This window comes from Psychrobacillus mangrovi (genome assembly GCF_037104765.1).
In the GTDB taxonomy this organism is placed as follows: domain Bacteria; phylum Bacillota; class Bacilli; order Bacillales_A; family Planococcaceae; genus Psychrobacillus; species Psychrobacillus mangrovi.
Window position 1 is genome coordinate 1 of sequence record NZ_JBAWSY010000021.1, and the last position, 56,154, is coordinate 56,154.

Below are 56,154 nucleotides of genomic sequence, written 5' to 3' on the forward strand. Positions count from 1 at the left end.
AGCTCATTTTGTTTTGCTGGCATCATCATTAAATGATGTCAAAATTGTTTGCTATCTGACTAACCGAAGCTAGTCTATCAAGCTATATGTCTTAACGTTTTGCATGTTCAGTTTTCAATGTTCATGTTTATTATTTGTTTCGTTGTCGTTTTGGCGACTTTAATATCATACCAAATCTCAAGATCTATGTCAACAACTTTTTTATTTTATTTTCGATGTGAATCGGTAATAAAAATGACAACTTGATTACTATACCACCCTCTTCGAGTTATGGCAAGAGTTTTTAATAACTTTTTTAAAAAACATTTCTCTCCTATTCTTCATGCAAAAATTAAAAAGAGAGGCGCTACAAATAGTAGCACCTCTCCTTCATATAAATAGAGCATTTTAAACCGATTAATCTTTATGACGCATTGTTGGGAACAATAATACATCTCTAATAGAAGCAGAGTTAGTTAATAACATGATCAAGCGATCAATACCAATTCCTAGACCACCTGTTGGTGGCATACCATATTCTAATGCTTCTAAGAAGTCTTCGTCCATTTCATGTGCTTCGTCATTACCTGCTTCTTTTTCAGCTAATTGTGCTTCGAAGCGTTGACGTTGATCAATTGGGTCGTTTAGTTCTGTAAATGCATTTGCGTGCTCACGGCGAACGATGAACAATTCAAAACGATCTGTAAAACGACCATCCTCTGGATTTTTCTTCGCAAGCGGAGATACCTCTACAGGATGTCCATAGATAAATGTAGGTTGTACTAATGTTTCTTCTACTTTTTGTTCAAAGAATTCATTTAATACATGGCCCACTTCCATTGTAGGTTTTACATCAACACCATGTTCTTTTGCTAAAGCATGCGCTTCTTCTGTAGTCATTTCTTTCCAGAAGTCTACACCGGTAGTTTCTTTTACTGCATCTGCCATATGCCAACGTCTCCAGCCAGGAGCAAGGTTGATTTGATCCTCACCATATGTAACTGTAGTTGTCCCTAATACCTCTTGAGCAACATGAGAAACAAGATTCTCTGTTAAGTTCATGATATCTTGGTAATCAGCATATGCTTCATACAATTCAATCATTGTAAATTCTGGATTATGACGTGTTGAAACACCTTCATTTCTGAAAACACGACCAATTTCATATACTTTTTCTAACCCACCTACGATTAGACGTTTTAAATGTAATTCAATCGCAATACGCATGTATAATTCCATATCTAATGCATTATGATGCGTGATAAACGGACGAGCTGCTGCTCCACCAGCGATTGTATGTAACATTGGTGTTTCAACTTCCAAATAGCCTTGTCCATCTAAATAACGACGAATCGCTTGAATGATACGACTTCTTGCTATAAATGTATTTTTACTTTCTTCACTTGTCATTAAATCTAAATAACGTTGGCGATAGCGTTGCTCAACATCTTTTAAACCATGAAACTTTTCTGGCATAGGACGGAGAGATTTTGTTAAGAACGTGAATTCTACCGCTTTCACTGATAGTTCCCCTACTTGTGTACGGAATACATTCCCTCTTACTCCAACGATATCTCCTAAATCAGCTGTATTAAATAATTCATACGCCTCTTCTCCAATTGCATCTTTACGAACGTAAATTTGAATTTGACCACCCAAATCTTGAATGTGTGCAAATCCAGCTTTCCCTTTCCCTCTTTTAGTCATTATTCGTCCTGCAACTACTACTTCATGAGGTGTTTCTTCTAATTGTTCTTTCGTAAATTGATCATATTCAGCAATTACTTGATCACTTAAATGCGTACGCTCAAATTTACTTCCAAAAGGATCTAATCCTTTTTCTTGTATGGAAGTCATCTTTTGTCTTCTCACCAAAATTTGATCACTTAGTTCTTCTACATTAGACATGTTTGTCACTCCTCCACTACCTATTATCCGCAACTATCTTTTATTACGTTGAACTTATTGTACACAATTTCTGTACGCTGTTCACCTTTTTCCTTCACGAAAGAATATTTTTCATTTTTCAGATTATCTTTTATAACGGAAAGAGCCATCACAAGAAGTGATAGCCCCTCATTTTAATATTAAGCTAGAATAGAGTCAGCCTTATGTTCTGTTGATGCTTCTTCCGCAAAATAACGTAAGTAGTCCTTTAACTCTTGTGCGGATTCTGTTTGATTAATCACATTACGAGCTTTACCATTTCCACGAATATTCTTTAAGTACCAAGAAGCATGTTTACGCATTTCTCTTACTGCGATTCCTTCTCCTTTTAAAGCAGTTAAACGATCAAAATGTAATAAGCAAACATCGATTTTTTCTTGCACAGTTGGCTCTGGTTTAAGTTCCCCAGTCTCCAAGTATTCTACCGTGCGATAAATCATCCATGGGTCTCCTAGAGCTGCGCGTCCGATCATTACAGCATCTACACCAGTTTCATCTAGCATACGTTTTGCATCTTCTGGAGTATTTACATCACCGTTACCGATAACTGGTATATTTACAGCTTCCTTAGCTTGACGAATTAAATCCCAATTCGCATGCCCTTCATACATTTGTAAACGCGTACGACCATGAACGGCAACCGCTGCTCCGCCTGCGCGTTCTACAGCACGAACATTATCCACGATATAAATATGATCATCATCCCAACCAGTACGCATTTTTACGCTTACCGGTTTATTAACGTTGTCTACTACAGCGGATACCATCTCATAAATTTTTTCTGGATCAAGTAACCATCTTGCCCCTGCCTCACATTTAATAATTTTGTTTACAGGACATCCCATATTAATATCAATAATATCAGCCGAAGTATGTTGGTCTACATACTTTGCAGCTTCGACCAGTGTATCTTTTTCTCCACCAAAAATTTGAAGTGATAGTGGATTTTCTCTCTCATCTATATAAAGCATGCTCAAAGTCTTTTCGTTTTTATTAACGATTCCTTTGTCACTAATCATTTCTGCGTAAACTAGCCCTGCTCCAAATTCTTTAACAGTCAATCGGAATGCAGAGTTACAAATACCTGCCATTGGTGCTAACACGACACGGTTATCCATTTCAAAATTTCCAATTTTAAATGGTTTTGTTGATGCTTTTATCAAAATCATTCACCTGCCTTTGTTTCTCCTTTTAATTCTTCTAGCGGTATATCTAGCAAGGAAGCAATTTTTTCTAATTGCCGCTCACTCGGAACTCTTTTCCCTTGCTCAATTTGCCCGAGTATAGACACAGATATCTCCATTTCTTTCGCAAGTTCAACTTGATTCAATCTTTTTAAGCGTCGAAATGCACGAATGCGTCTACCCCATCGAACGTTTTCCATATATGAACGCCTTCTTTCTGAACTTGTGCAAGCTCCAATAAAGAAAGCTTTGTAAGAGGCTCAACTAAATCCGGATTTAACTCCACGAGAGGTACGAGCACGAAGCCTCTTTCCATCATCCTTGGATGCGGAATAATAAGGTCTTTCGTTTTCATGTTCTCTTCATTATACAACAAAATGTCAAGGTCTACAGTTCGAGGACCCCAACGAATTTCACGAGTACGTCCTAGCTCTGCCTCTATTTCATTGCATTTCTTTAATAATTCATGCGGTGTAATTAATGTCTCAAGCTCCACAACTATATTCAAAAATGCAGCTTGATCTACATAACCGACAGGATCTGTTTCGTAAACAGATGAAACTTGCACTACTTGGATACCTTCTGAATCATTTAGTAATTGAACAGATTTTCTAAGATAATCAAATCGATTTCCAATATTAGACCCTAAAGATAAATACGCTATATTCATAATGTACCTCTCGTAATATCAACTGATACAGAAGCATAGTGGCCAACAATCGGTGGATTAGGCTTTATAAGCTGAATACGACAGCCACTCACCTTCGATTCATAAACCGTTAATATACGAGAAGCAATAGTTTCAGCTACTGCCTCTATTAATAAATATGGCTTACCTTCTACTATTTCCTTACACAACTCAAATACCTCTGCATAATTTACCGTTTCATCTAAGTTATCGGTTTCACCAGCCTTTTTTAAATCACATGCTAATGAAATAGTTACACGAAAAATTTGACCAAGCTTAGTTTCTTCAGGTAACGCACCATGAAACCCATAAAATTCTAAATCATTGAGATGTATATAGTCCATAAATAATTAAGCCTCCTCAAATAGCGCCTTTCCTGTTAGCACATCCATCATTTTTGTCATACGAGCAATTTCTTTTACATCATGAACTCGTACCATATGGCAACCAAACTGCACACCATAACAAACGGTCGCCCCTGTTCCTTCCATTCGTTCGTTCACAGGAAGATTTAGTACATTTCCGATTAAACGTTTACGAGATGTTGCAAGTAAAACCGGATAACCCATATCTACTAATTCACCTAAATGCTGCATCATCCAAATATTTTGCGTTGTTGTTTTCCCAAAGCCAATACCTGGATCTAGCCATATATTTTCATCAGGCACTCCTGCTTCTTTTGCAATTTGAATACATTCTTCCAAGTCTTGTTTTGCTTCAGCCCAAAAGTCTGTATACTCTTCGTTATCTCTATTATGCATTAATATAATTGGAACACCTAGTTCTGCAGCAACCTTCGCCACTTTTGAATCTCTTTTTGCACCCCAAATATCATTAATAACATGTGCACCTGCGAGTACTGCAGCTCTAGCAACTTCCGACTTATATGTATCGATGGAAATGACAGCGTCTACTTCAGCACAAATGGCTTTTATGACTGGAACGACACGCGCTATTTCCTCTTCATCTGAAACCATGGTATATCCCGGCCTTGTGGATTCACCACCAATGTCAATTATCTTAGCGCCATCTGCAACCATTTGTTTTGCACGAGCAACCGCCGCTTCTACATTATTAAATTTTCCACCATCAGAAAAGGAATCAGGTGTAACATTTAATATCCCCATAACAATTGTTTCTTTACGAAAATCTAATGTAACGCCACCTGCTTCAAAAGGTTTAGCATTAAACTGTAAGTTCATATTTTTATCCTTCTTTCTTAATACACTCTACATACATGTCATGAAGCGTAGCATACACCGGTCCTTGATTACCTAAAAAATGCTTTTCGTTTAAATTTTTTATTGGCACAATCTCTTGCACAGCATTAGTAATAAATACTTCATCCGCTTCATTTAAGGTGTCTTCCTTATATAAACCTTCTTCTACTACTATTGGTGAATTTTTTATGATCCAATCACGTGTGACACCAGCTAATATTCCTGTTTCTAAAGAGGGGGTATATAACTTCCCATCTTTCACCCAAAATAAATTGGATGTAATTCCTTCTGCGATAAAACCTTCAGAATTTAGAAAAATACCCTCTATTGACGCAAGTGACGGAACCTCAAATCTTGCATGTATATTATTCGCATAATGATGAGATTTATGACGTATACCACTTTCCGGAGAATTTCTCACTGTTTGTAGCCAAACGGCAGACTTTTCTGTTCCTCTAGGGACATTGTGTAAAGGTTTTCTAAATAAAATGACAGTCGACCTCTCATAACTATTTGGCTGTAGACCAATGTCATGGACACCCGCAGAAACATTCAAACGAAAATAACCATCTGCCCCATTATTTTCTGCAGTTAAGGCTTCTACCGCTTGAATAATTATGTCATTTTCAAAAGGCATAGTAATACGAAAATCTTCCAATGCGCTAGAAAGCCGACTCCAATGCTCTTCCCATAAGAATACTTGTCCATTATAGGTACGAAACGTTTCAAAAAAGCCAAGCCCATACAAAAAACCATGGTCATACGGAGAAATTGTTAGTTCATCCGCTCGATAGTATTGTCCATCTTTCCAAGCATCCATATTAAATGCTCTCCTTTACAGAAGGGCTATATGATTCAATAAAATTTTGAATTAGTTTCTTGCCTTCCTCTGTCATAATCGATTCTGGATGAAATTGTACACCTTCTACTGCGAATTCTTTATGACGAAGCCCCATAATTTCTCCTTCATCTGTCCAAGAAGTCACCTCTAAACAATCAGGTAGTGACTCTTTCTCTACCAGTAAAGAATGATATCTTGTCGCTTGAAAGGGATTTGGCATATTGGTATTCACACCATTTCCATCATGAAAAACAGGAGTGGTTTTTCCGTGCATTAGTCTTTCTGCGCGTATTACTTTACCACCAAATGCTTGTCCAATCGACTGATGTCCAAGACAAACACCAAAAATAGGGACTTTTCCTGCAAAATGCGTTATGACATCCAAGCTAATACCAGCTTCATTCGGGGTACAAGGGCCTGGGGAAACAACTATTATATTTGGAGCTAGCTGTTCAATTTCCGAAAGGTTTAGTTCATCATTCCGAACAACCATTACTTCCTCACCAAGCTCACCAATATATTGAACCAGATTATAAGTAAAGGAATCATAGTTATCAATCATTAAAATCATAGCTTTCCTCTTTCTGCCATAGCCTTTGCTTGCCATAACGCTTTTGCTTTATTTAAAGACTCTACATATTCTGCTTCCGGAACAGAGTCTATCACAATTCCCGCTCCCGCTTGAATATGCGCCATCCCCTCTTGGATAAAAGCAGTGCGGATGACAATGTTTAATTCTAAATCACCTGAAAATCCTAACCAGCCAATTGACCCGGTATATAGTCCACGTCGAACCGGTTCAAGCTCTTCTATTATTTCCATCGTACGAATTTTCGGAGCACCAGTAATTGTACCACCCGGGAACATCCCTTGAATGATCTCCGTATTTGAAGTACCTGGACGAAGCGTCCCTCTTACGTTTGAAACAATATGCATAACGTGCGAATAACGTTCAATAACCATGAACTCATTTACTTCTACAGTTCCATAAGTGGATACGCGCCCTAAATCATTTCTTTCTAAATCCACCAGCATGACATGTTCTGCTCTCTCTTTTTCATTTTCTATAAGCTCATTTGCCAAATTGATATCTTCTTCATCACTTTTTCCACGCGGTCTCGTACCAGCGATAGGACGTGTCGACAATTCGGTTCCCTTTTTCTTCACTAATAGCTCTGGTGAACCCGAAACAACTGCAAAATCTGGTGACTGGATATATGCCATATAAGGAGAGGGGTTAAATGCGCGAAGTGCCTCATACATACCAATCGGCTCAGCATTTAGCTTTTTAGATTGTCGAACAGATAAATTTACTTGGAATACGTCTCCTTGAGCAATATATTCCTGTACTCGACGAACAGCAGCCTCAAATTCATTTTCGCTTACTGAGACAAGCAATTCCGTATCATCATTTGTTACTTCTGATGATGATTCATACGGAATTATACGCTCTGAAACGCCACTTGCACCCTTGAACGCTTCTTCCGTATCATCTAAATTTATATTACTCCCAGAGAGTTTCATACAAGTAACAAGTTCAGTTTCCACATCAAAGACAGCCCAGAAATCAAATAAATAAAAATAAATGTCCGGTATATGTAAGTCATCTTCAGCTAGTGTTGGTAATACTTCTATTTTACGTGCATAATCATAGCTAATAAAACCAGCCGCCCCACCTTGGAAATCTGGTAAATTTTCTTGAAAAGGGACATGGAAGGATGCGACAAGCTTTTCTAATTCCGAAAGGGGTTCTCCTAAACGTACCTCTTCATCGCCATCTCTCCATTTTATATGTAAACCGGCTTCTACCGATTTGGTTACCGCCAAAGGATTCCAAGCAGCGACACTCAAATGGCCACCTCTACCACTTTCTAAAAATAAATGATGCGATTCAGATTTTGTAATTTCTTTATAAGCATAGAAAAAATCTTCTTTTGACATATGAAAGGTCTTAGTTTGTAACGTATGTAAATCCAATATTCAAAATCCCCCTAAAAACGATTTGCCTTCATCTTAACTTGAAACCTATACCTTTCGCCACATAAAAAAGCAGAAGCATTATGCTCCCGCTCAATTTAACTCATTTTTTCTTAAATTCGAAGAAGTTCTTTTCAGACTGGATGAAAACGCTTGTCAGTCGAGGCGCGCCAGCACGAGGCGGAAGCGAATAGAACTAAAGTTCATGAGCTTACAACGAAGTGCAAGCAACGAAGAATGCGAGCGTTTTTCATCAGTCTGAATTAGTCTTCGAATTGATAAAGTGGAGTGCTCAAATAACGCTCTCCGTTATCCGGAACAATCGCAAGAACTTTTTTCCCTTTTCCTAGTTGTTTTGCAAGTTGAAGCGCTGCATAGATAGCTGCTCCTCCAGATACCCCACCTAAAATACCTTCCAATTTTGCAACTTCACGAGCAGTTGCATACGCATCTTCATTTGATACTTGGATAATGGAATCATACATTTCTGTATCTAAAACTGTTGGGACAAATCCCGCTCCAATTCCTTGTATTTTATGTGGACCTGGTTTACCACCAGAAAGAACATTGGAATCTTTTGGTTCTACTGCAGCAATATGAATATCCGAGAACTTTTCTTTCAAAACTCCACCTGCACCAGTGATTGTACCTCCAGTACCAACTCCTGCCACAAAACCATGTAGTTCATCAAATGCCTCTGTAATTTCAGGGCCTGTTGTTAAACGGTGAATTTCTGGATTTGATTCATTATTAAATTGTTGTGGCATGAACCAACCATTTTCATTCGCTAGTTCTTCTGCTTTCGCAATTGCGCCTTTCATTCCATCTGCTCCCGGAGTTAATACTAAGTCAGCCCCGTAAGCGCGAAGTAGATTTCTACGCTCTAAGCTCATTGTATCAGGCATTACTAATACCGCTTTATAACCTTTCGCCGCAGCAATCATAGACAGTCCGATACCAGTGTTTCCACTTGTAGGTTCAATTAATGTGCTTCCTTCTTTTAATTGCCCCTCTTTTTCTGCTGCTTCGATCATAGCAACTGCAATACGATCTTTTACACTGCTGCCCGGGTTAAAGAATTCTAATTTTACATATACTTCTGCATCCTCAGGGTTTGACACTCTGTTTAATTTTACTACTGGTGTTTTACCAATTAAATCAACTACTGATTGCGCCAACTTAGTCATCCTTACACTCCCAATCCCTACTGCATTAATAGGTTTTATTTTCTTAATAATACCAATCTAAAAGATTAATTGTCAATATAATTACATTCAAACAAACCCTTATTTTTAAAATTTTATAAACTTCAAAAAAAGATGAAAGTATGAATGAGCCCTGGAGACTCTTCGAAAAAATAACATTGATTTATCATACTGTACTTCAAGTGTCTTGCAAGACTAGTTATATTAACGAAAACCTCCAGGGTGTGTGTCTTGATTCTATACGTAAAAAAACAACGTATCTAATAGAATACGCTGTTTTTCCATAAATTATTTATAGTTGGACTACTATTTTTCACTATAAGACCATTCCGCATCAAATTCTTCCCAAAATGCTTCTGGCGTGACCGACTGAGGTAGTTGATCAAGTGCAAGCTCACGGAGTATATGATCCTCTACGTCTGAGTATGAAAATGATTCACCTTTAAAAATACTCACTACTTTTGCAACAGCAAATCGGCCATCTTTTAAGGTAATTACATCGCTCCATTTTCCTTTTTCAATATTAGGTAGCACAGATAAAACGGCTTCATCTACAGACTCTGTACCTTCTGATACATATCCTATATCTCCACCTAAGCTAGCTGAACTAATGTCTATAGAGCGTTCTCTTGCTAAACCGTCAAACGAAGAACCATTCTTTAATTCTTTTACAACTTCCTTGGCTTCATCCTCTGAGGAAACATAAATAATACTTGTGCGATAGGATGTTGGAATATTATATAATCTTTTATTATCATCATAAAAAGCTTTTATAGCATCTTTTTCTATCACTATGTCTTTGGCTAAAACCTTTTCTAAAATTAAGCGAGAACGAACTTTTGCACGCATCGATTCTTCATCTAACGATTGAAGAGAAGTATCTGTCCCTTCTTGAGTAGAACGAATTAGAGCTACTTCTAGATCAACTTCCTGATCCGTTACTTTAATTTTATATTTTTTAGCCGCAGCTTCCATCACTTCTGCATTTACGAGATCCAGCAATACTTCTTTCCCGTACATGGATTCCATTGAAGCCATCCATTGTTCTTTTGTAATAACTTTCCCATCAACAGAGGCGACTTGTTCCGTTCCATTTGCTTTTTCATTTGGTATTAGCCAAGCAATAAACCAGAGTAAATTGCCAAACAAAAGAAAACCAATTAACAAAAGCACTGGTCTTGTTTTTAAATGTCGTTTTTGTTGTGGATTAAAGTTATCACGAGTTGATTTCATCGATAAACGACTCCAATTCATCTACTGAGTATTGGTATTTCTCCATACAGAAATGACAATGTGCTTCTGCCCCTCCGTCTTCTTCAATCATTTCACGAATTTCACTTTCTCCTAAGCTAAGAATAGCGGCACCGAAACGCTCTTTAGAACAATTACACTCGAACGAAACAGGGGTTGTACCTAAAATTTGCACATTGTCTCTTCCTAAAATTTCAAAAAGTAATTCCTCAGGAGTTAATCCTTTTTCAATCATTTTAGAAACAGGCTCCATCTTACTTAAATGCTCTTCAATAATAGTGATCGTTTCGTCATCAGTACCAGGCATTAGCTGAATGATAAAACCACCTGCTGCTAAAATTGTGTTATCTGGGTTTACGAGAACTCCAAGACCAACAGAGGAAGGAACCTGCTCGGATACAGCAAAATAATAAGTAAAGTCTTCTGCGATTTCACCTGAAACGATTGGTACTTGACCGGTAAAGAAATCCCTTAATCCAAGGTCTTTAACAATAGTCAATGTACCCTCTGTACCTACTGCGCGGCGCACATCTAATTTCCCGACTTCATTTAAATCAAAGTGGGTCTGAGGATTCGTCACATATCCACGAACTTCTCCTTTTGCATTACTATCAATAATCATTGGTCCTATTGGGCCATTACCTTCCACTTTTACCGTAAGTTTGTCTTCCCCTTTTAACATCGTTCCCATCATAACAGCAGCGGTCATAGATCTACCCAGTGCCGCTGACGCAGTTGGCCATGTTTGATGACGTCGTTGTGCTTCCCCTACAGTGTCTGTTGTGCGCACCGCATATGCACGAACACTTCCTTCAAATGCTAATGCTTTTACTAAATAATCTCCCATTTATTTCAAACCTCTTTCATCTAAGTTTCTTTGATAAATTAAATACAAACCTTTTAATGTTAGGAAAGGATCGATTACATCCATAATCGTTGTTTCATCCCCGATTAAGCCAGCCATCCCACCAGTGGCAATAACTTTTGGATTTTGTTTCGATACTTTTTTCATTCGATTTACAATGCCTTCCACTTGTCCTACATAACCATACACAATACCAGCCTGCATCGCAGAAACTGTATTTTTCCCAATGATATGGTCGGGTCTGGTTAGTTCAATACGAGGAAGCTTACTGGCCCGAGTAAATAGGGCCTCTGTAGAGATACCAATTCCAGGAGCAATTGCACCTCCCATATACTCACCCTTTTCGTTCACATAGCAATACGTTGTTGCAGTTCCAAAATCTACAATGATTAACGGACTGCCATATTCATGAATGGCTGCTACTGCATTAACTATTCGATCTGCTCCAACTTCTCGTGGATTTTCATACTTTATATTTAACCCTGTTTTGACTCCAGGTCCTACTATCATTGGTTTAATACCAAAATATTTTTTGCACATCGCTTCTAAAGAAAACATGATTGGCGGTACTACCGATGAGATAATAATACCTTCTATCTGGTCAAAAGAAATATTGGCGTGTGTAAATAAAGCTTTGACTTGCATACCGTACTCATCTTCTGTTTTCAGACGATCTGTTTCCATTCGCCAGTGTTGAATAAGTTTATCATCTTCGTATACACCTAGTACGATGTTTGTATTGCCTGTATCTAACACGAGTATCATCTAACTTGTCCTCACTTCTCGGTAAGTTTTCCCAAACATCATACCATATATAAGCACAAAGAAAAAAGCTGATTGCCTCGCAAGTCTGCGATCAACAATCAGCTAATACATTCTATTAATCTCTACGTTCTTCTTGAATCGGACTTTTCGGCTCGTCTGTAGGACCATTCTCTTTTGGTAAGTCACCTGTTGAAGGGTCTGCTGGAGCTCCTACTGCTTCCGATACTTCTTCTTTTGTTTCCACTTCAGCTTCACTGTCCGCTAAATCATATACGCGTTCAGGAAGTGTTCCGTGCTCTTCTAAGTGTTTGATTTGAGCAGCATCGAGTGTTTCAACTTCTAGTAACGTAGTCGCAATAAGTGTTAACAAATCACGTCTTTCCGTTAAGATCTGTTTTGTACGACTGTATTGCTCTTTAATCATTGATTGCATCTCTTGATCGATTTCATACGCAATTGCATCCGAGTAATTTTGCTCTGAGTTAAAATCACGTCCAAGGAATACGTTTCCACCTTGTGCTTGACCGAATTGCATAGGTCCTAATTTGTCACTCATACCATACTCTGTAACCATACTTCTAACAATACCAGTTGCGCGTTGGAAGTCATTATGAGCACCAGTTGATACTTCACCAAAAGTGATATCTTCCGCTACACGGCCACCTAATAAACCTGCCACTTTATCTAACAACTCTGGTTTTGTCATGAAGTAACGATCTTCTTTTGGAAGCATTACCGCATATCCACCTGCTTGACCACGAGGAACAATTGTTACTTTATGAACGATTTCCGCATCATCAAGTGTTAATCCGATTACTACGTGTCCCGCTTCATGGAATGCAACAATTTTACGTTCTTTTTCGGAAATGACTTTACCAGATTTAGCAGGACCTGCAATTACACGATCCGTTGCTTCATCTATATCACTCATATCTACTTTTTTCTTATTACGTCTAGCTGCAACTAGGGCTGCTTCGTTTAATAAGTTTTCTAAATCTGCACCAGAGAAACCTGGAGTACGTTGTGCAATCGCTTTTAAATCAACTGATTCGTCTAAAGGCTTATTTCGAGCATGTACTTTAAGTACTGCCTCACGTCCTTTAACGTCTGGACGACCAACTGTGATTTGACGGTCAAAACGACCTGGACGAAGAAGTGCAGGGTCTAAAATATCCGGTCTGTTCGTTGCAGCAATGATAATAATACCTTCATTAGCACCGAAACCATCCATTTCAACAAGTAATTGGTTCAGGGTTTGTTCACGCTCATCGTGACCTCCACCAAGACCAGCACCACGTTGTCTACCTACTGCATCAATCTCATCGATGAAAATAATACATGGTGCATTCTTCTTAGCGTTCTCAAATAAATCACGCACACGAGATGCTCCAACACCAACAAACATTTCAACAAAATCCGAACCACTAATAGAGAAGAAAGGTACGCCAGCTTCCCCTGCCACCGCACGAGCAAGTAATGTTTTACCCGTACCTGGAGGACCTACTAATAAAATCCCTTTCGGTATACGTGCTCCAATCTCCACAAATTTACGTGGATCTTTTAAGAAATCTACTACTTCTACTAGTTCAGCCTTTTCTTCATCTGCCCCAGCAACATCTGTAAACCTTACTTTTTTCTTTTCATTGTCATACAATTTTGCTTTACTCTTACCGAAGTTCATCACACGGTTACCACCGCCTTGTGATTGACTCAATAAGAAGAAGAATAGAATAATGATAATCAGGAATGGTAGTAACCCTGTGAAAAATTGTACCCAGCCACTTGTTTTTGGAGTTTCTTTATAATCAACTTTGACTGAATTTGCTTTTGCCAGTGTTCTAATCTCTGATTGTAAGTCTTCACTATATGGGGCCTTCGCTAAGAATTTTTCCCCTTCTTCATAGCCTTTCATTTCGCCTTCTACAACATAAACCCCGGATTCAGGTTGCAGAACAACGCTTGTAACATCCCCTTTTTCAAGGGAAGACATAAATTCGTCAAAACGAATTTCTTTTGTTGGTTGATTGCTCGTGTTAAACGTAGCAAAAATTCCAACAATCACAAAAAATATTAATAGGTATAATATAGCGTAGCGTAGTGCTCGATTCATCCCTAGCCTCCTCACAAGGTAAACAGAAAAACTATATGTAATCTTATCATACGAATTTTTGGGCGTACAATGAAAAGCCTTTTATTTCACCATTAAAATTAAAATGAATAAACTTCTTTCTTTAACACCCCAACATATGGAAGATTACGATACTTTTCTGCGTAGTCTAATCCGTATCCTACTACAAATGCATCTGGTACTTCAAAGCCAACATAGTCTGCTTGTAAATCAACTTTTCGTCCAGATGGCTTATCAAGCAGTGTAACCAATTTTATTGATTTTGCTTTACGATATTTGAATAAATCGACTAAATAGCTTAGCGTCATTCCACTATCAATGATATCCTCAATTATTAAAATATCGCGACCTTCTACACTTGTATTTAAGTCTTTAACAATCTTTACCTCACCCGAAGATACAGTAGCATTACCATAGCTTGATACATCCATATAATCCATTTCTATGTAAGTATCAACGCGTTTCATCAAATCGGACATGAAAGGCATAGCACCTTTTAAAATACCAATAGCTAGCGGGAACTTATCTTTATATTCTTCTGATAGTGCAGCGCCCAGTTCACGGGTTTTTTCTTGGATTTGTTCTTCTGATAATAAAACTTCTAGAATGTCTTTTTCTAACATTTTAGTCCCCCCTAATAGTTAATGTTTTTTTAAGTATAGGACAAAATTTTGCCCATGATACTCCTTTGAAAATCGCTCTTCGTAACGAAGCCCAATTACTGCTAGTATATCATTGTTCTTGCTCACAAGTAGTGGCCAAACATGACGATATTCGGCTGAAATTTTTTCATCGATAAATAACCGAGAAACTTTCTTTGGAGAGGCCATGCCTTTCATATGAATACGATCTCCCTCAGCTTTTTGTCTAATAAAAAGAGGTAGCTCATCGTAATCCAGTTGGACATAAAGTTTTTCTTCTGAAACATCTGCCTCTAAATTTCTCGTTAAATAGATGGAGAAACCAGCACCGACCTCAAGCCAATAATCCTCTTGAATCTCCATTCTCCCCATTAATACAGGCTCTTGGACAGAGGAGGTAAACTTGACATTATTATAATGTCGAACAAGGAAAAAAGATTTTGGTAAATAGATTACTGAATTGCCTTCAAACTCATTACAAGCAGAAATTATCGACTCAATTAACCGATCATTTAGTAGTGTATCGGATTCATTATAGAGATAGTTTAATAGTAGTAGAACTACCCTTCTTTGTAAAGCGATGGGAACTTCCCTAAAGCGCATTGTATCAAGAATAAAGGAATCATTTGAATCTACCGTCACAAGCTGTTCAAATTTTTCTTTTGCCATTATTTGAAGAACTGTATCGTCCTGTTGTTGCTTCTCAACAAATAATTGAATTCTATCACTTACTAAAGCATTCTCTTCTTTTAATAAAGGTACTACTTTATGGCGAATTCTATTTCTTGTATATGTATGCTTGTCATTGCTTGGGTCATGTCTAAAATCTTGATGCAGCTCATGAACATAATTGAAAATTTCTTCTTTTGTTACCCCTAAAAACGGCCGAATAATTTCTCCTAATGAAAATGTTCGAGTTCTTGGTATCCCCGTTATGGAGGAGGAAAGTGTGCCCCTCACTAACGACATTACTACTGTTTCTACTTGGTCATCCGCATGATGACCTAACACTAATTTGCGGTAATGGTGCTGCTCCATGATTTTATCGAAATATGCATAGCGTTCTTCTCTACAAATTACCTGAATATTTCCACCTTCTTCAGCAACTCTCTGAGGAACTTCTATTTTTGTTCCGTAAAAGGGTAACTGTAAGCTAATGGCAAGTTGTTCAACAAATCGCATGTCCTGTTCAGATTCTTCTCCTCTTAACTGATGATCGGTATGCACAATGGCAATATCTGTTTCATAGTCTTTTTGAAGTTCATGTAAAACTCTTACTAAAGCAACTGAATCTGCTCCACCAGAACAAGCGATAAGAAGACGCTCTCCTTTTTCTATCAAGTTGTGCTTGTCGATATATTTTTTTACCTTTTGAACAAATGAAAGCATCTTCTCACCTCTTTTTCTTGTCTAGCTCCAGCGCCTTGTCCCTCGAGGTCAAATGTGAATCTTCTACATCCAACAGGTTGGATTTCGAATCTTCCCATTTGCTTGTCGGAGGCCCACACGAAGTGGGTCATGCAGTCGTTGCGAAATGTTCTTTTATTTTGCGTCGAGCTTTGCGCAGGAGCACCACGATGTCGCGAATTTAGACTGTATCCCACTAACAGGCGCTTGCGCTTTTCTTTTTAATTAGTGTACCATTTTTTCTTGGAATTTAGCTGCTTCACGTGGTGAAAAAATAGACCATTCTGGAACTTCATGTTTTACTTGCATGAAGATAACTGTTCGATCGTCTCCAGGTAATGAGTAAGTTTCTTCTAACTTCTTTACAAATCGTTCTGCGTTCATAGTTGGATCTCGGAGTATTTTTTGATAATATAGCTCTTGTTTTTCGATGGATGTATTTGATGAGAAAACACCGTCCGAAAGCATTAGCAGGATATCGCCATCCTTAATTTCAACTTTTCTAGCCTCAATAGTGAAAGTAGGCAAGAAACCAAATGGTACATGCTTACTTTCAATTTTACGCATCTCATTCCCCCTTATCAAATAAGTAGACATACTGCCGGCTTTCCAAGACCAAAGTTCTCCTTTTTGTAAGTCAATCAATGCTAAATCTACCGTTGCATAACTATCTGTATCATCTTGCAAGCTCATCATGTAATGAAGAGTATGCATCGTTGTTTCTGGATCCATTTTTTTATTTAGGCATTCTCGCATAAACTGCATTACTCTTCTACTTTCTCGGTGAGCCTCGATATCATTCCCCATTCCGTCCGATAAAATAACAGCAAGTAATCCCGGATGTAGCGGAAACACTGCATGTGCATCCCCCGAATAAATCGTATTTCTGCTGGATGATGTATAAACATCATGTGTCACTTGAAAGCGTACAGACGATTTACAGGTCATTTGAATATGCTCATACGGTTGATGAACTTCTTTCATAGAGGTTATTTCAAAAGGTTCCTTCCATAAGTCATAAAGTATAGGCAATATTAATCTCTCTCCAACCATTTTGGCTTTTGATTCTATCGGCAAGCATAAAACAACCTCCATCTGCCCTACTGCAATGTTTAAAACATCAATTTGAAAAAATGGGATATTGCATTGTTCAAACTTCTGTTTGATCTCTTCTTCGTGAGATGTATATAGAGTCATACTGTTATCTAAATTATTTATAAGTTCATTCATATGGTTTCCAATATCACGAAGCTTTAATGCGTACATTTTTTTACCGTGTTGCATTTGGTTGTTTAGTTGTTTTTGGGCCTCCCTTTCTGTTAATTCCTGAATGATTTTTACCGGTTTAACACATTTATAACCGATTCTCTTTTCAATTTGAATTCTATTTTTTTTAGGTTCATTCTCCCATTCAGCCATTAGCGATGGGATTCCATTTGATTTCGCCCCCCAACATTTTTCATATTGAAAACACGACTGACACGTTGCAAATGCTTGGTTTTGCTCCTTTTCAACAGCTCCTTTATTGTTAAATCGATCGGAAATGAAACTTGTAATGAAGTCAACGAAATGCTGAAATTCCTGTAACTGATTATTTACTTTTTCAGTCATCCATTTTTGCCTACGCAGAAGGATGTTAGAAGTATCTGGGTATAGTTCCTCTTTTAAAGATTTTATCCAACTGGAAGGTATAGCAAAAAACAATAATGAAGCGGTTACTAGTGAACCTATATAAACACTATCTAGTGGTAGAGTTCGGTCGTATAAAATAAAGAAAAATGTAGCACCTAGCATACTGAAAGCCTGCCAAAGCCGGCCGAATGGCTTATGCAGACCTGCTAGAAAGCCGGTAACAGCATATACCGCTATCATGCCACTAAAGCTTAGCTTAGAAATACTTAATATTGTTCCTGCTAGTACTGCGACAACGGTTGCAAGCTGAATACCACCTACCGCAGAAGCAATTGCTATTACTAAATGAGCAAGTATTAATGGAATCGATACGTATCCAAAAATGTACGAGGACATTCCTGTTAAAACTAATGCTCCTATTAATAACGCTGCCCCCATTCTTTCTCCCGTCCATCTTTTATGAAGTATATCTGGCAATGGGAGGAATAGTTGAAACAAAAATATAACCATAAATAAACTCAAAACGCCCTCGTAACCGATTGCTAGCCAAACGGGGACTGGAACCTCTCCCCAATAGGAAATAAATTGCCATATAATTTGAACAATAACGACATCTAATAATACAAATAAGGGTAATGGTATCTTCCTGATCAATCTTTTCGAATGAAGCGGAAATATAAACGCTTGCATTGCGTGTATAACTACTTGTCCAAGCCCTAGCGTCATACTACCGAGCAACGCCCCTGCAATGGTCCAAGGTAAGAAGCGTTGAAATCGCAAGCTTACTAATGCCCATAAAGGGAGAAAAAATGGAACAGAGGCTTCAAATAATACGACTTGTGCTAGGAAGAAAGCAAGTATAAAAAAAATTAAGGTAAATGATATGGTTACTTTACGAACTTGAATTGCTTCTAAAACCTTTCTCCATGAAAAATTTCTTTTTTGATTTTGCTCATACAAAGTTTTCAACAGTATATACCTCCTATTTTGCTATTGATGGAAGTATACCTAGGTTTAGAACAAGAAGTATGTCTGTTCCTGACACCCTTACTAAAAAAGTTTTCGACTCGTTTAGCTAATAAATAATAGGAGGAAGAAAATATTTTTTCAAGAAGTATTGACACAAAGCCCAAACGCTTGTAATATGGAATTTGTTCGTTAAAACGGCGGCGTAGCTCAGCTGGCTAGAGCGTACGGTTCATACCCGTGAGGTCGGGGGTTCGATCCCCTCTGCCGCCATATACTTTCCTTTTATAAGGCCCCTTGGTCAAGCGGTTAAGACACCGCCCTTTCACGGCGGTAACACGGGTTCGAATCCCGTAGGGGTCATCTAATAAGAAGCAGTTCCAAAAGTCGAATTTTTGGAACTGCTTTTTTATTTTGACTTTCTAAAGCTTAATTTGTTATTTGCAAACATATGTAGGATTATTACGATATAGGTGCCACACTTCCTTTATGATGGCTGTTTTCTGAAACTTAAAGTATGTTTCCAGGATGTGCGCCTTACAGGCCGCAGGAGCACGAAGAATGAGACCCGGTAAAGGATGTGGGAGCGACGACGAAGGAGCGAATCATCCTGCGGAGGCTCATGCGTAGCGTGCGGCAAGCGTACATTTGCATAACTACACGCTAATGTTTTGAAACACTATTTCAATACACTTCAAAAATATTTTATTCAATAACGGAGCCTTAAATTTTATAAATAAAGGAGAATGCTACATGAATGTTGAAAGACTAGAACCTATCGAAGCTGCAAAGCAATTTATCTCTTTATATCATCCTAATTGCCAAGGAGCTCTTTTAGCTGGAAGCGTAATCCGAGGGGAAACTACAAAAACTTCAGATTTGGACATTGTTGTATTTTATAACAATAATCAAACCTCTTATAGAGAATCTCTTCATTTAGGTGGATGGCCGATTGAAGTTTTCGTTCATAACCTCACATCCTATAAAATCTTTTTTGAAAGTGACTCCAAAAGAACTAGACCATCTCTGCCCCGAATGGTTGCAGAAGGGCACATCTTAAAGGACTCCGATATATTAGATTGTATTAAAACAGAAGCCAAAGAACTGTTAGCAAATGGTCCTGAATTATGGTCTCGGAGACAATTAATATAAAAAGATACTTTCTTACGGATACCTTAGATGATTTCATTGGAAGTTCTAATTGAGCGGAAGAAATTTTTATCGCAAGTACACTAGCTGAACTATTAAGTGAATTCGTGTTACGAACGAATGGAAAATGGATTGGTTCCTCTAAATGGATTGTCCGAGAATTAAAACATTACGATGAGAGTTTTGCCAATCGCTTTGTTGAATCATTTGATGTTTATTATAAAACTGGTGAAAAAATTAAGGTAATTCAACTTGTGGAAGATATTTTACTTCCTTACGGGGAGCGTTTATTTGAAGGGTTTTCTTTAGGGAAATAACAATAGCTTTCAGTTATATCGGGTTATAACTATTAAGTAATTACCTTATCCCAATCGTTTCAGGAGTGCTGTGGACAGACTCTAGCTACATTATTACCGTAGAATTATTTTGAAGTGTTGGTGGGGTCTCACGTGCCGCACCACACATCATTTTTTTGGGGTGTGGGTCTGGACTCCCTACCCTCCAAACACTTCTTTTTTTTCGGTAATATTGCGGCGTGCGTCTGTCCGTCTCCCTCCTTCAACTTTTGGAAAGAGGTTACTACTGTATTGAATAATTAGAGAATAGATTCTGTCCTATTCATATTAAAGCTCCCGAAGATGCAATTTCGGTCGCTATCCCTCTTTTCTATTACGAGAGTTCCCAATCCAATATGTCCTTTAAATTCTTCTTGATATGGCACCAGAAGATGACCTCAACTAGATGATTTTTTAGATAGTAGATTTTTTTCTAAAGACATACACTAGTTGATTGTAGTGGAAGGCGGCGACTCCGGTGGGATCAGTGAGACAGATGAACCATCACAACGTACCCGAAGGGGCGGTGATGGTTCATCGCTCACCCCGCGGAACGCGACCGCCTGGAACGAAAATCAACGGGTTCCATCTAAAAAAGCGAGTAAGTGAACAATAAATCGTTCACTTACTCGCTATGAAATCCTTTTGAGGACTTTTTCAGTGCCCTCAGCGTGAGCTGCGGAGGAGGCTCGGCGCTCGCCCGCAGAAAGCGTCTCCAGTAACTTAGGGAAAGTAGAAAGACTGTGGAGTGTTATCTACAGTCTGAAATCATTAATTATTTTTAAGCTATTTGGTTTTTATGATGAAGATCATGTTCAATGAAATCAACAAAGTAATTACGTATAGTTACTTCATGCTCGCCAATGTTGAAAATTTTGTCCCATTCTACTTCATCAATTTGCTGAAGTTGTTCCATAATTGCTTGCCGTTGTTGCTTTGCATAAGCAAGGGTTTCCGCAAATGTTTGTTCATTAGCACGGGCTGCGGCTTTTGCATTAAAGACTTCGAAGTTTGGAAAAGTTTCAAGTATTGCACCTTCTTTCATAAAAGGTATTCGTTCTTCTAGCGTAAATCGATCCCACTCGGCTAAATGCATCACAATTTCATTTGGCGACCACTTACCTTCTTTGTATGGTGTATTTCCTTTCATTTCGTTTAAATTAGTAAGTTCATCTAACCAATTTACATACTCAATATGCGCTTTTAAAATTTCCTCTTTGCTCACAACTTCTCCCCCTTATAACTTTTTATCTAAAAATATTATGCTTAAATAAATAATCATAGGAAATATCTATAAATAAATATTCGCTTTCATTCACGGGTATAGAAAATGTTCGTGTCATTTCTCCAGTGTCAATATCGCTATATACATCAGAAAATACGCCGCTTTTATCATTGCGCATTTTTATAATGGTTTTTAAAAAATATGGGCGCCAGCTCCAATTTTTATTAATAGCCTCTTTTTGAACATACCACTTCTTATCAATCCGCATAATATTGGGTGAAGTTTGGAAACCATCTTCATCACAAATATAAATACGGAAAGAATATACATCAAGTTCTTTGGCAAGTGCCAGAAGTAACTCGCTATTATTACTTTCAGGCTTTGAATGTTGAATGGTTGTTTCTAAAAGGTTCTGTAAGTTTTTCAATTCGTTATAGTTTTCTTCCAGTAGTCGTTTCTCTATTTTGATAAACTGCTGGCATTCCTTTTTAAATCTTTCCTTCAACTGGTTTTTTGGAATAATCGTTGTACTAGAATCTGCCAAGTACTTTCCTTGATAATATCTTCCACCACTTTTCCATGCAAACTGAAGCTGATGAACAGTATTAATACCTTCAAATAACATATTCGCTCCTATTTTACGAGCTAACGTGCCAAGAGACGTAAATAAATCATTCTGCGCACCCCAGGATTCATAACTTAATTGCTCAATATTCACTTTTAAGATATTTGGAGAGATCATCTTAATATAATCTAAATGGCTTTCGGAACCCACCTGATTTATAGCAACCTTCATGCCATATGTACGTAAATAGCGAAGGATATTATTAAGTTGGCTAAAATCTCCTTTAAAGTTATGCTCTGAAATTACAAGAACAATGCGTGGTAGATTTTCTTCTAAAATATACTCTTTTATAATATCGAAATAACTTTCCCCATAATCTAGTATAAGTAAGTTTGCATTACATGGAAGGTAAATATCAAAATCTTTCACTTCTCCCGCAAGTTGAGAAAGGGCTAAACGCAATAGTCTTTGTTCCACTTCAACTCGATACTCTTCTGGAATATCTTCATCATATGCAAATGAGTTTAAGTTTATTAACTGTTCTTCCATTTGCAGTTTACCAGTTATTTCATAACCAATTACAATGTGCTCATCTGCACTAAAAATTGGCTGAAAATAAGCCTTTAAGTGATTTAAGTTTGTTAGTACATCAATTGCATCCATATAAAAACCTCCTTTAACGATTGACAATCGCACTCGTCTTGCCTATAGAAAAGATACTTCTAGTTTAACAATCCATTTTAATGAAAAAAAGGTACTAACCTCAATATTATTTTTCTTACTACTTTTTTATACAAAAAAAGGTGTCAGCAATGCTGAACACCTTTTCATCTATTAAACATTTTTTCTACCGATAAAACAGACAGCTAATTATCCTCTTTTAGCGCCTCTACCACCACGCTTAGATTCAGTTGCGCGCTTTAACGTAGACAAACGATCTTCACTGTCCTTTAAGAATCTAGCCATTTTTTGTTCAAAATTTTCTTTGTTTGGACGATCGCGATCATTTGGGCGATTGTTGTTACGTGGACGCTGAGGACGTTCTGGTCTCTCTGGTCTTTCCGCTTGAGGCTTCGCTTTACGAATAGATAATCCGATTTTGCCATCCGCTTCAACATTCATCACCTTAACTTCTACAACATCTCCAACCTTCAAGTGCTCATTAATATCTTTCACATAATTATCCGCAACTTCACTAATGTGAACTAGACCTGTTGAGCCTCCTGGCAGCTCTACGAACGCTCCGAAGTTAGTGATTCCTGTTACTTTACCCTGTACCTTGCTGCCTACTTCAATTGACATAAAAAAAATGCTCCTCCTTAAAATTTAAACGACTCTTTACGTGATTATATGATTTTTTCATACAATCCCTTACCCTTATTATAGCTAACAAAAAAAGAGTGTCAATAAGACTACTCTTTTGAAGCGTTATTTTTATATTATTTTTCCTCGTTTTCAGGCAAAGTAAAAATGATTTCTCCTTCTTCTGAAAGAAAATAATCTTTTCTTAATAATTTTCCAATGTACTCATCATCATTTAGTTTGGAAATTTGAAGTTTCAATATTTCTTGCTCTTCCTGTACTTTAGCTAGTTCTTCTGAAACTTGTTCTTTTTGCAGTTTTTTTTCTTCTAACGTTTTATTACTATTTATCAATGATGTAATCAGAAATCCGACAATAAGAACAGACATCACTGCAAATGTAGCTAAACGTCTGTATAAACGAACTTTTTTTGCATGCTTACGATTTTCTTGACGTTCGATGGAACGAACGTAATCGGTATTAATTGATGCAAGTCGTTTCTCAGTAGATTGCTTCTCTCCCATTTCGCCCACTCCCGTCAAACTGTTTCAATTTTTCGTGTACTTTTTATTATAACGGAAGTTTGGTATTTTCTGAAGGGCCAAATGAATTGTTTTTTTATATACATAATGAAAAGGTTTAGTTAAAAATATGACTATAATAACAAGCAATTGTATTATTTTACGAATGATAGATATAAACAAACGAATGATAAACCAAATAGGCTTAACAATTAAACTTAAAAAAATCCTTCCAGCCAAACGAAATACTGGCTGAAAGATTTGTTCGTATAAAAGGATTCCTACGATTTGTGCAAGGGGATCATATATTCTCCATATGCCATCTCGAACTTCATAAAGTAAGTAAAAAGTTCCTAAACCGAGGAATATCCATATAATTATCTCTAAGCCAACTCGATATTTATAAACGAAGGAACGCTTTGAGAAACTTTCTGTTACAAAGCGCGTTCCTTCGATAATTGCACCAACTAGAATTCCACTCGCTATCATCAATAATAAACTAATAAACTGTAGAGAGAGTGTCATCCGAATAGTTTATGAAGTAATCCTCTTGCTCCGTCTAACTGCTGCTCTTCATCGTACTGCATAACTCGTACAATTCCATCTAATGTTAGGAGGCCTTTATCTACGTCCAGGTGTACAATTTTTAAATCTTCTCCTTTAATATGGAGGATCCCTTGTGAGGTCCTTACGTAAAATTCTTGTTGATCAAATCGTTCGATAGATTTAACCGATGTTATGTCCATTCTTTTACGATTTCTTAAAGAAATAACGTGATCCCCCGATGGAATAGTAATTGTTTGATTTTCTGCTTGAAATTGCATTATACTCTCTCCTCTCCTTGTCCTCTATTTGTATTGTATGCACAAAAAAAAAAAGCATGACAAATGCCACGCTTTTTATTTCATAAAATTTATATGTTTATATTTTTAATCTTCATCATCGATAAACGCAGGGTCTACTTTTTCTAATCTCTCTTCTTTCGTTATAGTGAACATAGTTGCAGCTTCTTCTTTTTTAGCAGAATCTCTTATTGCATCAACCGTAGCGGTTACTACCTTTTGTCCAAATCGAATAGATAGTTCATCTCCAGCCTTCACGTCGGAGCTTGCCTTTGCCACTTTTCCGTTTATCGTTATTCTTCCTTGATCTGCAACCTCTTTTGCAAGCGTTCTACGTTTAATTAATCGCGACACTTTTAAGAATTTATCTAATCTCATAACAACACTACCTCTCTAGTTTCTTTGCATCTTTCCAAAAAGCATCTAGCTCTTCCAGATTATATTGAGCAAAGTCTCCTTTTCCCTTCTTTACACTCGACTCGATATATTGGAATCTTCTTTTAAACTTTTCATTGGCCTGCATCATCGCTTGCTCGGGAGATAAACCGTAAAAACGAGCTAAATTTACGATCGTAAACAATACATCCCCCAACTCATCCGTCTGTGTATCTGTATTTCCGTCTTTTAACTCTTTCTTCCATTCAATTAGCTCTTCTTCGAATTTATCCCATGCACCAGATACATCTGGCCAGTCAAAGCCAACTTTTGCTACTCTCTTTTGATAATTATAAGAAGTAAGCAAAGATGAATCTGTGCGTAATTCTCCATCTAGCAATGACTCGACATGTTCTTTTTTCTCTTCCGCTTTAATTTGCTGCCAATTACGAAGCACATCTTCTGAATTGTTAGCAATAACATCTCCAAAAACATGGGGATGTCTGCGAATCATTTTATCCGACACCGACTCAAGTACGTCCTCTAAGCTAAAATATCCATTATCTTCTCCAATTTGGGCATGCAAAAATACTTGTAATAGGACATCACCAAGTTCCTCCACAATATGATCGTCGTCTTCTTCATCTATTGCCTGTAATAACTCATAAACTTCTTCGACGGCATATTTCTTTAGAGTCGTATGTGTTTGTTCTTTATCCCACGGACAACCATTAGGTCCCCGTAAATCAGCCACAATTTTACGTAGTGTTTGCCATTCCTTTAATCTATTTTCTTGATGGGGTATAGGGGGTACGTATAATGTTGTTAAATTATCCAGTACCATTACTCTGTCCAGCTCGTATAAAGGAACTTTCGTTAATTTTTCCTGATTGGAACCAGCTGAAGTGACGATAGTAACTTCATATTCATCCGGATATTTCTCCATTAGCGTAAGTTTTACCTCAGATGCGCTAAATGCATCGTATACCTGTCCGATTAGCACGTGCGAATTCATTTGAATGTCATCGCGTTTTAAACTTGTACCATCTAGAAGCTGAAAACCTTCGATAGGATCAATTCTTAGTGCTCCAAAGATTGGATCTAAAAAGCTTTGCCCACCCTCGATCTTAATTTTTGCTTTCCCTTGTTGCTCCGCTTCAATGAGTAATTGTACAGTTTGTTCTGCTACTAATGGGTGGCCAGGAACTGCATACGTAACAGGGTTAGCAATCGCTAACTGAAGGAGATTTTCAACAATTTCCTCATAAACTCCTTCAAATTGATCATTCTTCATATAAATTCCATCAAAGCTTGTCCATGTGAGCCCTTCTGTTTTTAATTCTTGCAAAACAGGGTGCTGCTCTGTTCGAACATATAGATGCTCTGACGCTTTTAGTTTTTTATATATACCTAGAGGCAATTGATCTAAATCGCTTGCTCCGAGGCCGATAATTGTAATTTCATTCATCTTTTCACAACCTTACTTTTCTTTATTCAACCATAGTTGAAACGTAGCCATTCTTCTTCCGAATGGCAGTAAAAACCACTCTTTTTCTCCGATTACACGTCTTTTTGCAATAATTAGTAAGAAAATTGTCGCTCCAAGTGTTACTGCACTAAGAGATATAACGACAGACTGTAGTCGACTTGGTAAGCTATCGAAGAGGAAAGCATCTGCCAGCCACACATACGCCGTCACACCGAGCACCATCATAATCGAAGCAATTCCAATGCCTTTATAAAAGGAAAAAGATGCAAAAGAAATATTCCAATGCTTTTTAAAATAAAAAAACATCATAAAAAATACAATCGCTAAACTTATATTTCCAGCTATTGCTGCGCCAACAATTCCATACGATGAGACAAGCATACCATTTAATATCCATTTACAAAATACACCAAGAAGTAAAAATAAAGTAGGGATTTTTACTTTCCCACTTCCTTGAAGCATTGCCATCAATGTTAAAATTAAAGACATCCATATTATTTGACATGCAAATATCATTAACGTGAGCGATTCAGCTCTCGTTTGAAATAACATTTCATTTACATAAGGTAAAACTACAATCAATCCTAAAGCTGCGGCTATTCCGAAAGTGAAGGCGACACGATATGTAAGCTGCATGAAAGGAATAGCTGTTCTTCCTTTTTCTTTATTGATCCGATGTGCAACTAACGGCACAATTGCTAAAGATAAAGTAGACGCAATGACAATCCCCAATTGTACAAGAGGTTGCCCTCGATCATAAATTCCTTTCATCTCCATAGCTTGATGTTTTCCAAAGCCGCTTTCTAATAGCAATTGAAATACAGTGAAGGAATCCACCAACTGAAAAAGTAAAAACAAAAGCGCACTTATACTTGCACTAACACTGACAATCATCAAATCCTTCACAATTGGCCAAATTGGAACTACTTGTTTAGGTTTATTTGCGTGATGAATTCCAAATCCTCTCCAATATATGAAAAAAAGAAAAACAACACCTGCAAACTCTCCTGCTACTGCCCCATACATTGCCATACTACCAGCCTTGTATAAATCAAAACTAGTAGATACTACAATCCATGTACCCAATAAAATAGCAGTCACTCGTACCGCTTGCTCAATCACTTGTGCATAGGCAACAGGCTGCATTTTGCCATCGGCTTGAAACTTCCCTTTTAACACGGCGAGCATCGGCATTAACAAAATGACATAGGAGCCCGCCTTTAGTAACGGAGCTAACTGTACGTCCCCCATTGTACGTGCAAGAAATTCAGCTCCAGCAAATAATAAAAGAAAGAATAGAATTGAAACGATTCCAATAAAAACAAAAGCAATTTGCATAATTCTTGGAATAGCTTCATCATTTTTAGTAGCTTTATATTCTGATAGTATTTTCGATAATGCAACGGCAAATCCAAAAGAAGTCCAAGTTGTGATGATACCAATGAACGGATAAACCTGTTGATAAATATAAAATCCTTCATCTCCAACCAAGTTTTGAAATGGAACACGATAAACAGCGCTTAATAGCTTTACAATTATCGCTGCAATCGTCAACATGGCTGCGCCCTTCATATACGTTTTCATGTTCCATTCGTTACTCATTCCTTCATCCTTCTTCCATTCATCAATGCAACTATTATACATGAATATATAATAAACAGCATATTTCCAAGGGAAGAAGCAACACAAATTAGACATGGAAAAAGGCCTTTCTCTAATATAGAAAAAGACCTTTCATAAATTAAGTTTCCATCTGTTTTGCTAAGAAATTTGCTGCTGTTTCAACTGCTTTTAACTCTGCTTCCCCAACAAAATGGACTTTAGAAATTAAAAAGACAGCGCCAATTGGATCTCCAGATGAAATAATTGGAGCAATACAGTATGATTTGACTGATTCAAAAACACCTGGAACCCACTCTACTGAGTTTTCATGTTTTTCTGTAACGATAGATCGTTTACTAACGATTTCTTCAACATCGGGGCTTAGTCTTCTATTTAGATAGTCTTTTTTTGATAAACCTGCAACTGCAATCATTTCGTCACGATCACTTATTAATACCGGAGTACCTAGCGTTTCGTATAAAGTCTCAGCATACTCTTTTGCAAAATCCCCAAGTTCATTAATTGGTGAATACTTTTTTAATATTACTTCTCCTTCTCTATCCGTAAAAATTTCCAGTGGATCTCCTTCACGGATGCGAAGCGTTCTGCGAATTTCTTTCGGAATTACTACTCTACCTAAATCATCAATGCGTCGTACGATGCCTGTTGCTTTCATGTAATGTGCCTCACTTTCGACTGATTGGGTATTAATTTTCATTTCTGCCATAGTATGCATCACATTACCAAAAAATATGCAAAGTGCTATTTCACTTCAGATTTTTCTTTTTTTGCCTCTGGCAACAACCTCATCATCTCTTCTAACACATCAAACGGATTAAACTTCCCTGTTTTTCGTTCATCAATTGTAATGACTAAATTACGATTATCCATGTTAAATCCAACTGCACGACCATATTGCATTGACTTCTCAACAAGCATGGCACCATCTATGTTTTGAGTACCTTCTGTACTGAATCGAATCGACACAATCTTGTTTACTTCTTTGATAGATTCGACTCCTACATCTTTACCCCAAACTTTCATACGAGCAATGCGTAGCAATTTTTCCGCTTCAAGAGGAATATCTCCAAAACGATCTTGCAGCTCATCAACAAGGTCCATATATTCTTCTTCCTTGTCCATTGCTTTTACGCGTTTATACATTTGAATTTTTTGATATCCATCTGGAATATATTCGTCCGAAATATAAGCATCAGTTGATAAAACAATCTCCAAGTCTTGTATTTCTTCTTTCTTAGTACCAGTTCGTTTTTCTTCAATTGCATCTTCAAGCATTTGTGTATATAAGTCGAAACCAACAGAATCAATAAACCCATGTTGCTGAGAGCCTAATAGATTCCCTGCTCCTCGAATAGACAAATCACGCATTGCAATTTTAAATCCTGATCCAAGTTCCGTAAATTCTTTAATTGCTTGCAATCTTTTTTCTGCGACATCTGTTAATACCTTATCCCGTTGATGCATCAAATAAGCATAAGCAACGCGGTTTGAACGCCCTACTCGACCACGTAGTTGATAAAGCTGTGATAACCCCATCTTATCTGCATCATGTATGATAAGTGTATTAACATTTGGTATATCAATACCTGTTTCAATGATCGTTGTTGTTACGAGTACATCATATTCTCCTTCTAAAAAGCTAATAATCACAGACTCTAGTTCCGTTTCGGGCATTTGTCCATGTGCAAAACCGACTCTAGCAGTTGGGACTAACATTTGAATTTCATCTACTTTTCGAGTTATGTCTTCCACCCGATTGTATAGATAAAACGCTTGTCCTCCCCTTGCAAGCTCTCTTTCAATTGCTTCACGTACAAGTGCTCCGTTATATTCCATGACGTACGTTTGAACCGGGAAACGATTTTTAGGCGGTGTTTCGATGACAGATAAATCACGCACTCCAATCATTGACATATGTAATGTACGAGGAATTGGTGTTGCAGTCAGCGTAAGTACATCCACATTAGTTTTTAATTGTTTAATCTTCTCTTTATGCTTCACTCCGAATCGCTGCTCTTCATCGACAACTAAAAGTCCTAAATCGCGATATACAACGTCCTTAGACAAAATACGATGTGTACCAACTATTACATCTACCATGCCCTTGTTCAAACCATTAATCGTTTCTGTTTGCTGTTTTTTAGTTCGGAAACGGCTTAGTAAACCAACTTCTATAGGGAAGTCTTGAAAACGGTCTAACATGGTCTCGTAATGCTGTTGAGCAAGAATGGTGGTTGGACATAAAAAGGCAACCTGTTTCCCTTCCATTACCGCTTTAAATGCTGCACGAATAGCCACTTCTGTTTTTCCATAACCAACGTCTCCACAAATAAGTCGATCCATCGGACGTGGCTTCTCCATATCAATTTTTACTTCTTGTATAGACCGAAGTTGATCGTCCGTTTCTTCATATGGGAAAGCTGCTTCGAATGATTGTTGCATTTCACTGTCTGGCTCAAATGCATATCCAACCTCAGATTCGCGCTTTGCATAAAGCTTTATTAACTCATCCGCAATATCTTGAACTGCTGCAGAAACTTTAGATTTCGTTTTTTTCCAATCCGCTCCGCCTAGTTTATGTAGCTTCGGATCCTTTTCCCCAGAAGCAACATACTTTTGAATAAGATCTATTTGATCCACAGGAACAAATAGTTTATCCTCTCCACGGTAGCGTATGTGTAAATAATCTTTGTGAATGCCATTAACTAAAAGCGTTTCTATTCCGATATATTTCCCTATACCATGATGAATATGTACAACATTATCGCCAGGCTTTATTTCCGAATAGCTTTTAATGCGCTCTGCATTCGTTACTTTTTGTGCTCTTGCTTTTCGCTTATGTTTTTGTTTAAATAACTCAGACTCGGTAATGACAGCAATGCGTTGGAGCGGTAATTCAAAACCCGCTTCTAAATCTCCGTCCACAATAAAGATTCCGGAGTTTTTCAAATCTTCCCCAGAAGCTCCAATCTTTGAAACTATTTCATAATCTTCTAAAACAGTATGAACTTTTTGGACACGTTCTTTTCCGTCAGCTAGAATTACTACTCGAAACTTTCCTTGTGTAAATCGATCAATTTCATTTTTCAATAAATGCATTTGTCCATGAAAGTTCTGCATTGGCTTACAGGAAAAGCCGATATTTTTTTTAATTGTTATACCCGAAAACGTACGAGAGAATAAAGAAAAATATAATTTTTCATTCGGGAGCATCTGAATAATCTCTTTTAAATTATAAGAAGGTTTTACGTCATGAACCGTTTTACCTTCCTCTAACAGTGCTAAAAACCAATCATTTTCTTCTCTCTCCAGTGTTTCAGTAACTTCTTGGATTCTTCCAAGCTCATCAAATAAAACCATTCCATTAGAATCGAAATAATTACCTAAAAAGCTATTATGTTCGTCAAGCAACGAAACGTATTTCATAAATTCCTTTGGCTGCTCACCTTGTTTTAAAAGTTCAATATCATGTTGAATATTTTGATAAAATTGCTCTTTCATTTCAGGTATTTTTACTTTTTTTAGACTTTCAGCCAACGAATCTTCCAATTTATGCGCAAGTAATTTCTTTTTATCTTCTGTTAATACATACTCAGTTGCAGGTAGTATTCGAATGTCCTTTAGTTTTTCTAATGAACGCTGATCCTCTGCAGAAAATGTTCGAATAGAGTCTACTTCTGTATCAAACAACTCTATACGAATTGGATGCTCTAAATAGAGTGGGTATATATCAACAATTCCACCCCTTAAAGCAAATTCACCTGGTGCAGTAACCATCGGTTGACGAATATAGCCCATATTTATAAGACTTTGCAATAGTGTTTCTAACACTATTTCCTCGCCTTCTGATATGGAGACCGTGCTTTCCCGCCAATCCTTCACAGATGGCATATGCTTTTTAAGTCCTGCGATTGGTACAATATACACACCATTTTTTTTCGATAGCATGTGATCTAACGTTTCAATACGCTGTGCTCGTAACTCTGGACTAGCTATGGAAATATCCGCTGCAATTAGCTCATCTGCAGGAAATAAGCGTACTAAATCGTCTCCAACCAACTTTACTAAATCTTCCGTTAGCTTTTGCGCATGAAGTAAATTCGGTGTAACAATAAGAATAGCTTTTTTACGTGTACTATAGAGCATTTTACTAAAAACAGCTCTTGCACTGCCCGATAGTCCCGTTAATAGCTGCTGATCTTGACCGCTCTCTAATTCTTTTAGTAGTTTTTGTATATGTGAATCTTCCCGTAGTATATTACTTAAAAGCTCCATTTCAATCCCCCGTTTTTTAAGAAAAGCATAAGATGCCTGTATAGCCACAAATACTATTATTAATTCTCCAGGCATCTCTTCACACCTATGAAAACACATAGCTTAGTGGCTGGCAACTGTAGACTAGACAATCAAAAAGTAGAAAACTGTAGGTGCCTCTTCTCTACCATGAAAGGCAACTTCAAAACAGAAAAAGGCTTTGCACACTAAAACGTGCCAAAGCAACTCTACTGTATCCACTTTTTTAATGCATAGTAATTAGGAAATTTTTGGAGAGAACTTTGGCACTCTTCACAAATACACTGTACTGTGTACTCCCCTTCATTTCCAAGTTCAATATATAAATCTTTTTCTTCATGTGTTATGTCATTTTTTTTCAAAAAGTGCTCATCTATAGAGTCCAAAGGCAATTGGCCTATTTCTGTTTCACAATGGCGACACTTATAACGAATGGTCATGCCCAAAACCTCCTTTTTAGGAAGTATAGGTCTATACGTTAAAATTTATGCACCATTATATATATTCATCACTTCTAAAAAGCTTTTTGTTAGCCATGCATCACATGCATCTGCACTCTTTTTCACCGCATTCACCATATCTGCTTTTTCATCTTCTGTAAATCGTGATAAAACATAGTCTGGTACCTTCATACCGTTTTTAGGACGATCAATACCAATCCGAATTCGATTAAACTCCTGTGTTCCTAGATGCTGAATAATTGATTTTATTCCATTGTGACCGCCTGCGCTTCCCTTTTGACGTAGACGGAGTTTTCCTACCTGTAAATCTAGATCATCATAAATAACAACAATCTCATCATTCTCAACGTCATAATAATCCATCATAGGTACAATACACTCACCAGATAAATTCATATACGTTAATGGTTTTAATAGCATTACTTTCTCTGCTCCAATATGTGTAATACCATACATACCATTAAATTTAGATTGTGAAAGTGGTATGTTTAATCGATTAGCTAATTCATCTATAACATGAAATCCTATATTGTGTCTGGTTGCCTCGTATTGTTTACCTGGATTCCCTAATCCAACGATGATTTTCATTCATATTCCATTCCTTTTAATACGTATTTCATTTATTTTAACATATACAATAGAGAAAAACGCAGATTCTTATGCTTTAACAACTACAGAGAAAAAGAGATTGCCTTTTTGAGACAATCTCTTTTCTTTTATAATTATTCTTCTGTTTTTGCTTCTTCAGTGTCATTGTTTTCTTCAGCATCAGCATCTGCATCCGTTTCTTCGGATTCTACACGAGGCGCTGACACAGTTACTAACGTATAATCATCTTCGTTTAAGATAGTATAGTTAGTTTTATATCGAATATCTGCAACAGTTATGGTGTCACCAATAGCCATATTCGACACATCCACGTCAATACTATCTGGAATGTCAGAAGGTTTTACAGTTATAGTTACTTCTCTGTTAGGCTGTTGAAGAACCCCGCCTTCAGAAACTCCTACTGAATCTCCGATGACATTAACCAAGACGCTTACTTCTAGCTCTTCCTTCATGTTAATCGCTAAAAAGTCTGCATGAATCATTTGACCTTTTAGGATATTCATTTGGTAGTCATTCAAAACAACGTTAACTTGTTTTCCTTCTACTTCTAGTTTCATGACACCATTGCGACCAACTTCACGAATAGTTTTAGACAAATCCTTTTCATCTACAGCTATAGATTGTGATTCCATTTGAAAACCATATACTACAGCAGGGATGAAACCATTTTTCCTCAGTTGTGCATTTTCTTTATGCTCACGTTTTTTTGTTTTCACCAATGTACTCATCTATATCCATCCTCCTAAAAGTTCGTTACCTTTATTAGATATATACCCTTTAAGAGGATGTTTCAAACGTTGGAAAGATTAATCAAATAAAGTACTTACTGATTTTTCCTCGAAAACTCGAACAATTGCATCGCCTAATAATTTTGCAACAGATAATTCTTTAATTTTAGGAGAAGTTTTATCTTCTGCAAGTTGAATAGAATTAGTAATTACTAACTCTTTAATAACAGAGTTATCTATACGCTCAATAGCTGGTCCTGATAAAACTGGGTGTGTACAGCAAGCATAAACTTCTTTTGCACCACTTTCCATCAATGCTTTTGCGGCAATTGAAATTGTTCCAGCAGTATCGATAATATCATCAATTAAAATACATGTTTTTCCTTCTACATTTCCGACAATGTTCATTACTTCTGCAACGTTCGGACGAGGACGTCGTTTATCGATAATAGCGATTGGTGCTTTCAAACGGTCTGCCATTTTACGCGCACGCGTAACTCCACCGTGGTCTGGTGATACAATTACAATCTCAGAAAGATCTAAGTTTTTCCCTAAGAAATAGTCAGATAAGATTGGTGAAGCTACTAAGTGATCAATTGGAATATCAAAGAAACCTTGTATTTGTGGAGCATGTAAATCTAGCACGATTGCGCGTGTAGCACCAGCAGTAGTTAATAGGTTTGCAACTAACTTCGCTGTAATTGGTTCACGAGCACGTGCTTTTCTATCTTGTCGAGCATATCCATAATAAGGTAAAACCACACTAACTGTACGAGCAGAAGCACGTTTCACAGCATCTAGCATTATTAATAACTCCATAATGTGCTCGTTTACAGGACCTGAAGTGGATTGAACGATAAATACGTCACAACCACGAATGCTTTCATCAATATTAATTTGAACTTCTCCATCACTAAATCTTGTAACTGTACTTTTTCCTAGAGGAACCCCTACTTCTTTTGCGATTTCTTCGGCTAACTTTTTATTAGAATTTAAAGTGAATATTTTCAATTTCGAATTGTTATATTGTTCTGGCATTGATAATCCTCCTGAGTAGTGGGTTATTTTTTATTTAGTTTGTTTACATAGCCTTCTTTATTTTCTTGTCTAGCACGACCTATCGCAAGCGCTTCTCCAGGCACATCTTTTGTAATGGTAGAACCAGCAGCAACATAAGAGTTCTTGCCAATCGTTACTGGCGCTATTAAATTGGAGTTACAACCAACAAAAGAATCATCTTCAATTATAGTTTTAAACTTGTTTTTACCATCGTAATTCACCGTTATGGTTCCACAACCAATATTCACATTTGAACCAATAGCAGCGTCTCCCATATAGCTGAGGTGTGAAATTTTACTTCCATTCCCAACTGTCGATTTTTTCACTTCTACAAAGTTTCCAATCTTCACATCATTGCCAACGTCTGACTGTGGTCGGATATGTGCAAACGGACCAACTGAAGTATGGTCACCTATTTCGCTTGATAGAACAACCGAAGAATGAATAGTTGTTCCGTTGCCGATCACACTTGAAACAATATGACTGTTTGGGCCAATAGAGCAATTTTCTCCGATAATCGTTTTCCCTTCAATAATTACTCCAGGCTGGATAACAGAATCGGCACCAATTACAGCATCGCTACTAATGTATGTATTTTGAGGATCTATGATTGTTACGCCTTCACGCATATGATGATGTGCAATACGAGATTGCATAGTTTGTTCTGCTTGAGAAAGAGCGATTCGATCATTTATACCCAAAATTTCATCAAAGTCTTTTGCCGCAAAAGCAGAAATAACTTCGCCCTCATTTTGTAAAATCTCAATTACATCTGGCAAATAGTATTCACCTTGAGCATTTTCATTTTTAACTAATTTCAACGATTTAAATAATGCTTTATTATCAAAACAATATGTTCCCGAGTTAATCTCATTTACAAGCTGTTCTTCAGCTGTAGCATCTTTTTGTTCCACAATACTTTTAACATTTCCATCCTCTGAACGAATAATTCTTCCATAACCAGTTGGATCATTCGCAATTGCTGTAAGAATGGTTGCTTTGGCACCTGACTGTTTATGATGAGTTAATAAGTCGTTCATAGTTTCTGCAGTAATAAGTGGAGTGTCTCCACAAATAACAATGGTTGTGCCTGAAAGAGTTGAGAGTGACGTCTCAGCTTGTAGTACAGCATGTGCAGTTCCTAATTGTTCTGCTTGTAGGGCATATTCACTTCTATTGCCTAATTCGCTTTGAACCGTTTCTGCCCCGTGACCAACAACTGTTACAATCTTATCTACACCTAGTTTCTCCATGTTTCCTACAACATGTTCTACCATTGGCTTCCCACAAACAGGATGTAGTACTTTATATAGACTTGACTTCATACGAGTTCCTTTACCGGCAGCTAATACAACCGCATAAGTATTTGTCATTTTCCGTTTCCCTCCAATGGGCTAATTTCCTCTTTTGACTATAGCGGAAATCAAACCATTTTTCAAGGAAATATCTCTTGACAAATACATGACAAAACAAGTATTATAAATAATTTTTCTGCACAAAAAAACCATCTCATGATAGAAATGGTTTTAGTTGATTCGTATATTTGCTTCGAATAACTTTTTTTTGCATAAAGTATTAATAACTAGCCTCTGCAACCGGCTCCTCTATATCACCGCTTAAATGATAAGCGTATAACACTGCGTCTTGAATTTTTGTACGTGTTCCAGAATTAATAGGATGAGCAATATCTCTAAATTCACCCTCAGGAGTTCTTTTGCTAGGCATTGCTACAAATAGTCCTCCATTTCCATCAATAACTCTAATATCGTGTACAACGAACTCATTGTCCAGTGTAATGGAAGCGATAGCCCTCATACGACCATCAGATAGTACTTTACGTAATCTTACGTCTGTTACTTCCATCTTACAGCACCCCTCTTCTAATAATAAAAACTCTTTTATTATTATTCCACGAAACTTATAAATATCCTTCTTCTTTTATGAATCTTTTTAATATTATAAAATAGTTAGATTATTTTACTATCAACCCATATTTACCCATTTAATTTATTAATTAATTTTTATTAATATTTACTATAAATTGAGTCTGTTAGTTTAATAATATTTGACTTTGCTATTTATAATCTCTGAGCGCTTTATAGAATGAGTAGAGATACACGGATGTGCGCTGCCGCACGCTTCGCATGAGCCTCCGCAGGATGAGTCGTTCCTTCGTCACTCCCACATCCTTTACGGGGTCCCATTCTTCGCGCTCTTGCGGCGTGTAAGGCGCACATCCTGAAAACGCCCGTGGATACATTAAAAAATAAATGTAAGATTAGCTATTCAAAATAGTTGATTATATAAATTCTAATAGAATCTCATTTTACTAATTAAGATAAGAAATTGGCACTAGCAGCATGGCGTGCCTTATGAGATTAGTAAATACTTTTGCGAATAGTACGATTTCCTATAGTTGCTGAGGTAACATGTTCAAAGTCTATACATATTCTCTTAAACACGGATGTGCGCTTGCCGCACGCTTCGCATGAGCCTCCGCAGGATGAGTCGTTCCTTCGTCACTCCCACATCCTTTTCGGGGTCTCATTCTTCGCGCTCTTGCGGCGTGTAAGGCGCACATCCTGAAAATGCCTATGGATACAGTAAGAAATATACTCAGGATGCGAAATTCAGAACTGTTGAAATCCTAATAGAATCTCATTTTCCAATTAAGATGAGAATTAAATTAGCACTTGCACATGACGTTCGTATGAGATAAGTAAATATTTTTGCAGACAGCGCTATTGCCTATAGTTGGTGATGTACTATTTTCAAATTCTATATATATTTTTGTATTTAGTAAGCTGAAACATGGATATACGCTTGCCGCACATCCTGAAAATTTTGTTTATACAGTAAGAATTTAATCAAAATCTGTATTCGGACTTTTTATTGTCAAACCTTAAATAGAATAGAATTCGACCTATCTAATAGGGGTCTCTTGCATTCGCGCCTTGCCAGCCGCATGACGTGCCGTATGAGACAGCAAAATGCGCTGGCGCATGCAGCGGCTCATGCAGACGTGTGGCCAGCGCGAATGCTTATAGATTAGGGTATATCTATTCAATTCTTTATTAGCAACAATGATTAAATAAAAAAAGTATGCTTTCCGAAGAAGGCATACTTTATGTTTATACTACTGCTATTACTTCTATTTCAACTTTAACGTCTTTTGGTAGTCTCGCTACTTCCACAGCTGAACGAGCTGGTTTATGTCCCGCAAAATGCTTTTCATATGCTTCGTTAAATTCAGCAAAATCATTCATATCTTTTAAAAACACAAGTGTTTTAACAACGTTTGATAAAGAAGAGCCTGCTTCCGTAAGTACAGCTTCCAAATTAGCAAAAACTTGTGCAGTTTGTTCCGTAATAGAACCCTCTACTACTTCCCCTTGTGGAGTTAATGGAATTTGTCCAGAGCTATAAAACATCCCGTTTACAATTACTCCTTGTACATATGGACCAATAGCTGCCGGTGCATTAGTTGTTGTTACTGCTTTCATTAAGATTTCCACCCTTCTCAAAATAGTTTCCTTCTGCTAAAGCAATTGTACCATCTTTTTCATTTACTTCATGTAACTTTATTAGAGATAAATAATCATCCACAAGTTGCTCACCTTCATGCTCCGCCTCAACTAATACAGCAATACCTGCAAGCTCACAGTTAAATTCCTCTAATAAACTCTTCATTCCATTAATCGTTCCTCCGACTTTCATAAAGTCATCTGTGATTAATACCCGTTGGCCTTTTTCCATACTTCTTTTTGAAAGGACCATCGTTTGAATACGTCTCGCCGATCCAGATACATAGTTTATACTTACCGTTGGACCTTCTGTTACCTTGCTGTCTCGTCGCACTACTACAACAGGAACATTTAAATGTCTTGCAATTGCATGTGCAATGGAGATACCTTTTGTAGCAACTGTCATAATGGCATCTATTTTTTCATGCGCAAAAGCAGATGCAAATATTTTACCTACCTTATTCATTAAAGAGGGATTTCCAAGTAAATCTGTCATGTACAGATATCCTCCAGGCAATAAACGCTCCGATTTTGAAAGCTGCTCCATTAACTCTGCAGTTATTTCCTTTACATCTTTACCGGTCATAGTAGGAATAAATTTTACACCACCTGCTGCTCCAGGGACTGTAATGAGTAATCCTCTTCCTCTTTCTTCAAAAGTTGCTTTTATAATCGTTAAGTCTTCACTAATAGAGGACTTGGCAGATTGATACAAAGTTGCAAAAAACGTTAAAGGAATTAATTTATGGGGATGTTCCATTAAGTATTGCGTCATGTCAACAAGTCGTTCACTTCTTTTCCACTTCATCCACTCACCTCCAAACACGAATGTTTTAATGAAAACTTATCACAATCATCCGCATTTAAGCAAGTGAATCTCGTTCACCTATTAAACGAACTGCATAAACTTCGTCGCAAAAACCACGCAGACCGTTATATATTCTTTGTACTCTGGATTCTTGTTGTACTATTCCAAATACCGTTGGACCACTACCACTCATCAAAACAGCGTCAGCACCAAATTTTTGCATTTGTTCTTTTAAACCAGCAACCTCTGGATATAGTTTTAATGTGACGCTCTCCAGCACATTTCCAACAGAAGCACACATTTTTTCAAAATCCTTCGTTTCAATTGCTTCAATCATTTTCTTCGTATCAGGATGTTTCATTCTATTTAAATTTAACTTCCCATACACGTCTGCTGTAGAAACTCCTAATGTAGGTTTAGCAAGTATAATCCAGCAGTTTGCAGGAGATGGAAGCTCTTGAATCTTTTCCCCGCGTCCTGTAGCAAGAGCTGTTCCACCATACACACAAAATGCAACGTCTGATCCTATTTTTGTTCCGATTTGCGCGAGTTCATCTAAGGACAACCCTAATCCCCATAGCGTATTTAGCCCTCTCAAAGTTGCCGCCGCATCACTACTGCCTCCAGCGAGTCCAGCTGCCACAGGAATATTTTTTTCAATCTTTATTGTTACTCCAGATTGAATAGAATACATTTCTTTTAATAGCTTGGCTGCTTGATATGCTAGATTTCGATAATCATTCGGAACAAATCTGTCAACGGATAGTATATGTATTTTTCCATCTTCTCTTAACTCTAATCCTATACGGTCTGCCAAATCGACTGTTGTCATGATCATTTCAACTTCATGATAACCATCGGAACGTTTATTCAAGACATCGAGTGTTAAATTTATTTTAGCAGGTGCTTTTACATAGTACATTCCTTCTGCTCCTTTTAAACTTATGTTGTCCACTATTCTACCATAGTGCATCTAAAAAGCGGAATACTTATTGGAGTTCCTAGTAGTTGAAGTCAAAAAGATTAGCCTGCATATCTTATATAAAAGAAAAGGCGGATTTCTCCGCCCTTTTTAAGTGCTAGTTGTTACCTAATGGATCTCGCTTGCTTTTTTTGGAACAATACAATCTATTTTGGTGACTTCATTTGTTGTTCAGCCATTTCAATTGCTCGTTTTACCATATTACCAGCGTCACGTGATTTAATTCCACCCCAGCCCTCGGTCTTGACTACATCATAAATTCCAAGATCTTTTGCTATCTCTTCTTTTAATTCATTAGACATAATACCTCTTCTAGCCATGTGGTGAATCCTCCCTTTCAAATACGCTAAAGCGAATTTGTTTCAGATGAACAACTAGCTTACTTAGTATGTGCCATAAACAGAAAAAAACCCCTCTTCCATTCAAATGAATGAAAAAGGAGTTTCTTTCGAATATAAAAGTAAAAATAAAAGTTCTAAAAAATCATTTTACAACTATTAAATTATTTGCTTCGTCAAAAATAGTGATTTCTACTGCTTCTGTCAAAATGTCTGCATAACTATAAGATACACGTTCAAAAGAATTTTCATCTTGATCCAAATCGATAACGAATACGGCATGATAAGTTTCTCTTAAGACACCAGCACGTTCGATCGTTTTCTTTCGTCCTCCGTTTGCTTTTAATTGCAAACGTTTGCCTAAATGATGATCTAATGACTTTTTAATATCAGCTAAAGTTTTTGGCATTCTGCTTACACCTCACTGAATATTAATATAACATCTATTTATATTTTTGTCAAACAAAACATTTTAACAATCATGATACATACTTGTCAATATATTTTTCTCGTTTTTAATATAGATTTTTTTATAAACAGTACTAATATTGTAACAAGTAAAATTAATGAAAATAAGGATATAGCTCATCTGCTAAACGGCCAAATTCTTCAATAGACAAGGTTTCTCCTCGTCTTGTTGGATTTATATTAACTTTTTCTAAAGATTGAATGATGATTTCCTTCTTTTCCTTGCCATTTGGTAAAGAGGACTGTAGATTATTAATAATTGTTTTTCTTCTTTGAACAAAAGACCCTCTTGATACTTGAAACAAGAAATCTTCATCTATAACATGAACTGGTGGTGTCTCATGGCGAGTAAGCTTAATAACTGCTGATTCTACATTTGGTTGTGGCATGAAAACCGCCCTAGGAACAACCATTGCCACTTCAGCCTTCATATAGTATTGAATAGCAATAGAAAGTGAACCATAAGCTTTTGTACCTGGAACAGCTGTAATTCGATCAGCCACTTCTTTTTGCATCATCACAACCATTCCACGTATAGGTAGACGGTCCATCAGTAGCTTCAACAATATTGGAGTAGTAACATAATAGGGTAAGTTCGCCACTATCATGACATCTTTATAATCCGTCAATTTTTCCTCTAATATTTGCTTCACATTTGCTTCCAAAATATCTGAATGAATAATTTTTACATTATCATAAGGAGAAAGTGTATCTTCTAAAACAGGAAGCAATCTTTGGTCTATTTCAAATGCAACAACCTTTCCTGCGGCTCTTGCTAAATGTTCAGTTAGTGCTCCTATACCCGGTCCAATTTCAATCGCTGCAGAATCTTTAGTGATGTCAGCATGCCCCACAATATTTCGCAAAATATTTGGATCAATTATAAAGTTTTGACCTAAGCTTTTTTTAAAGGAAAAACCATACTTTTTTAATATTTCTTGCGTTCGAATTGGCGTAGCTATATCTTTTTGCATAAATTATTTATCCTCCATATTGAGCTGCAAGATTGCTTCCTCAAGCTGCTGTCTGCTTATTTGAAAAATAGAAAGACGCTTTTGTAATTGCTTTCCATTTGTATATCCTATTTTCAATAGTTCACCAAGTTTTGTTCTTCGTTCTTTTGAGTTTGGATGCCCAATCAATTGTCCCTCGACTAAAATTTCTAAAGGAATTTCAGGTACTACATCCAGTTCAGATCTAGGCGTATAGACATTGGCAAGTGCCTGTTGAATATCTTCCTTTTTCGCGTGTTCAATTCCTAACCCTTTTCCATTCTTAGCAATTGTTTTTTCTTTTGAAAGAAAGGCATGTTTTACTCCCGGTACATGTTCTTCGATTATAGCGCGTATTCGTCTCCCTGGATAATCTGGATCCGTAAAAACAATTACTCCTCTTTTTTCTTGCGCATGCATAATTTTAACAAGTGTCTCCTTGGATATTGCAGAACCATTCGTCTCTATAGTATCTGCTTCAACAGATCGTTTAATTGCAGTTGTATCATCTTTTCCTTCTACGACTATAACCTCTTTTATTCGCAAACATACTTCCTCTTTTCTATTCTTCCTACTGCTTTCTATCATAACGCAAAAAAGCTTCCCCAATCAACGAAAGGGAAAGCTATTTCATAAATCAAATACATCACGAAGCATTCGCACCTGCGAAAAGCTCGTTGGAAAAAATATTACAATAAATTAAGTTAATCTAATATTTTTATTCGTACTTTTTTACGGCCGAATTCATAGGCTTGCGATTTAGATGGTATGAATAAATCAATTTTGTTTCCTTTAATCGCTCCACCTGTATCTCCTGCTACTGCATAACCATAGCCTTCCACCCATACCTTAGATCCAAGTGGTATAACGCTAGGATCTACCGCAACGACTTTTACGTTAGGATTGGATTTTAAATTAATACCAGTAGCTGTTACACCAGTACAGCCGTTACAATTCGCCGTATAAGCTGTTGCAGTTACGTAAAACTCTTTTCCATCTGTAGAGTCAGATGAAGAATTTTCTCCACGGGAAACACTAGCAGTCACGACTTTTGTCCCTACTGCTACGACTTTTTTGGTTGGCTCTTTTGTAATTTTTTCACTTTTTACGTTACGAGATACTTCTTTACCATTTTCTTTTACAACTTCATATGTTCGTGAAACAGAACCTTTTTCCCCTGTTTGCACTACTTTCTCTTTCCCTTTTAGTAGCGAGTCATCTTTTTTCGTTTCAACTGCAAAATTTGTTTCTTCCTCAACTACATCGGTGACCTTTTCTACTCGCACTACTTGTATTACAGAATTCGGAATTACTAATTCATCCATTTTCCGTTCCACTCGGTCGAATTCATTCAGTTGAATGTTATTTTGTTTTAAAAAGTCAGCGACCGTAGTCGAAGTGGACCATACCTTCTTCTCTTCCTTGCCATCTAATAGTGCTACTTCAAATGCTTTTTCGATTGCAATTTTGTTATCCGGTCCTACCTCTGCATCTGCAGCAGGTGTTATTGCATCATGTTCATTTACTTGAACATTAGCCTTTGCAAGTATTTCTGAAACTAAATCATCAGTAGTGGTGATTGTTTGATTTTTTCCATCCACCGTGATTTCTATTTGTCTTGCCTGCTCCCACTCAATCGCTAAATTATTTTCGATTGATGTGTTCACTGAGGGTTTTATAAAATCTTTGTTGGTAAAAACTATATTATTTTGTTCTAGTAATTCTCCAACTGTATTTGCATGCGTTAGTATTTCTTGTTGTTCACCGTTCACTGTTAAAGCAACGGTTTTCTTTGTTCCTTCGAATAAAACGAAAGAAACCACTGCAAGAAACAATAGTAATGATGCTACTGTTACTAATGTTTGCTTGCTCCTCAATGAATGAAAGAACAGGTTTTTCATGGTATTTTTTGACATGAAAAACGCCTCCTTGTTCACTCGTGTGATTATATAGAGTACTTTTCAGCTTGTCAACTCTTATAGATTTTTTATTCAAACAAAACAAGCTAAAAATGTCTTTAAAACTAGAATCTAAAGTTGTTCAATTTATTAATCAAAAAGCTTAAAAAACTTCACGGCATTTTTAGTAGTGACTTCCGCTACTTCCTCAATGGAAATCTCCTTTAATCTTGCTATTTCCTCTGCTACTAGAGGTACAAGCGATGGTTCATTTCTTTTTCCACGATGGGGATGTGGTGCTAGATATGGTGCATCTGTTTCTATTAGTAAATAATCTAGTGGAATTTCAGTTGCTACCTCTTTAGGTTTTTTGGCATTTTTGAAGGTAACGGGACCACCAAGTGAAATCATAAAATTCATGTCGATACATTGTTTTGCAGTTTCTACACTTCCGCCAAAACAATGCATGATCCCTCCGGTTAGATGCGCTTCTTCTTCTTTCAAAATTCTAATAACATCTTCTGTTGCCTCGCGATTATGTATGATAATCGGTAAATTTACTTTTTGAGCTAAACGTATTTGTTTTCGGAACAATGCTTGCTGTATATCTTTAGGTGATTTGTCCCAATAATAATCCAATCCCATTTCTCCAATGCCTACCACCTTTTCATGAGAAGATAGTTCTTCAATCCATTGTAAATCTTCCTCTGTGCAATCGATCGCATCTACTGGATGCCACCCGATTACCGCATAAATAAATGAATAATCTTCTACAAGCTTCATCGCGCGTTCAATTGTTTTTCGATCAAATCCTATTACAACCATTTTATGTACTTTTGCTTCTATAGCACGATCAATTACTTCTTGAAGATCCTCATCGTATTGATCCGCATTTAAATGAACATGAGTATCTATAAACACTTTCTCATTCCCTCCCTAAGTTACATTTACAATCCATAATAGTAAAACAGCATTAAAAAGTCACGTTATTAGCATTCCGTTCCCTCTTAAATACCTTATTAGTTAAAATATTCAAATTTATTTAAAGGGATATAGTATTTTAAAATATTATTTTAAAAAAGAAAAACCTATCACAAATTTTGTGATAGGTCCTAGTAAAATTATTTAACTTGAGCTCCATTTTCAAGTCTTTCATCCACTGTTGCTAATGTTAAATAGCCGTCCTTTTCCCCGGCAAGAATCATCCCTTGAGACAATTCTCCTCTAAGTTTTACCGGTTTCAAGTTTGCTACTACAATTACTTTCTTCCCAATAATATCTTCTGGTTTATAATGTTGTGCAATTCCAGAAACTACTTGTCGCTTTTCATATCCTAAATCTAGTTGTAGTTTTAGCAATTTATCAGCTTTTGGAACTGGATCACATTCTAAAACAGTAGCAACTCGTAGATCTACTTTGAAGAAATCATCGATCGTAATTTCTTCGGCTTGTGTCTCTTCTTCCTGCTGTTCCTCTTCTTGAGAAGTTTGGACAGAACCTCTCATTTGTTCCCTTATATAGGCAACTTCAATGTCAACTTCTAAACGAGGGAAAATCGGAACTCCTGTTTTAATGACTGCTGTTCCATCCTCAATTACATTAAATTGACCTAAGTATTCCCAACTCAAATGTTCTTCTTTTAAACCAAGCTGAGAAATAATATCTTTTGGGCTATTCGTCATAAATGGTTGGATTAGTGTAGCAATTTGTCGTAAGCTTTCTGCTAAATTAGTCATTACTGCAGCTAATTGCCCTTTCAAAGCTTCGTCTTTTGCAAGAACCCACGGCGATGTTTCATCGATGTACTTATTTGTACGGGAAATGAATGCCCATAAGTCACCTAAGACAACACTAAATTGCATCTTTTCCATATTTGTTTCATATTTTTCAACTGTTTCTTTTGCAAAGTCTCGAAGGGTTTTATCAAATTCAGTAGATTCACTTAAATTAGTCGGAATTTTTCCTTCAAAGTATTTATTAATCATGGAAACAGTTCTATTTAATAGATTACCTAAATCATTTGCTAAATCGAAGTTAGTTCGTTCTACAAATGATTCTGGAGAAAATACGCCATCTTGTCCAAAGGGAAGCTCACGCAATAAGAAGTAGCGTGTTGCATCTAAACCATAACGTTCTACTAGCATTTCCGGATAAACCACATTCCCTTTTGATTTGGACATTTTGCCGTCTTTCATCATAATAAATCCATGAGCAAACACTTTTTTTGGAAGTGGTAAATCTAAAGCCATTAAAAAAATAGGCCAATAAATTGTATGGAAACGTACTATATCCTTTCCTACTACGTGCACATCTGCTGGCCAATATTTTTGGAACAATGAATCGTCCTCAGACATATATCCAAGTGAAGTAATATAGTTAGTTAACGCGTCCACCCATACATAAATGACGTGCTTAGGATCTCCTGGAACACGGATTCCCCAGTCAAAAGAGGTTCTGGAAACAGATAAATCCTCTAAGCCAGGTTTGATAAAGTTATTGATCATTTCATTTTTTCTAGATTCAGGTTCAATAAATTGTACATTATCTTCATAGTAAGCCAATAATCGATCGGCGTATTTCTTCATATTAAAGAAATATGATTCCTCTTTTACTTTATGGACAGGGCGACCGCAATCTGGACAATTTCCATCTACCAATTGTGTTTCAGTAAAAAACGACTCACAAGGAGTACAATACCAACCTTCGTATTGCCCTTTATAAATATCGCCATTATCTAAAAATTTTTGGAAGATCTTTGCCACAGCTTTTGTATGACGTTCTTCTGTTGTTTGAATAAAATCATCATATGAAATATCCATTAAGGCCCATACTTTTTTTGCAGCTTCTGCAATTTCATTTACATATACTTGAGGCTCCATACCAGCTTCTTGGGCTTTTTCTTGAATTTTTTGCCCATGTTCATCCATCCCTGTTAGAAAACGAACATCATAACCTCTAAGTCTTTTGTACCGTGCCATTGCATCTGATGCCACCGTTGTATATGCAGTACCAATATGGAATTTTCCACTTGGATAATAAATCGGTGTCGTTAAATAAAATGTTTTCTGTTGATCTTTCAATGTAAGGTGCCTCCAATGTTGGTTCTACTTTATCCTTATTCTATCGAAATGAAGAAATTGTTTCAATTAATTAATGAATATAGCCATTTGTCGAATAATGGTGTCTAATTTATGAATTGCATTATAATAGTTAATATATCAAAATAATTCCTATTTCACTAAAAAGATAACGTTTTTTTATTATTTAAGGTGATTTTCTAGCATTTTTTTATTATAAATCATAATTTACTAGCAATTTAATTATTGACGGAAATGGTATTACTTGGTATGATAGTTTACATCAAAGAGATTTATGTCGAATCTTGACGAAAAAAATGCACTCGCGAGAGGGGAAAAAATTAATAATGAAATCTACAGGTATTGTTCGTAAAGTTGATGAATTAGGACGCGTAGTAATTCCAATTGAACTTCGTCGTACATTAGGAATTGCAGAAAAAGATGCTCTTGAGATTTATGTAGATGATGACAAAATTATCTTAAAAAAATATATGCCAAACATGACTTGTGCCGTAACTGGTGAAGTTTCAGACGACAACCTTCGTCTCGTTGGAGGAAAATTAATTTTAAGCCCAGAAGGTGCAGAATTACTTATTAAAGAAATTCAAAACAACTTAAAATAATAATAAACATCCGTAACCTTTTTGGCATACGGATGTTTTCTTGTTTAATAGATTAATATTCATTTCACATGATAACTTTGGTAAATTTCTCTCTTCGATAATCCTCTTTGAATGGCTACTTCCTTTATCGCCTCTTTTGAAGTACATTGCTTTTCTTCCATTATATTGTTTACGTGTTCTTCAATACTCAAAGTTTCCCACCAAGGAGATTCTAAATCATCTACATGCTCTTCATCTGTTCCTTCTAACACAATGCAAAATTCCCCACGGATTTCGGATTGTTCTGCCCAAGTTACTGCGTCGTCAATTGTACCTCTTAAAAACTCCTCAAACTTTTTCGTCAGTTCTCTAGCAAGTACAATCTTTCTATTTCCATCCATCAATGCCTGCATATCTTTTAAGGAATCCTTCAAACGATGGGGAGATTCGTATAATATAATGGTTTCTTGTCTTTTTTGAATCTTTGTAATCTCATCTTTTCGTTCTTTTTTATTTCTACTTAGGAACCCATAAAAGAAAAATGGTTGGGTCGACAATCCAGAAGCAATCAACGCACTAAGGGCTGCATTTGCCCCTGGTACAGGGATAACTGCAATTCCTTCATCAACCGCTTTTGCAGCAATGTCTGCACCAGGATCTGAAATGCAAGGTAAACCAGCATCACTCACCAAAGCAACACGCTTACCTTGTCGGAGAATATCCAATATTTTTTCACCACCTACTTGTTGATTGTGGTCATGATAGCTCATAAGTGGCGTGGATATCTCAAAATAATTACAAAGTTTTTTTGTATTTCTAGTATCTTCAGCAGCAATAATATCTACTTCTTTTAATATTCGAATTGCTCGCATTGTCATATCTTCTAAATTTCCGATAGGTGTTGCAACTAAATATAAACAGCTACTCTGTTCGTGTTCGGTCGATTTTTGAGATTTCATCCTTTAATTGCCCTCCCATGTACTGAATCTTTTGTAATCTTGTTAGCTGCTTAAATGCATATTCCGCTTGCATGGCTTCTTGTTTTGTTTCAAACTGTTCATGGAAAATACACGATACTGGGAGTTTTGAGCGCGTATATTTTGCTCCCTTGCCCTTATTATGTACACTTACCCTATTTTCTAAATCATTCGTATACCCCGCATAATAAGACCCATCGCTACATTCTAGCACATAAAATGTATGAACTTTTTCATTCTTTTCCATAAAGCATCTCTTTCACTTCTTCTGTATATTCACCGTTCTCCCCATATACATATAAAGGGGGTAAGATTTTCAAATCTGGCTTGCCATCCTTTATTCCTTCTATTAGCAAGGTATTCGCTTCCTTACCTTCTTTCGGATATACAAATCTAATACGCTTTGGTTCTAAACGGTTATTTCTCATGGAAGTCACGATGTCTAAAAGTCTTCCTGGCCGGTGAACAAATGCTGCTTTTCCACCTTGTTTTAATAATTCACTTGCAGAACTCACCGCTTCATCCAATGTAAGATGTATCTCATGTCTTGCTATAGCTAAATGTTCTTTTAGATTCTTTTCGCTTGCTTCATGAGCAGGAAAATAAGGTGGGTTACAGGTCACTACATCATATTTTTCAGAACCTATTTGAGTAGAAATTCCTTTCACATCGGCCTTTAAAATTGTGATTTGTTCCTCTAGTTTATTATATTGAACGCTTCTTTTTGCCATATCTGCTAGCCGTTCTTGAAGTTCAATTCCAATGATCTTCGCTTCTGTTCTGGCGCTTAAAAATAACGGGATTGCTCCATTACCTGTACATAAGTCGACAATTTTTCCTCTTTTTATTGGTACATATGCAAATCTAGAAAGCAGTACAGCATCTAAAGAAAAAGAAAATACTGAGGGACTTTGTATTATTCTCAAGTCTTCTGCCAATAAATAATCGAGTCGTTCATCGTCCTTTAACCATTGTTCCATTATTTTATTCCTCCAGCAAAACAAAAGACTGACACCCACTTGGAGTGGCATCAGTCCTTGATTAGATGTTTTGTTTATTTAAAAATGACAAGCAAAATAGACAATCCTCTTCTTTTCGAGAGCTTCCGAAGTGAACATGACATACATGATAGCCTTCCTGGTAAAGTCGTGCTAAGTTGTCATGACCTTCTCCAATATCCTTTTTGCTTAAACGGTCTTTCTCTTCTTGTGCTTTTTCTAGTAAAATTTCTCTTTCGTGCATTTCATCAAGTCTTTGTCTTAAGTGAGTATTCTCTTGTTTCAGCGCTTGACGTTCTTCTACCATTATCGCTACAAATTCTTTTAAAGCGCGAAATTGCAGCTGCGTGGACTCTAATTGTTTTTCAAACTCTGTAATTGTATCAAAAAAATTACGGTCCATCACACATTCACCTCATTGCCCCGTCCATTGTACCGGATTTTCCGCATGGTTTATTATTTCTTCTAACGTGTAATCTAATACTCTTTGTGGATCATGTAATTCTATACGTAATACTCTTTCTAAAATGTTCATGCTAACTACTTTACCTAATCCATCTGGCGTTTCAACTTTATCGCCAATATCCGGCATTTGCTCTCTTGCTGTCTCATATTCATCGTTTTCATATTTTAAACAACACATGAGTCGACCGCATAGTCCGGAAATCTTAGAAGGATTCAATGATAAGTTTTGATCTTTCGCCATTTTGATCGAAACTGGTTCAAAATCTCCTAAAAATGTTGAACAACAAAGCATACGACCACATGGGCCAATGCCACCTAACATTTTTGCTTCGTCCCGAACTCCAATTTGTCGTAATTCGATTCGAGTTCTAAAAACTGAAGCCAAGTCTTTTACTAAATCGCGAAAATCTACTCTTCCTTCTGCAGTAAAGTAAAAAATAATCTTGTTTCTGTCAAATGTATATTCAACATCCACAAGTTTCATTTCTAGTTCTCTTTCTAAAATCTTTTCTGTCCCTAAGGCTAGAGCCTGGGCAGATTCTAATCTATTTTCTTCCACTTGAATTCGATCTTTTTCAGTCGAAGGTCTAACTACTTGCTTTAATGGAAGTACGACATCATGGTCACCCACCTGCTTGATTGGTACAACAACTTTACCGTACTCTACACCTCTAGCAGTTTCTACAATGACATAGTCATCTTTATCTAAATGAAAATCCACTGGATCAAAATAATATATTTTACCCGCCTTTTTAAAGCGAACTCCTACAACATTATACAAAAGTATTTCCCTCCTGCAAGTTTAGCATTAATTGCTCCATCATCAATGTCCGGTTCATATTTCTATGCAAATTTTGTTTTGCATGTAAAATTGTTTCTAACTGTTGAGAAAGTTGCTCATATGTTGAATGTAGTGCAACTTGTTTCCAATAATGGTTCATGTCCGGATAAGTACATTCTGATAATGGACTTGCTTTTATTGCTACTATATCACGATAAGCGAACAGTAGTAAATCTAATGCTTGTTCAGCATGCTCTTTTTCTTTGAGAAGTGGACCAAAATCCTCATGAATACACATTAGTGCATCTTGAACACTTTTACCACTTGCTTCAACCAATTTTAACACTGATTTCCTAGCAAGTCCAAAATGCTCGTCTTTCGCTAATTCAATTGCTTCATCTACTTGGTTAGTCATTCTGCACACTGTAGAAGCCATCGAATCTGTAATACCTTTATCTATTAACCTCTGTTTTAAAATAGATTGTGGCATTGAAGCCAAGCTGATTTGCTGGCATCTAGACCGAATTGTTGGAATTAGTGCATGGACTTTATCTGTTAAAAGGATTGCCGTAATCTCACTCTGTGGTTCTTCTAAAAATTTTAGCAATGTATTTGCTGCACTAGAATTTAACTGATCTGCTTGTTGAATGACATATATTTTGCGTCCAGTTTCAATAGCAGTTTTACTCATCTCATGGATCAATTCATCAATCTGACCTCTTTTAATAAATTGTCCATCAGGTTCTAGATGCATAAAATTTAAATGATTATTAGATTTTAGTCTTTTGCAAGATCGACATGTTTCACATGGAACATTTTCTATCGGTTTTTCACATAAAACGAGTTGAACAAAAAATTGCATTACTTTTGTTTTTCCGGTTCCCTTTGCTCCATCAATTATATAAGCATGTCCTATTCGATTTTTCGTTACAATAGATTGTATCTGCTTAATAACGAAAGGTTGCAAACTTTCTATTCCTTCTATTGACCATTCTTCCATGTTCATCACCCTCTCTTGTCAAATAGTCTTGAAAAAATCCCGTGTCTCGCGTATTGCGAAAACACGGGAAATCTACGTGTATAGATTAATGAGTAGACCCTTTATCTCTCCTATTTTATCTAATAGATCTATGGAGCTTTTCTCTTGATTTAGAATCTCTTCAGCTAACTCTACTAATTTTTCATCAATTGTCTCAACAATTTTCAGTTTTCTACCTTCACCAAATCGATTCCAAGTATGCGATTGTTTTAATCCCATCCCAAAATCCACGGCTTCCTGTAAAAATTTTCGTATTAGCATTTTAAATTTTGCCATATCACGTAAATTTCTTGAACGTGCAAGGCGATCGCCCGCCGTTGAAATGTCTCCTAATAACCTGGTCAGTGTTTCAGTCTGCATTTTTTGATCATGTTTTACTACCATTTGTCCAAACTTTGCAGACTGTGTATTGTTTAGAGTGGTATCTTTTCGAATTTTATCCATACCTACTCGTAAGTCTTGATTAATTTTCAATTTTTTCTACCCCTTCCCTCATTATTAAAAATGATGGAATTGTTCAATCGGTAGAACAAATACCGTAGCTCCTCCAACTTCCACTTCTACGGGATATGGAATATATGAATCCGCGTTTCCTCCCATTGGAGAAACAGGGGCAACCATTTGCTCACGTGCTCTACAATTGTCTCTTATTAACTCTAAGGCTGAAGATACTAACGAGTCATCGGTACCGATTAAAAATGTAGTATTCCCAGATCGTAAAAACCCACCTGTACTCGCAAGTTTTGTTGCTCTAAACTTTGCTTTTGTTAAAGCATTAGACAATCGATTACTATCCTGATCCTGCACAACCGCTACTATCAATTTCATCGATACTCACCCCTATTATTTTTTTTCTTCTTTTTATTATAACATGAATTATCTAATAACTTCTAATTCCCGTTTTATAACTTTATACACTTTTTTTAATACTTCTTCTAATGAAAGTGACGCATCAACCCGTTCAATCCGTTCTGGGTATTTATCTACAAGTGATAAATACCCTTCTCTTACTTTTTGATGAAAAGCTAAACTCTCTACATCTAAACGGTTTTTTTCTCGGTCATCATGCGCATTAATTCTTGCTAGCCCCACACTTGGTTCAATATCAAAAAGAATTGTTTTATCTGGCATTGTTGAACCAATTGCAAACTTATTAATCGCTAATATCTCTTCTACACCTATTCCTCTCGCATACCCTTGATAAGCAAGCGAGCTATCAATAAAGCGATCACAAATAACGATTTTACCTTCCTCTAGGGCAGGTTGTACTTTTTCAACTAAATGCTGTCTTCTAGCTGCAGCATATAATAAAGCTTCTGTACGGCTATCCATCATTGTATGCTTATTATCTAAAATTATGTTTCTAATTTTTTCGGAAATCATTATCCCGCCAGGCTCTCTAGTCATAACAACATCATAGCCTTCTTCTATTAATTTATTACCTAGTAAATTCATGACGGTGGTTTTCCCAGCACCTTCAGGACCCTCACTAGAAATAAAATACCCTTTTTTCTTCACAATTACTCCTCCACTACATAAATTAACTTTTCATCTAGGCGATGATGACCTTGAAATAATGCACCTTTATTCATCCATTCCTCTAAATCCGTCAGCATTGCTATCGTTATTTTCTCTCCTGGTACCATTAATGGAATTCCTGGTGGATACGGTATAACACTTGCTTTTGATATTCGCCCTGCAGCTCGTACATATGGAACCCATTCGCCTAATTTTTCATTTAATAAACCAATATTCATATGTAATGTCGAAATAGAATTTTGTTTTACAAATTGAGTTATCATTGAACTGTTTGGAGTTTCTTTCCGTAACTCATCTACTGCATGCTTTATCCTCTTTCTGATTTCCGCAAAAGGATACTCATGCTCCACTTTTAATAAAGGCAATATCATTAATACTTGATAAGTATCCGCTAATTCAACATAAATATTCTGCTGTTCCAACACTTTCTGTATTTGAAAACCCGAATATTTATCTACTCGAATTAATAATTTAAGCGGATCATCTACTTGTACAATTTCTAAATGCATAACTGCTTCTAAAGCCTCAATAAACATTTTTCTTTTATACATAAAATGTTTAAAATCTATCTCATTGTACCTCTCTACATAGCTCCTAGCATCATCTAAAGAAGCTAACAAAAGATAGGATGGGCTGCTAGATTGTAGCATCCTCAAGTAATTATTAATTTTTTTAGAATCGATTAAGGCAGAATTAACATGTAAAAAGGAACCCATTGTTAGCGCAGGTAATGTTTTATGTGCCGATTGAACAACTACGTCAGCTCCGCATTCTAGTGCTGATTTCGGAAAGCCTCTATTTACATGAAAATGAGCACCATGAGCTTCATCCACAAGTACTGGAATATTGTTTGCATGACATAATTTGATAATGCTATCTATTTCAGAAGAAGCAACACCATAATAATTGGGATATGTGAGCACAACTGCTTTAGCATGAGGGTATGCCACCAGTGCTTTATGTATAATTTCTTCAGAAACAAAGGATGCTGTTTTTGTTCTTTCATCCCATTCAGGAGTTACAAAAATAGGTTCTGCTCCGACTAATTCAATTGCATGGAAAATTGATTTATGCGCATTTCTCTGAACAATAATTTGCTCTCCGAACTGACAAGTAGCATAAATCATAGCTAGATTTCCTACAGTTGTGCCATTCACTAGGAAAAAGCTACTCTGAGCTTCATATGCCGTAGCTAGAAGTTTCTCTGCCTCTTTTATAGCTCCTTCAGGGTGATGGTAATCATCTAATCCAGTAAGCTCCGTAAAGTCATACTGCATACTCTCTTTCAAAGTACCAGGCAAATTCGATAAAAGTCCATTTTTATGTCCGGGCACATGAAAGGATACACTTTTTTGTTTATGAAATTTTTCCATTGCTTCAACTAATGGACGTTTCTCCTGCATTCATTATTACCCCACTATTTCGTTCATATTTCCTTTCTCTATTATACATGAACAATCAAGCAGACGGTTTTAAATTCACTTCTGTAACGAACTTGTTGTAAAAGAGATGACCATTATACTATAGGATATGATTACTAGTGTTTAAGTCATCAATATATGATAATTATTGATTGTTATAGTCTAATACCGTAATAAAATTTCCATTTACGAGCAGTAAGAGACCAATTTTACCGAAACCGAGACTATTTTGAACAATTCCGAGACTAAATTCTTTAATTCGAGACCAATTCATGTGAAATCGAGACCATTCATCAATTTAAATAAAAAAGTAACTACAAATTACTCGGTAATCAATTCTTGATTGAGAATTTTAGTAAAAATATGGATAAGGGAGACTAGTTTTTCTGTAGAGCAACTAAATGAGTTGTATAAGCAACTAAGGAGATTACGAAAGTAAACAATTAGTCCTTGAAAGCAACTGTTTCTCACTGTAAGAGTTTACTTCCTCTGAGATTCCACTCTCTATTTCCCTCCTAAGTTTCCCTACTTTCTCGCTATGCGCTTAACTTTGCCTTCGACCATTTTTTAATAGAAAAAAGCCACCACCGATTACTCGGTGACGACTTCTTGATGCCCAGCGACGTCCTACTCTCGCAGGTGGAGACCCCCAACTACCATCGGCGCGTGAACTTCACTTCCATGTTTCGGGCTGCGAAAGCAGATGAGCGGCAGATTTCTTCGTCAGCCGCAGTCTTTGCTCCTCTACTTTCTCGCATACATATATACTTACTTATCCATTTGCCTTCGGCCTGTTTTTCTAGAACAAAAAAAGCCGCCACCGATTACTCGGTGACGACTTCTTGATGCCCAGCGACGTCCTACTCTCACAGGGGGAGACCCCCAACTACCATCGGCGCTGAAGAGCTTAACTTCCGTGTTCGGTATGGGAACGGGTGTGACCTCTTCGCCATCATCACTAGACTCTTCGGCT

At 36.8% G+C, this 56,154-nt stretch carries 55 protein-coding genes, 2 tRNA genes, 1 rRNA gene and 1 pseudogene; 4 read left to right on the forward strand and 55 right to left on the reverse strand.

The window, feature by feature from the left end; genetic code table 11:
• Window positions 1-396: 396 nt before the first annotated feature.
• From lysS to WAX74_RS17985, 17 genes are all read right to left on the reverse strand, one after another.
• A complete protein-coding gene (gene lysS / locus WAX74_RS17905) occupies window positions 397-1,887 on the reverse strand; it encodes a lysine--tRNA ligase (protein WP_336499038.1) in 1,491 nt (496 codons plus the stop codon).
• A 179-nt stretch (window positions 1,888-2,066) separates the two neighbouring features.
• Complete coding sequence (gene dusB / locus WAX74_RS17910) at window positions 2,067-3,044, reverse strand: tRNA dihydrouridine synthase DusB (RefSeq protein WP_413788993.1); 978 nt, start codon at window positions 3,042-3,044, stop codon at window positions 2,067-2,069.
• A 47-nt stretch (window positions 3,045-3,091) separates the two neighbouring features.
• Window positions 3,092-3,310 carry a helix-turn-helix domain-containing protein gene (locus WAX74_RS17915; RefSeq protein WP_336499040.1) on the reverse strand — a complete coding sequence of 73 codons (219 nt, stop codon included), beginning with the start codon at window positions 3,308-3,310 and terminating at the stop codon, window positions 3,092-3,094.
• Window positions 3,262-3,783, reverse strand: a complete 522-nt coding sequence (folK, locus tag WAX74_RS17920) for a 2-amino-4-hydroxy-6-hydroxymethyldihydropteridine diphosphokinase (protein ID WP_336499084.1) — start codon at window positions 3,781-3,783, stop codon at window positions 3,262-3,264. The genes WAX74_RS17915 and folK overlap by 49 nt, the downstream gene beginning before the upstream one ends.
• On the reverse strand, window positions 3,777-4,142 hold the full coding sequence (gene folB, locus WAX74_RS17925; protein ID WP_336499041.1) for a dihydroneopterin aldolase: 366 nt from the start codon (window positions 4,140-4,142) through the stop codon (window positions 3,777-3,779). Before folB ends, folK begins: the two co-directional genes overlap by 7 nt.
• Before the next feature lie 6 nt (window positions 4,143-4,148).
• Window positions 4,149-5,000: a dihydropteroate synthase gene (folP, locus tag WAX74_RS17930; protein ID WP_336499042.1), complete on the reverse strand. Its 852-nt coding sequence runs from the start codon at window positions 4,998-5,000 to the stop codon at window positions 4,149-4,151.
• Window positions 5,001-5,004: 4 nt separating this feature from the next.
• Entirely contained in the window at window positions 5,005-5,838 is an 834-nt protein-coding gene (pabC, locus tag WAX74_RS17935) for an aminodeoxychorismate lyase (protein WP_336499043.1), read from the reverse strand.
• A 1-nt stretch (window position 5,839) separates the two neighbouring features.
• Window positions 5,840-6,430 carry an aminodeoxychorismate/anthranilate synthase component II gene (gene pabA / locus WAX74_RS17940; RefSeq protein WP_336499044.1) on the reverse strand — a complete coding sequence of 197 codons (591 nt, stop codon included), beginning with the start codon at window positions 6,428-6,430 and terminating at the stop codon, window positions 5,840-5,842.
• A complete protein-coding gene (locus tag WAX74_RS17945; RefSeq protein ID WP_336499085.1) occupies window positions 6,427-7,800 on the reverse strand; it encodes an anthranilate synthase component I family protein in 1,374 nt (457 codons plus the stop codon). The genes pabA and WAX74_RS17945 overlap by 4 nt, the downstream gene beginning before the upstream one ends.
• Window positions 7,801-8,099: 299 nt before the next feature.
• Window positions 8,100-9,023: a cysteine synthase A gene (gene cysK / locus WAX74_RS17950; protein WP_336499045.1), complete on the reverse strand. Its 924-nt coding sequence runs from the start codon at window positions 9,021-9,023 to the stop codon at window positions 8,100-8,102.
• 324 nt (window positions 9,024-9,347) lie between these two features.
• Complete coding sequence (locus WAX74_RS17955) at window positions 9,348-10,274, reverse strand: peptidyl-prolyl cis-trans isomerase (RefSeq protein ID WP_336499046.1); 927 nt, start codon at window positions 10,272-10,274, stop codon at window positions 9,348-9,350.
• Entirely contained in the window at window positions 10,258-11,139 is an 882-nt protein-coding gene (gene hslO, locus WAX74_RS17960; protein WP_336499047.1) for an Hsp33 family molecular chaperone HslO, read from the reverse strand. Before hslO ends, WAX74_RS17955 begins: the two co-directional genes overlap by 17 nt.
• Complete coding sequence (locus WAX74_RS17965; RefSeq protein ID WP_336499048.1) at window positions 11,140-11,922, reverse strand: type III pantothenate kinase; 783 nt, start codon at window positions 11,920-11,922, stop codon at window positions 11,140-11,142. It lies immediately after the preceding gene.
• 115 nt (window positions 11,923-12,037) lie between these two features.
• A complete protein-coding gene (ftsH, locus tag WAX74_RS17970; RefSeq protein ID WP_336499049.1) occupies window positions 12,038-14,032 on the reverse strand; it encodes an ATP-dependent zinc metalloprotease FtsH in 1,995 nt (664 codons plus the stop codon).
• Between the two features lie 98 nt (window positions 14,033-14,130).
• The gene (gene hpt, locus WAX74_RS17975) at window positions 14,131-14,673 is read right to left on the reverse strand and encodes a hypoxanthine phosphoribosyltransferase (protein WP_336499050.1); all 543 of its coding nucleotides are present in this window, start codon (window positions 14,671-14,673) and stop codon (window positions 14,131-14,133) included.
• 18 nt (window positions 14,674-14,691) lie between these two features.
• Window positions 14,692-16,080 carry a tRNA lysidine(34) synthetase TilS gene (tilS, locus tag WAX74_RS17980; RefSeq protein WP_336499051.1) on the reverse strand — a complete coding sequence of 463 codons (1,389 nt, stop codon included), beginning with the start codon at window positions 16,078-16,080 and terminating at the stop codon, window positions 14,692-14,694.
• 243 nt (window positions 16,081-16,323) lie between these two features.
• Window positions 16,324-18,699, reverse strand: a complete 2,376-nt coding sequence (locus tag WAX74_RS17985; RefSeq protein WP_336499052.1) for a SpoIIE family protein phosphatase — start codon at window positions 18,697-18,699, stop codon at window positions 16,324-16,326.
• A 196-nt stretch (window positions 18,700-18,895) separates the two neighbouring features.
• Here WAX74_RS17985 and WAX74_RS17990 point away from each other — a divergent pair.
• The 3 genes and pseudogenes from WAX74_RS17990 to WAX74_RS18000 all read left to right on the forward strand — a co-directional run bounded on the left by WAX74_RS17990 (window position 18,896) and on the right by WAX74_RS18000 (window position 20,162).
• Window positions 18,896-18,969: transfer RNA gene (locus WAX74_RS17990), tRNA-Met, on the forward strand.
• Window positions 18,970-18,987: 18 nt separating this feature from the next.
• Window positions 18,988-19,059: transfer RNA gene (locus tag WAX74_RS17995), tRNA-Glu, on the forward strand.
• Between the two features lie 390 nt (window positions 19,060-19,449).
• Window positions 19,450-20,162: pseudogene (locus WAX74_RS18000) on the forward strand (nucleotidyltransferase domain-containing protein).
• Window positions 20,163-20,961: 799 nt separating this feature from the next.
• Here the strand turns inward: WAX74_RS18000 and WAX74_RS18005 are convergent.
• The 27 genes from WAX74_RS18005 to metG form a co-directional block, all read right to left on the reverse strand.
• Window positions 20,962-21,405, reverse strand: a complete 444-nt coding sequence (locus tag WAX74_RS18005) for a DinB family protein (RefSeq protein ID WP_336499053.1) — start codon at window positions 21,403-21,405, stop codon at window positions 20,962-20,964.
• Window positions 21,406-21,427: 22 nt separating this feature from the next.
• Window positions 21,428-22,633, reverse strand: a complete 1,206-nt coding sequence (locus WAX74_RS18010; RefSeq protein WP_336499054.1) for an EAL-associated domain-containing protein — start codon at window positions 22,631-22,633, stop codon at window positions 21,428-21,430.
• 207 nt (window positions 22,634-22,840) lie between these two features.
• Window positions 22,841-23,272, reverse strand: coding sequence for a S1 domain-containing RNA-binding protein (locus tag WAX74_RS18015; RefSeq protein WP_053591080.1), 432 nt, complete (start codon window positions 23,270-23,272; stop codon window positions 22,841-22,843).
• A gap of 137 nt (window positions 23,273-23,409) precedes the next feature.
• Window positions 23,410-23,796 carry an FtsB family cell division protein gene (locus tag WAX74_RS18020; protein ID WP_336499055.1) on the reverse strand — a complete coding sequence of 129 codons (387 nt, stop codon included), beginning with the start codon at window positions 23,794-23,796 and terminating at the stop codon, window positions 23,410-23,412.
• A gap of 24 nt (window positions 23,797-23,820) precedes the next feature.
• Window positions 23,821-24,318 (reverse strand): spore cortex biosynthesis protein YabQ, encoded by a 498-nt coding sequence (gene yabQ, locus WAX74_RS18025; RefSeq protein ID WP_336499056.1) that lies wholly within the window; start codon window positions 24,316-24,318, stop codon window positions 23,821-23,823.
• The gene (yabP, locus tag WAX74_RS18030) at window positions 24,315-24,617 is read right to left on the reverse strand and encodes a sporulation protein YabP (RefSeq protein ID WP_336499057.1); all 303 of its coding nucleotides are present in this window, start codon (window positions 24,615-24,617) and stop codon (window positions 24,315-24,317) included. Before yabP ends, yabQ begins: the two co-directional genes overlap by 4 nt.
• A gap of 105 nt (window positions 24,618-24,722) precedes the next feature.
• Window positions 24,723-25,013, reverse strand: coding sequence for an RNA-binding S4 domain-containing protein (locus tag WAX74_RS18035; protein WP_336499058.1), 291 nt, complete (start codon window positions 25,011-25,013; stop codon window positions 24,723-24,725).
• Window positions 25,014-25,020: 7 nt separating this feature from the next.
• Complete coding sequence (gene yabN / locus WAX74_RS18040) at window positions 25,021-26,478, reverse strand: bifunctional methyltransferase/pyrophosphohydrolase YabN (RefSeq protein WP_336499059.1); 1,458 nt, start codon at window positions 26,476-26,478, stop codon at window positions 25,021-25,023.
• Window positions 26,479-26,490: 12 nt separating this feature from the next.
• Window positions 26,491-28,143: a putative polysaccharide biosynthesis protein gene (locus tag WAX74_RS18045; protein WP_336499060.1), complete on the reverse strand. Its 1,653-nt coding sequence runs from the start codon at window positions 28,141-28,143 to the stop codon at window positions 26,491-26,493.
• A 97-nt stretch (window positions 28,144-28,240) separates the two neighbouring features.
• The gene (spoVT, locus tag WAX74_RS18050) at window positions 28,241-28,777 is read right to left on the reverse strand and encodes a stage V sporulation protein T (RefSeq protein ID WP_053592247.1); all 537 of its coding nucleotides are present in this window, start codon (window positions 28,775-28,777) and stop codon (window positions 28,241-28,243) included.
• A gap of 86 nt (window positions 28,778-28,863) precedes the next feature.
• Complete coding sequence (mfd, locus tag WAX74_RS18055; protein WP_336499086.1) at window positions 28,864-32,397, reverse strand: transcription-repair coupling factor; 3,534 nt, start codon at window positions 32,395-32,397, stop codon at window positions 28,864-28,866.
• Between the two features lie 227 nt (window positions 32,398-32,624).
• Complete coding sequence (locus WAX74_RS18060) at window positions 32,625-32,855, reverse strand: anti-sigma-F factor Fin (RefSeq protein ID WP_336499061.1); 231 nt, start codon at window positions 32,853-32,855, stop codon at window positions 32,625-32,627.
• A 45-nt stretch (window positions 32,856-32,900) separates the two neighbouring features.
• On the reverse strand, window positions 32,901-33,464 hold the full coding sequence (gene pth, locus WAX74_RS18065; RefSeq protein ID WP_336499062.1) for an aminoacyl-tRNA hydrolase: 564 nt from the start codon (window positions 33,462-33,464) through the stop codon (window positions 32,901-32,903).
• 134 nt (window positions 33,465-33,598) lie between these two features.
• Window positions 33,599-34,213 carry a 50S ribosomal protein L25/general stress protein Ctc gene (locus WAX74_RS18070; RefSeq protein ID WP_336499063.1) on the reverse strand — a complete coding sequence of 205 codons (615 nt, stop codon included), beginning with the start codon at window positions 34,211-34,213 and terminating at the stop codon, window positions 33,599-33,601.
• 78 nt (window positions 34,214-34,291) lie between these two features.
• A complete protein-coding gene (locus WAX74_RS18075) occupies window positions 34,292-35,251 on the reverse strand; it encodes a ribose-phosphate diphosphokinase (protein WP_336499064.1) in 960 nt (319 codons plus the stop codon).
• 23 nt (window positions 35,252-35,274) lie between these two features.
• Window positions 35,275-36,645 carry a bifunctional UDP-N-acetylglucosamine diphosphorylase/glucosamine-1-phosphate N-acetyltransferase GlmU gene (gene glmU, locus WAX74_RS18080; RefSeq protein WP_336499065.1) on the reverse strand — a complete coding sequence of 457 codons (1,371 nt, stop codon included), beginning with the start codon at window positions 36,643-36,645 and terminating at the stop codon, window positions 35,275-35,277.
• A 202-nt stretch (window positions 36,646-36,847) separates the two neighbouring features.
• The gene (gene spoVG, locus WAX74_RS18085; RefSeq protein WP_053591092.1) at window positions 36,848-37,135 is read right to left on the reverse strand and encodes a septation regulator SpoVG; all 288 of its coding nucleotides are present in this window, start codon (window positions 37,133-37,135) and stop codon (window positions 36,848-36,850) included.
• A 1,268-nt stretch (window positions 37,136-38,403) separates the two neighbouring features.
• Window positions 38,404-38,775 (reverse strand): RidA family protein, encoded by a 372-nt coding sequence (locus WAX74_RS18090; protein WP_336499066.1) that lies wholly within the window; start codon window positions 38,773-38,775, stop codon window positions 38,404-38,406.
• The gene (gene purR, locus WAX74_RS18095) at window positions 38,753-39,604 is read right to left on the reverse strand and encodes a pur operon repressor (RefSeq protein ID WP_336499067.1); all 852 of its coding nucleotides are present in this window, start codon (window positions 39,602-39,604) and stop codon (window positions 38,753-38,755) included. Before purR ends, WAX74_RS18090 begins: the two co-directional genes overlap by 23 nt.
• Before the next feature lie 55 nt (window positions 39,605-39,659).
• Window positions 39,660-40,526 carry a 4-(cytidine 5'-diphospho)-2-C-methyl-D-erythritol kinase gene (ispE, locus tag WAX74_RS18100; protein ID WP_336499068.1) on the reverse strand — a complete coding sequence of 289 codons (867 nt, stop codon included), beginning with the start codon at window positions 40,524-40,526 and terminating at the stop codon, window positions 39,660-39,662.
• Between the two features lie 206 nt (window positions 40,527-40,732).
• Window positions 40,733-40,906: a small, acid-soluble spore protein, alpha/beta type gene (locus WAX74_RS18105; protein ID WP_336499069.1), complete on the reverse strand. Its 174-nt coding sequence runs from the start codon at window positions 40,904-40,906 to the stop codon at window positions 40,733-40,735.
• A 163-nt stretch (window positions 40,907-41,069) separates the two neighbouring features.
• On the reverse strand, window positions 41,070-41,333 hold the full coding sequence (gene veg, locus WAX74_RS18110; RefSeq protein WP_053591096.1) for a biofilm formation stimulator Veg: 264 nt from the start codon (window positions 41,331-41,333) through the stop codon (window positions 41,070-41,072).
• A gap of 154 nt (window positions 41,334-41,487) precedes the next feature.
• Window positions 41,488-42,366 (reverse strand): 16S rRNA (adenine(1518)-N(6)/adenine(1519)-N(6))-dimethyltransferase RsmA, encoded by an 879-nt coding sequence (gene rsmA / locus WAX74_RS18115; protein WP_336499070.1) that lies wholly within the window; start codon window positions 42,364-42,366, stop codon window positions 41,488-41,490.
• A 3-nt stretch (window positions 42,367-42,369) separates the two neighbouring features.
• Window positions 42,370-42,930: a ribonuclease M5 gene (gene rnmV, locus WAX74_RS18120; RefSeq protein ID WP_336499071.1), complete on the reverse strand. Its 561-nt coding sequence runs from the start codon at window positions 42,928-42,930 to the stop codon at window positions 42,370-42,372.
• Window positions 42,931-43,088: 158 nt separating this feature from the next.
• Window positions 43,089-44,300, reverse strand: a complete 1,212-nt coding sequence (locus WAX74_RS18125) for a ubiquitin-like domain-containing protein (protein WP_336499072.1) — start codon at window positions 44,298-44,300, stop codon at window positions 43,089-43,091.
• A 132-nt stretch (window positions 44,301-44,432) separates the two neighbouring features.
• Entirely contained in the window at window positions 44,433-45,203 is a 771-nt protein-coding gene (locus WAX74_RS18130; protein WP_336499073.1) for a TatD family hydrolase, read from the reverse strand.
• A gap of 200 nt (window positions 45,204-45,403) precedes the next feature.
• On the reverse strand, window positions 45,404-47,362 hold the full coding sequence (gene metG / locus WAX74_RS18135) for a methionine--tRNA ligase (RefSeq protein WP_336499074.1): 1,959 nt from the start codon (window positions 47,360-47,362) through the stop codon (window positions 45,404-45,406).
• 344 nt (window positions 47,363-47,706) lie between these two features.
• On the opposite strand from metG, the gene WAX74_RS18140 reads away from it, so the two are divergent.
• Entirely contained in the window at window positions 47,707-47,982 is a 276-nt protein-coding gene (locus tag WAX74_RS18140; protein WP_142540905.1) for an AbrB/MazE/SpoVT family DNA-binding domain-containing protein, read from the forward strand.
• A 59-nt stretch (window positions 47,983-48,041) separates the two neighbouring features.
• Here the strand turns inward: WAX74_RS18140 and rsmI are convergent, their stop codons facing one another.
• From rsmI to rrf, 11 genes are all read right to left on the reverse strand, one after another.
• Window positions 48,042-48,920 carry a 16S rRNA (cytidine(1402)-2'-O)-methyltransferase gene (gene rsmI, locus WAX74_RS18145; RefSeq protein ID WP_336499075.1) on the reverse strand — a complete coding sequence of 293 codons (879 nt, stop codon included), beginning with the start codon at window positions 48,918-48,920 and terminating at the stop codon, window positions 48,042-48,044.
• Window positions 48,883-49,185: a GIY-YIG nuclease family protein gene (locus WAX74_RS18150; RefSeq protein WP_336499076.1), complete on the reverse strand. Its 303-nt coding sequence runs from the start codon at window positions 49,183-49,185 to the stop codon at window positions 48,883-48,885. The genes rsmI and WAX74_RS18150 overlap by 38 nt, the downstream gene beginning before the upstream one ends.
• Window positions 49,172-49,918: a tRNA1(Val) (adenine(37)-N6)-methyltransferase gene (locus WAX74_RS18155; protein WP_336499077.1), complete on the reverse strand. Its 747-nt coding sequence runs from the start codon at window positions 49,916-49,918 to the stop codon at window positions 49,172-49,174. Before WAX74_RS18155 ends, WAX74_RS18150 begins: the two co-directional genes overlap by 14 nt.
• 61 nt (window positions 49,919-49,979) lie before the next feature.
• Window positions 49,980-50,342 carry a DNA replication initiation control protein YabA gene (gene yabA / locus WAX74_RS18160; RefSeq protein ID WP_336499078.1) on the reverse strand — a complete coding sequence of 121 codons (363 nt, stop codon included), beginning with the start codon at window positions 50,340-50,342 and terminating at the stop codon, window positions 49,980-49,982.
• Window positions 50,343-50,351: 9 nt separating this feature from the next.
• Window positions 50,352-51,182 (reverse strand): PSP1 domain-containing protein, encoded by an 831-nt coding sequence (locus WAX74_RS18165; RefSeq protein ID WP_336499079.1) that lies wholly within the window; start codon window positions 51,180-51,182, stop codon window positions 50,352-50,354.
• Entirely contained in the window at window positions 51,175-52,182 is a 1,008-nt protein-coding gene (gene holB / locus WAX74_RS18170; protein WP_336499080.1) for a DNA polymerase III subunit delta', read from the reverse strand. The genes WAX74_RS18165 and holB overlap by 8 nt, the downstream gene beginning before the upstream one ends.
• Window positions 52,183-52,254: 72 nt before the next feature.
• Window positions 52,255-52,695, reverse strand: a complete 441-nt coding sequence (locus tag WAX74_RS18175; protein WP_336499081.1) for a YaaR family protein — start codon at window positions 52,693-52,695, stop codon at window positions 52,255-52,257.
• 24 nt (window positions 52,696-52,719) lie between these two features.
• Complete coding sequence (locus tag WAX74_RS18180; protein WP_142643831.1) at window positions 52,720-53,049, reverse strand: cyclic-di-AMP receptor; 330 nt, start codon at window positions 53,047-53,049, stop codon at window positions 52,720-52,722.
• Between the two features lie 48 nt (window positions 53,050-53,097).
• Window positions 53,098-53,739 carry a dTMP kinase gene (gene tmk, locus WAX74_RS18185; protein WP_336499082.1) on the reverse strand — a complete coding sequence of 214 codons (642 nt, stop codon included), beginning with the start codon at window positions 53,737-53,739 and terminating at the stop codon, window positions 53,098-53,100.
• A gap of 2 nt (window positions 53,740-53,741) precedes the next feature.
• Window positions 53,742-55,163: an aminotransferase class I/II-fold pyridoxal phosphate-dependent enzyme gene (locus tag WAX74_RS18190; protein WP_336499083.1), complete on the reverse strand. Its 1,422-nt coding sequence runs from the start codon at window positions 55,161-55,163 to the stop codon at window positions 53,742-53,744.
• A gap of 865 nt (window positions 55,164-56,028) precedes the next feature.
• Window positions 56,029-56,144, reverse strand: a 5S ribosomal RNA gene (rrf, locus tag WAX74_RS18195).
• Window positions 56,145-56,154: the final 10 nt, after the last annotated feature.

What these genes read in the sequence shown, in the direction of transcription:
- yabN (WP_336499059.1), bottom strand. Translation starts at nt 26,478, where the DNA reads ATGAATGAAATTACAATTATCGGCCTCGGAGCAAGCGATTTAGATCAA.
- WAX74_RS18125 (WP_336499072.1), bottom strand. Translation starts at nt 44,300, where the DNA reads ATGTCAAAAAATACCATGAAAAACCTGTTCTTTCATTCATTGAGGAGC.
- WAX74_RS17915 (WP_336499040.1), bottom strand. Translation starts at nt 3,310, where the DNA reads ATGGAAAACGTTCGATGGGGTAGACGCATTCGTGCATTTCGACGCTTA.
- spoVG (WP_053591092.1), bottom strand. Translation starts at nt 37,135, where the DNA reads ATGGAAGTAACAGACGTAAGATTACGTAAAGTACTATCTGATGGTCGT.
- cysK (WP_336499045.1), bottom strand. Translation starts at nt 9,023, where the DNA reads ATGACTAAGTTGGCGCAATCAGTAGTTGATTTAATTGGTAAAACACCA.
- WAX74_RS18045 (WP_336499060.1), bottom strand. Translation starts at nt 28,143, where the DNA reads ATGTATAATAGTTGCATTGATGAATGGAAGAAGGATGAAGGAATGAGT.
- holB (WP_336499080.1), bottom strand. Translation starts at nt 52,182, where the DNA reads ATGGAAGAATGGTCAATAGAAGGAATAGAAAGTTTGCAACCTTTCGTT.
- hslO (WP_336499047.1), bottom strand. Translation starts at nt 11,139, where the DNA reads ATGGGAGATTATTTAGTAAAAGCATTAGCATTTGAAGGAAGTGTTCGT.
- WAX74_RS18190 (WP_336499083.1), bottom strand. Translation starts at nt 55,163, where the DNA reads ATGCAGGAGAAACGTCCATTAGTTGAAGCAATGGAAAAATTTCATAAA.
- glmU (WP_336499065.1), bottom strand. Translation starts at nt 36,645, where the DNA reads ATGACAAATACTTATGCGGTTGTATTAGCTGCCGGTAAAGGAACTCGT.
- yabQ (WP_336499056.1), bottom strand. Translation starts at nt 24,318, where the DNA reads ATGACACTCTCTCTACAGTTTATTAGTTTATTATTGATGATAGCGAGT.
- hpt (WP_336499050.1), bottom strand. Translation starts at nt 14,673, where the DNA reads ATGTTAGAAAAAGACATTCTAGAAGTTTTATTATCAGAAGAACAAATC.
- yabP (WP_336499057.1), bottom strand. Translation starts at nt 24,617, where the DNA reads ATGCAATTTCAAGCAGAAAATCAAACAATTACTATTCCATCGGGGGAT.
- folP (WP_336499042.1), bottom strand. Translation starts at nt 5,000, where the DNA reads ATGAACTTACAGTTTAATGCTAAACCTTTTGAAGCAGGTGGCGTTACA.
- rsmI (WP_336499075.1), bottom strand. Translation starts at nt 48,920, where the DNA reads ATGAAATCTCAAAAATCGACCGAACACGAACAGAGTAGCTGTTTATAT.
- WAX74_RS18140 (WP_142540905.1), top strand. Translation starts at nt 47,707, where the DNA reads ATGAAATCTACAGGTATTGTTCGTAAAGTTGATGAATTAGGACGCGTA.
- WAX74_RS18060 (WP_336499061.1), bottom strand. Translation starts at nt 32,855, where the DNA reads ATGACCATTCGTTATAAGTGTCGCCATTGTGAAACAGAAATAGGCCAA.
- WAX74_RS18090 (WP_336499066.1), bottom strand. Translation starts at nt 38,775, where the DNA reads ATGAAAGCAGTAACAACAACTAATGCACCGGCAGCTATTGGTCCATAT.
- spoVT (WP_053592247.1), bottom strand. Translation starts at nt 28,777, where the DNA reads ATGAAAGCAACAGGCATCGTACGACGCATTGATGATTTAGGTAGAGTA.
- WAX74_RS18105 (WP_336499069.1), bottom strand. Translation starts at nt 40,906, where the DNA reads ATGGCTAGAAGAGGTATTATGTCTAATGAATTAAAAGAAGAGATAGCA.
- WAX74_RS18070 (WP_336499063.1), bottom strand. Translation starts at nt 34,213, where the DNA reads ATGAGTACATTGGTGAAAACAAAAAAACGTGAGCATAAAGAAAATGCA.
- WAX74_RS18075 (WP_336499064.1), bottom strand. Translation starts at nt 35,251, where the DNA reads ATGCCAGAACAATATAACAATTCGAAATTGAAAATATTCACTTTAAAT.
- folB (WP_336499041.1), bottom strand. Translation starts at nt 4,142, where the DNA reads ATGGACTATATACATCTCAATGATTTAGAATTTTATGGGTTTCATGGT.
- pth (WP_336499062.1), bottom strand. Translation starts at nt 33,464, where the DNA reads ATGAAAATCATCGTTGGATTAGGGAATCCAGGTAAACAATACGAGGCA.
- WAX74_RS17945 (WP_336499085.1), bottom strand. Translation starts at nt 7,800, where the DNA reads ATGTCAAAAGAAGATTTTTTCTATGCTTATAAAGAAATTACAAAATCT.
- ispE (WP_336499068.1), bottom strand. Translation starts at nt 40,526, where the DNA reads ATGTACTATGTAAAAGCACCTGCTAAAATAAATTTAACACTCGATGTC.
- rsmA (WP_336499070.1), bottom strand. Translation starts at nt 42,366, where the DNA reads ATGCAAAAAGATATAGCTACGCCAATTCGAACGCAAGAAATATTAAAA.
- lysS (WP_336499038.1), bottom strand. Translation starts at nt 1,887, where the DNA reads ATGTCTAATGTAGAAGAACTAAGTGATCAAATTTTGGTGAGAAGACAA.
- purR (WP_336499067.1), bottom strand. Translation starts at nt 39,604, where the DNA reads ATGAAGTGGAAAAGAAGTGAACGACTTGTTGACATGACGCAATACTTA.
- veg (WP_053591096.1), bottom strand. Translation starts at nt 41,333, where the DNA reads ATGCCAAAAACTTTAGCTGATATTAAAAAGTCATTAGATCATCATTTA.
- WAX74_RS18020 (WP_336499055.1), bottom strand. Translation starts at nt 23,796, where the DNA reads ATGGGAGAGAAGCAATCTACTGAGAAACGACTTGCATCAATTAATACC.
- ftsH (WP_336499049.1), bottom strand. Translation starts at nt 14,032, where the DNA reads ATGAATCGAGCACTACGCTACGCTATATTATACCTATTAATATTTTTT.
- WAX74_RS18180 (WP_142643831.1), bottom strand. Translation starts at nt 53,049, where the DNA reads ATGAAATTGATAGTAGCGGTTGTGCAGGATCAGGATAGTAATCGATTG.
- WAX74_RS18155 (WP_336499077.1), bottom strand. Translation starts at nt 49,918, where the DNA reads ATGGAACAATGGTTAAAGGACGATGAACGACTCGATTATTTATTGGCA.
- WAX74_RS18010 (WP_336499054.1), bottom strand. Translation starts at nt 22,633, where the DNA reads ATGGATGCAATTGATGTACTAACAAACTTAAATCACTTAAAGGCTTAT.
- tilS (WP_336499051.1), bottom strand. Translation starts at nt 16,080, where the DNA reads ATGCTTTCATTTGTTCAAAAGGTAAAAAAATATATCGACAAGCACAAC.
- pabC (WP_336499043.1), bottom strand. Translation starts at nt 5,838, where the DNA reads ATGGATGCTTGGAAAGATGGACAATACTATCGAGCGGATGAACTAACA.
- mfd (WP_336499086.1), bottom strand. Translation starts at nt 32,397, where the DNA reads ATGGAGCTTTTAAGTAATATACTACGGGAAGATTCACATATACAAAAA.
- WAX74_RS17965 (WP_336499048.1), bottom strand. Translation starts at nt 11,922, where the DNA reads ATGATACTCGTGTTAGATACAGGCAATACAAACATCGTACTAGGTGTA.
- pabA (WP_336499044.1), bottom strand. Translation starts at nt 6,430, where the DNA reads ATGATTTTAATGATTGATAACTATGATTCCTTTACTTATAATCTGGTT.
- WAX74_RS18035 (WP_336499058.1), bottom strand. Translation starts at nt 25,013, where the DNA reads ATGAGATTAGATAAATTCTTAAAAGTGTCGCGATTAATTAAACGTAGA.
- WAX74_RS18150 (WP_336499076.1), bottom strand. Translation starts at nt 49,185, where the DNA reads ATGGAAAAGAATGAAAAAGTTCATACATTTTATGTGCTAGAATGTAGC.
- WAX74_RS18015 (WP_053591080.1), bottom strand. Translation starts at nt 23,272, where the DNA reads ATGTCAATTGAAGTAGGCAGCAAGGTACAGGGTAAAGTAACAGGAATC.
- dusB (WP_413788993.1), bottom strand. Translation starts at nt 3,044, where the DNA reads ATGGATAACCGTGTCGTGTTAGCACCAATGGCAGGTATTTGTAACTCT.
- WAX74_RS17955 (WP_336499046.1), bottom strand. Translation starts at nt 10,274, where the DNA reads ATGAAATCAACTCGTGATAACTTTAATCCACAACAAAAACGACATTTA.